Raw genomic sequence first — 40978 nt, forward strand, 5'->3', positions numbered from 1 at the left:
GGCCAGCGCGGTGCGCAATGCGGTATCGGTCGCCTGAGTCTGCTCGTCGGACAACAGCGGCTTGCCGCCCTTGAAGGCATTTTCGATGGCGCGTTGCATCGCGCTCAGATCGATGTCCTGGGCAATCGGCTCGAACGAGCGCGCCACGTCCATACCGATGGCGTAGCTGACGTTGTCGCGCGTGCTCTTCTCAGACGATGCATTCAAAACTGGCTTCTCCTTGGTGGCCGCTGCGGCCGGTTGCTGCGACATCGCCGGCATCGAAGCCGTCATTGCCACCATCAGTAGCGACGCCGCCGCGCCGCGCTTTCCCATCTTCATTCGATGCACTTCCCGAAAGTGAAAAGACACGCCACCGACGGCGCTGAACACGCATTGTCGCATGCGCACGCGGCGTTGCGAGAGCCGCGCTCAGCGCGACTGCGCATTGAGCTCGCGTTCGATCGCCGCCACAACGCTCGGATCGTCCGGTTTGATCTTGCTGGGGAACTGCGCCACCACGCGTCCATCGCGCCCAATCAAATACTTGTGGAAGTTCCAGCCCGGCGCCACGCCGGTGGCCTGCGTCAGGCGCTGATACAGCGGCGTCGCCTGCTTGCCCAGCACATGCACCTTCTCAAACATCGGGAACTTGACGCCATAGGTCAGCGTGCAGAATTCCTGGATCTGCTTCTCAGATCCCGGTTCCTGCCCCTGGAAATCGTTGGACGGAAAGCCCAGCACCGCAAACCCCCGGCTGGCGAAGCGCTGATTGAGCGCTTCCAGGCCCTCGTACTGCGGGGTGAAGCCGCATTTGCTGGCGGTATTGACCACCATCACCACCTTGCCGCCGTAACTACGGTTCAGGTTGATTGGCGCCTTGCCGGCCAGCGGGCGGTACTCCAGATCCAGCAACGGCGCTCCGGCGGCCAGCGCCGAGCTGGCAAAAAAACCAGCAAATACAACGACCAATAGACGGTTGAGCAACATTGGCAGGCCCTCGAAGATGGTGCGGCACCCGGTTTTGCGCGGGGTGCCATCAGTTGGCTATGACAGACAGTTGACTGCCTGCGTGTCGGTGTTATAGTTGAATACAACACCAGTCATCCAACGCAGGGGGAAAGCATGAACAGCACACGTGTCAGGCGACCAGTTCCGCTGTTGCTGCTCGGCAGCACCCTGTTTGCCATTGGTTGGCTGGGAGCCGCTTCCAGTCAGGTCACGGAGTCCGGCGCCGATTATGGCGTGTCGGAGGCGGTTACGGAAAACGCGACAACTCCCCCCGAGGGACGCACCCGGCCCAGCCGTCACCTGCGTGCCTCGCTGTCGATGCCCTATTTCTCCTTCGCGCAGGTTCTGCGCCCACGGAGCTGATCATGAACGACATCCAATGGAGCGACGGCGCTCCCATCTATCGCCAACTCAAGGAACGGGTCATTGCCATGATGCTCGATGGAATCCTCAAACCTGGCGACGCCCTGCCTTCGGTGCGCCAGGTGGCGGCGGACTACCAACTCAACCCCATCACCGTCTCGCGCGCCTACCAGGAGTTGGCCGACGAGAACCTGGTGGAAAAACGCCGCGGCCTGGGCATGTTCATGACCCCGGAAGCCGCACAGAAGCTGCGCGGAAGCGAACGTGACCGCTTTTTGAATGAAGAATGGCCGGCGGTACTGGAACGCATCCAGCGCCTGGGCCTGTCCATCGACGATCTGTTGCCACAGGGGAAAACACCATGACCGCCGTCTCCACCGACCATGTCGTCGACGCGCGTGGCCTGCGTAAGGCTTACAAACATCGGCTGGCGCTGGACAACACCAGCTTCACCATCGCCCCGGGCCGCATCGTCGGATTGATCGGCCCCAACGGCGCCGGCAAGACCACCGCGCTCAAGGCCGTGCTGGGGCTGACCGACTTCGATGGCGAGCTGAAGGTGCTGGGCATGGACCCGCGCACCCAGCGCAACGCGCTGATGAACGAGGTCTGCTTCATCGCCGACGTGGCGGTGCTGCCGCGCTGGCTGCGGGTGGGCGAAGCGATCGATTTCGTTGCCGGCGTGCATCCGCGCTTCGATCGCGCCAAGTGCGAACGTTTTCTGGCCAACACCCAGCTCAACCGCAAATCGCGGGTGCGCGAATTGTCCAAGGGCATGATCGTGCAGTTGCATCTGGCGCTGGTGATGGCCATCGACGCGCGCATCCTGGTGCTGGACGAACCCACCCTGGGCCTGGACATCCTGTATCGCAAGCAGTTCTACCAGCGCCTGCTGGAGGATTACTTCGACGAGCAGAAGACCATCATCGTCACCACCCACCAGGTCGAAGAGATCGAACACATCCTCACCGATGTGATGTTCATCCGCGACGGCCGCATCGTGCTGACCGCCGACATGGAAAACGTCGCCGAGCGCTACACCGAGGTGCTGGTCAGTGCCGAGCACCTGGACGCTGCCAGAGCCATGAAACCGATCGACGAGCGCAGCCTGCCGTTCGGCAAGACCGTCATGCTGTTCGATGGCGAGCCGAAAGCGCAGCTCGCCCGTTTTGGCGAAACCCGCAATCCCGGCCTTGCCGACCTGTTCGTCGCGGTCATGAAGGGGACCTACGCATGAATGCACTCACCCACCAAGCTTCTCCCGCCCGCACGTTCGGCTGGTTGCTCAAACGCGAGTACTGGGAACACCGTGGCGGCTTCGTCTGGGCACAGGTCATCACTGGCGGCATCGCGGTGTTCTTCGCGCTGCTGGGTGCGGTGATCGGGGCGATCAGCGCACGTCGCAACATGGTCGGCGACAGCATGACGATGAACGATCTGGCCGAATACACCCGCACGCTGGGCCAGGTCGGCGATGGCCTGCTGCTCGGCGGCGTCGGTATCGCCTCGGTGGTCCTGGCGTTCGTGGTGTTCTTCTATTCGCTGGGCAGCCTGTACGACGACCGCCGCGACCGCAGCGTGCTGTTCTGGAAATCGCTGCCGGTGTCCGATGTGCAGACGGTGCTGTCCAAGGCCGCCTGGGCATTGTTGCTGGCGCCGCTGGTCGCAATCGCCATCGGCGTGCTGGTCGGCCTGGCGTTATGGCTGATCGCCATCGGCGGCGCGTTGATCGCCGGGGTGCCCAACCCATGGGGGCTGGCCACGCACTCGCATCCGTTCTCGTTGTTGTGGCTGATGCTGCGGACCGTGCCGATGGGCCTGCTGTGGTCGCTGCCGACCGTGGGCTGGCTGATGTTCTGTTCGGCCTGGGCCAGCAGCAAGCCGTTCCTGTGGGCGGTGCTGTTTCCGCTGCTGGCCTGCGTGATGTTGAGCATCCTGTCGGCGATGCCCGGCGTGTCGCTGCCGATCGGCGACATCTGGTACATCGTCGGCTATCGCGGTCTGCTGAGCGCCCTGCCCGGCACCTGGTCGCCGCTTGCCGTCAGCGGCAATCTGGACAGCAGTGCGATGAGCAACCCCAGCGACCTGGTGCAGTGGGCGTTGCAGCACACCGACAGTTCGCGGGTTTATGCCGATCCCGACATCTGGATCGGCGCCGCCATCGGCATCGCGCTGATCGCCGCTTCCATCTACCTGCGCCGCCGGCGCTCCGAAGCCTGAGGACCTCCCATGCGCCTGCCTTTGACCCTGGCCATCCTGTTCGCACTGCCTGGCGCTGCGTCTGCCGAGGAGCAATGCAAATTTTCCGAACCGCGCAGCCTGGAGCTGAAGCTGAGCGGAGTGAAGTCGGTGCTGTTCGAGGTCGCCTCCAACGATCTGCATCTGGACGCTGCGCCGGGCAACAGCGGGCGTCTTGGCGGCCGCGCCTGTGCTGCCAGGGCCGATCTGCTCAAGGGCCTGACCGTCACCCAGAAGCGCGACGGCGACAAGCTGGTGGTGACGCTGGCTGATGATCGCCCGCTGCGCATCTCCATCGGCGACAGCTACTCCTACCTGGACCTGCGCGGCAGCGTGCCGGACTCGCTCCTGGTGCAATTCGACGTCGGCTCCGGTGATGCCGAGATCAGTGGCGCTGCTGCGGTCAGTGCCGATGTCGGTTCCGGCGACATGGCCATCCGCCGCACCAAGGGCCGGGTCACCGCCAAGGTCGGTTCCGGCGATATCGAGCTGGAAGACATGGGGTCGCTGCGCGTGCTGGCGGTCGGCTCGGGCGATCTCAAGGCCACGCAGATACGTGGCGCGGCCGAGATCGGCAAGGTCGGTTCGGGTGACGTCAAGCTGCGCGGCGTTGCAGGCAACGTCAAGTTAGGCACGATCGGCTCCGGCGATGTGGACATCGACGATGTGCAAGGCGATGTCGGCGTGGAAGCGGTCAACTCCGGCGCCCTGAGTGTGCACAAGGTGCGCGGCGACGTCAGCGTTGCGCGCAAGGGCAGCGGCGATATCGACGTCAGCGATGTTGCCGGCAACACCCGCGTGCCGACCCAACAGTAATTGCGTCATTGACCATTTGAAAGGGGAACTCCTGATGAAACTGTTGATTTTCGCGGTGTTGGCAAGCGTTCTGCTGGTCGGTTGCGGCAAGTCCGAGCCTACCGTCGACGTATCGGCCCAGGCCAACGGCGGTGGCGTGACCTTCAATGGCAAGAGCGTGACGCTCAAGCGTGACGGCCTGCCTGCAGCCACCGTCGGCGCGGACGGCGCGCTCAGCATCGATGGCAAGCCGGTCGCCTTGAACGCTGCGCAGCAGCTGGCGATGCGCAGCGTCTACACGCAGATCCAGGGGGTTGCCGCGAAGGGCATCGATATCGGCACCCAAGGCGCTGCATTCGGCGCTCATGCGGCCGGTGAAGCGCTCAAGGGCGTGCTCAGTGGCAACCCTGACCAGATCGGCGACAAGATCGAGGCCGAGGCGGAGACCTTCAAACAAAAAACCATGCTGATCTGCGACCAGCTAGACAAGCTGCGCACTGCGCAGGACGCCGCCACTCGCGTGGTGCCGGAGTTCGGGCCATACGCCAACCTGACGCAGAAAGATATCGACGACTGCCGTAACTGATTGCGGCTGCGGCTTACACGTCACGCGTTGCGCCACTGCCGCGGACCTTGGTCGGGTGTGCACCTGGCGGGTGCACACCCAGCGGCGAGATCGGTGCCGCCGCGTTTGCCCCCCTGCCGTATCCACCCATGATGATCGCGTCGGATCCATGCCTGTCGGCGGTGAGGCATGGGCCTTGCGTCAATTGCCAATGGCAGCGATCGACTGGTAAAGACGGAGGGATGCCTCCTGCGCAGCGTTACCTGCGCCTGCCTCGATTGACCTTCGCCAGGCATGACGGCGTGCGATGGCGTCGGAAACAAGCACCCGCATCGCGGCAGGACCTGGCCCGCTCGCCAGCATATCTCACGCATCACCCTGCGACATTTTGTCAGCCCCCAGGCATCGCGTCTGCGACGATTCGCAGACCCGCGCGGGATTACACTAACGCGCTCTCCCCGATCATCGACCCCATGAACAAGTTCGTGATGCTCTGCATGGCGTTGCTGCTGTGCACCCTTGCCGCCTGTGGCGACCAGTCGTCCCGCCGCGCCGAACGCGGCAAGCCGCGTGTCGCCATCACCACGCAATCGGTGATGATCCGCCGCCCGCCGGCTGCCAATGCGGAAATCACGCCCGACGGTACGCTCAAGATCGACGACATCGCGTTGCCGCAGAAGGAACCGACCCGCGCCAAGCTGCAGTTGCTGTTCGGGCATCTGCAGATGCTGCGCCAACAGGCCGTCAACGACGCTGGCCCGGACCCGGAGTACAAGTCGATCAAGCTGACCGCCACGCCGGAGATTCAGAAGCTCAGCGGCGAATTGCTGGACGAGATCCCGTCGCTGCAACCGTATCGCGAGAGCTTCGGCAACGTGCAGGCCGAGCGGCACTGAGTCGCCGGCCAAGGCCGCACAAAACCGTAAACTGGCGCGAGACCGTGTAGGAGCGCACTGGTGCGCGATGGGGCCTTATCGGGAAGGCTTCATCGCGCACCAGTGCGCTCCTACATGCACATGCTGTTAGTGATCAGCCACCGCCGCCACTGCTGCCGGCCTGGATGCCACCACGCGTCAGTGCAGCAGGATCCAGCAAACGGCGCAGGTCCGCTTCGCTGAGCCCGCTGTCTTCCAGCGCCACCTCCAGCACCGGCCGCTGTTCCTTGTAGGCACGTTTGGCGATCGCGGCGGCTTTCTCGTAGCCGATGATCGGGTTGAGTGCAGTGACCAGGATCGGGTTGCGGTCCAATGCCTCGCGCACGCGGTCCTGGCGCACCTTCAAGCCGGCGATGGCGGTATCGGCCAGCAGGCGCGATACGTTGCCCAGCAAGGTGATCGAATCCAGCAGGTTGTAGGCGATCAATGGCAGCGTCACGTTCAACTGGAAGTTACCGGTCTGCCCCGCCACGGTGATCGCGGTGTGGTGGCCGATGACCTGCGCGCACGCCATCACGGTGGCTTCCGGAATTACCGGGTTGACCTTGCCCGGCATGATCGAGCTGCCCGGCTGCAGCGCCGGCAATTCGATCTCGCCCAGGCCTGCCAATGGGCCGGCGTTCATCCAGCGCAGGTCGTTGGCGATCTTGATCAACGCCACGGCCAGCGCATTGAGCTGACCGGACAACTCCACCGCATCGTCCTGTGCGGCCAGGCCTTCAAACTTGTTGTCCGCACTTTCGAACTTGACCTTGCTCAGGCCCGACAATGCCTTGGCCACCTTGCCGCCGAAGCGTGGGTCGGCATTGATGCCGGTACCGATGGCGGTACCACCCAGCGGCAGACGGCGCAGCCGCTTGAGCGAATCGTCCAGCCGGTCCTGCGCCGAACTCAATTGCGCAGACCAGGCGCCGAATTCCTGCCCGAACGTCAGCGGCATCGCATCCATCAGATGCGTGCGGCCGGTCTTGACGATCTTGTCCAGCGACTTGGCGCGCTTGTCGATGGTCTTGCGCAGGTGCTTGAGCGCCGGCTGCAGGTGTTCCTGCACCGCGAGCAGTGCCGACACGCGAATCGCGGTGGGCACCACATCGTTGGAACTCTGCCCCAGATTGACGTGATCGTTGGGATGCACCGCGTCCTTGCCGGCGCGCGTGGCCAGGGTGGCGATCACCTCGTTGGCATTCATGTTGGACGAGGTGCCCGAACCGGTCTGGTACACATCGATCGGAAATTGCGCATCGTGCGTGCCGTCGGCCACCTGCAATGCCGCCTCCTGCACGGTCTTGCCGATCGACTTGGGCAGTAGCCCGAGCTCGGCATTGACACCGGCAGCGGCGGCCTTGATCAAGCCCAGCGCGCGAATGAAACCGCGCGGCATCGGCTGGCCGGACACCGGAAAATTCTGCACGGCGCGCTGGGTCTGCGCGCCCCACAAGGCGTCGGCAGGCACCTGCAATTGGCCCATGCTGTCGTGTTCGGTCCTGAAACGTTCGCTCATCTGCATTCTCCGCACATTGTTGGATTGTGGTGACGCAATGGCTGGCAGCGGGCGCACCCACGCTGGCGAGGGCCATTACGATACTCGCTGGCAGCGTTGCAACGATGTCATCGCGGCGCGTGGACTAGACTCAGCGCTGATCCATACGAGGTACCACGCCGCCATGGGCGACGACCCTGACTGTAGAAACGCACTGCCTGCGTTCTGTTTCGCTGCACACCACGCCACCACGCATATCCCTGCGTTGATGGGCTCACCCGCCGCCGCTGCACCGCGTGGAGGCGACGATGCTCGGTAATGTGCTGCTGTTGATCGTCGCGCTGCTGCTGGTGCTGTTGAACGGATTCTTCGTTGCGGCCGAATTCGCTCTGGTCAAGCTGCGGCACACGCAGGCGGTGGGGCTGGCACAGACCCATGGCTGGCGCGGGCGCTTGCTGCTGGGGGTACACGCGCATCTGGATGCGTATCTGTCGGCCTGCCAGCTTGGCATCACCCTGGCATCGCTCGGGTTGGGTTGGGTCGGCGAGCCGGCCTTCGCGCATCTGCTGCAGCCGTTGTTCGATGTGCTGGGCATGTCCGAGGACGCGGCGCAGTTCACCGCCCTGGCGATCGCCTTCAGCCTGATCTCGTTCCTGCACATCGTGCTGGGCGAGCTGGCGCCCAAGACCATGGCGATCCGTCGCCCGGAGCGCATGTCGTTGTGGACTGCCGCGCCGTTGTATGTCTTCTACTGGCTGATGTATCCGGCAATCTGGGTGCTCAATACCAGCGCCAACCGGCTGCTGCGCATGCTGGGATGGGGCGATGTGGAGCACCAGTCGCACCGTTATTCGCGCGAGGAACTCAAGCTGATCGTCGGCCGCCAGGACCCGAACGCAGCTACCGCCGATCATGGGCTGGCGCTGATGAGCCATGCGCTGGAACTGCCGGATCTGGTTGCCGGCGACCTGATGCGGCCCCGCGAGCACCTGCGCAGCCTGCGCGAAGGCATGAACCTGGAGGCGGTGCTGGCCGAGTTCAGCGAATCGCGCTACAGCCGCTACCCCTGGTTCGAGGCCGATGGCGAACAGGTGCTGGGTATCCTGCACACCAAGGATCTGCTGGTGGCGATGGCACGCGGCCAGGACCTGGACGATCTGCGCCCGCTGCTGCGCCCGGCCACCCTGCTGACCCTGGAAACCCCGATCCCCAGCGCGCTGGAGCAGTTCCGCACCGGCACCACCCATCTGGCGCTGTGCGTGGAGGACCAGGGCCGCATCCTGGGCTTCTTCACCCTGGAAGACCTGCTGGAAGTGGTGGTTGGCGAGATCGAGGACGAACATCGCCATGTGGTGCGCGACGCCCCGGTGCGCGGCCAGGACGGCTCGTTGCTGGTGGCCGGAAGCACCTCGATCTTTCGCCTGGAACGCTTGCTGGGCCAGGACCTGAGCGCCCCGGACCATGTCAATTCGGTCGGCGGGCTGATCGTGCACCGGCTGCAGCGGCTGCCCGAAGAAGGCGAGACCCTGGAGCTGGACGGCCATGCACTGACGGTGCGGCGCATGGCCGGGCACCGGATCCAGGCGATCACGGTACGGCCGATCGGCGAAGCCGGCGCCGGGGCGGCGTAGAATACGCACCCCCGCCAGCCTCCCAGTGCCCTGCCCATGTCGGATTCCGCCCTGCTCGCCCTGTCCCCGCTCGACGGCCGCTACGCTTCCAAAGTGGATGCGCTGCGCCCGATCTTCTCCGAATACGGCCTGATCAAGGCGCGGGTCAAGGTCGAGATCGAATGGCTGCTGGCCCTGGCCGCCGAGCCGGGCATCGCCGAGCTAGCGCCGTTTTCGCCCGCCGCCAGCCAGCGCCTGCGCGCACTGGCCGACGACTTCAGCGTGACCCACGCCGCACGCGTCAAGCAGATCGAGCGCACCACCAATCATGACGTCAAGGCGGTGGAGTACTTCATCAAGGAACAGCTCAAGGACGATGCCGAGCTTGGCCCGGCGCTGGAATTTGTGCACTTTGCGTGCACCAGCGAGGACATCAACAACCTCAGCTACGGCCTGATGCTGGAACAGGCGCGCCGCGAGGTACTGCTGCCCACGCTGGACGGCATCACCGCCACGCTGCGCACCCTCGCCCACACCCAGGCCGGCCAGCCGATGCTCTCGCGCACGCATGGCCAGACCGCCTCGCCCACCACGCTGGGCAAGGAAATCGCCAACGTGGTCGCGCGCCTGGAGCGCCAGCGCAAGCAGATCGCCGCGGTCGAGCTGACCGGCAAGATCAACGGCGCGGTGGGCAACTACAACGCGCACCTGGTGTCGTACCCACAGCTGGACTGGGCCGCATTCGCGCAGCGTTTCGTGGAGAGCCTGGGCCTGGTGTTCAACCCGTACACCACCCAGATCGAGCCGCACGACAACGTGGCCGAAATCGGCGACGCCAGCCGCCGCGCCAATACCATCCTGATCGACCTGTCGCGCGACATCTGGGGCTACATCTCGCTCGGCTACTTCAAGCAGAAGCTCAAGGAAGGCGAAGTCGGCTCATCGACCATGCCGCACAAGGTCAACCCGATCGACTTCGAAAATGCCGAAGGCAATTTCGGCATCGCCAACGCGCTGTTCGAACATTTTTCCGCCAAGCTGCCGATCAGCCGCTGGCAGCGCGATCTCACCGACTCCACCGTGCTGCGCGCGCTCGGTACCGCGTTCGGCCACACCCAGGTGGCGCTGGATTCGCTGGCCAAGGGCCTGGGCAAGCTGACCGTCAATCCGCAGCGCCTGGATGCCGACCTGGACGCCGCCTGGGAAGTGCTGGCCGAAGCCGTGCAGACGGTGATGCGCCGCCACGGCCTGCCCAACCCCTACGAACAATTGAAGGCATTGACGCGCGGCCACGGCATCACCGCCGCCTCGATGCAGGCCTTCGTGGAAAGCCTGCAGCTGCCCGAAGAGGACAAGCAGCGCCTGCGTACGCTCACCCCAGGCGGCTACACCGGTCTGGCAGAGCAGCTGGCGCGCGCGATCTAGGCACGGCCAACCGAACTGCTGCACAACCACCGTCCGCATGCGGGCGGTGCACGGAGTCGGCATGCGCCACTGGTCGCTTCCGGTTTTCGTGCGCGCCCTGAGAGCGGCCGACAAAGCTCAAGTGCAGACGCAAGGCGGGCGGGACCGCGGCTCGGTGCGGCAGGTACCACTCGCACACTCCGGTTGCTCCACGCCATCCATCCCCCCGGCGCCTGCTCGTTACGTTTGTTTGCTGATCCAAGGCCGCTCGCTAGGGCCTGTCGGTCGCTCCCCGCGGATAAAACCACCGGCGCCACCGCGCCAGGCAGGCGCGGCCGTTGCTGATGTGCCATGGATCCCCGCGCCTGCGCCCCTGTTCTGAACGGGATGCGCGGCCGGATGTGCCGGCAATCCCCAGGCGTCGAGCCGGTGTCAACGACGCTTCCCGGCGTGACTGCTATGGTGCCGGCCTCATCCAAGCGAGGGACCATCCATGCGTGCAGTTCGGAGTATCGCGTCGCTGTTTGCCCTGTCCAGCATCGTCGCACTGGGCGGCTGCGGTGCCGACGGCCCGGCGGCCCAGGCGGTATCGGCCGTCTCGTCCACAGTGACCGACCCGGCCAGCGGCGCCGATTGCGATGGCAAGGATGTGCGCCTGACCCGCGACGACAGCGAGTGGATCCTGCACGGCAACTGCGGCACGGTGACCATCACCGCCTCGCGCGGTGCGATGAATCTGGACAACGCACGCAGCATCCGCGTGGAAGGCAGCAACTTCACCGTCCTCAACAAGCAGCTTGGCGAGCTCAGCATCATCGGCCATGACAACACGCTCAATCTGACCAATGTCGACAGCGTGGACATCCAGGGCAACAAGAACCTGGTGCTGGCGCGTGAGATCAAGCAGGTCCGTTTTTCCGGCAACGACAACACGGTCAACCCGTCCAGCAAACCCTCGCTGGATGACCGCGGCAGCGGCAACAAGGTGATGTGAGGCCGCGACGGTGCGCTAGCGCAGCCTTCGCAAGGCAAGGCAGCAAGATTGCGGATGACGCACGCATGGAGCGCCGTGCGTGCCGGGTGCTCGTCATCTTTGTCAGCCGGCGCGGGCCACGAACGCGCCACCCGGGACGCCATCACGGCCCGAGCCGCGGCACTTACGGTCGCCGCGCCGCCAATAGCGCTACGGCGCGCTTGACGGTGCCGCGTACGATCACACAAGGCAGTGTCTCGTCCGCTCAACCTTGATGCGGGCTGCATTGCGGCGTACACGTCGATGACAGCATCGCCAACTGCAGCCTGTCGGGCGGCGTCAGCGGCAACCCCGAAAGTGACGCGCCTCGCAGCGCGTGACCTGCTACCCCATGGTCCGGCCCGCCCCGCTTCCGTAGGAGCGGCCTTGGCCGCGAAGCAGCCGACGCACCTCGTCATCGGCCCCCAAGGCAGGCACGCTGTTGCCGCCCGCACAGCACTATGGAACTGGGTGAGGTGACCGCCATCCGGAGCATTCTCCCGCGCCGCGCAGGCCGAACCACCACGTCCCTGAAGCATGGCCTGTCGCCAGCCTCGCGCGCACGTGCAGATCCGGCGCAGGCATCGGACAATGGAGCATCTGCGCCGGCACTGCCGCGCCCCAGCATCCCATCGACATCTGCAAGGACTCCCCATGGCTGCACGCAAGGCAAACCCTCCCGTCATCGAAGTCCAGGCCCGTCCGGGTCAGCCGCTGGGCATGCCGGTGGAGCGCTTCCTGCGCACCTACTGGCACAAGCACCCACTGCTGATCCGCAATGCCTTCGCGGACTTCGTCTCGCCGCTGCAGCCGGAAGACCTGGCCGGGCTGGCCTGCGAGGATGGCGTGCTGGCGCGCCTGATCAGCCACGACCGCGCCACCGACGACTGGAGCGTGCGTACCGGCCCGTTCCAGGAGACCGACTTCCCCGGCCTGCCCGATCGCGATTGGACGCTGTTGGTGCAGGACGTGGACAAGTGGGACGCCGACGTGCGCGCATTGCTGGACCAGTTCCGCTTCCTGCCGCGCTGGCGCATCGACGACATCATGATCAGCTTCGCCGCCACCGGCGGCTCGGTCGGCGCGCATGTCGATCACTACGACGTGTTCCTGCTGCAGGGCCAGGGCCATCGCCGCTGGCAGATCGACGCCCGCACCTCGCAAGGCCGCAAGCCCACGCCTCAGGCGTTCCGCGACGACGTCGACATCAAGCTGCTGCGCGAGTTCAAGCCGACCCACGACTGGGTGCTGGGTCCGGGCGACATGCTGTACCTGCCGCCGCTGCTACCGCATCACGGCGTGGCAGAAGACGCCTGCCTGACCTTCTCGATCGGCACCCGCGCGCCCTCCTCGGCCGAGCTGATCGGCGATTACCTGGACACCCTGATCGCCGATGCCGACGAGGCCGTGCGCTACCACGACGAAGACCTCAAGGTGCCGGCCGATCCATACGAGATCGACGTCACCGCGATGAACCGCGTGGTCGAAGCGCTCAATGCGCTGCGCATGAACGACCCCGATCGACTGGGCGACTGGTTCGGCCGCTTCATGACCACCTACCGCGCCTCCGGCGACGTGGTGCCGGCGCCCGAGCCGATCCCGCGCGAAGCGGTCGAACAGGCGCTGGAAGAAGGCGTGGTGCTGTACCGCCACCCCTGGTCGCGGCTGGCCTGGCGGCGCGCCAAGCGCGGTGCCACGCTGTTCTGCAGCGGACTGGAATTCGCATTGTCGGCCAAGGACGCGGCGCGCCTGGCGGCGGCCGAAGAGATCGATGGCGGGCTTTATGCGCAGCTGACTGCCCGCGGCCGCGAAGTGGTCCTGGAGCTGCTGGCGCAAGGCCACTACCAGCGCGCCCTTGACGACGCGCACGAAGACATCGACGACGAGCAGGCGCACGCGCTCACGGTGTCGGCCGACCACCACGACGATCAGGACGACGACGATCGCACGGACGCAGACGAGGCCATCGATACCGAGGCCGATGTCGAAGCGGTGGCGGACGAGGCAGACACCCCGGCCGAACTCGTCGACATCAGCCAGGACTCGGATGACGGCACCGAGGCCTCGGATATTGCCGAAGACGGCAACGACGCAGAGACCCCGGAGCGCGCATGAGCCCGCACAGCCGGCCGCAGATCGTCTCGCTGGACCCGGCATCCGATGCCGCGGCCCTGCGTGCACTGCGGCAGGCCTGCACGACCGAGATCGCGGACATCGTCCACGAGGCCGATTGGGATGCGCTGGACCCGCTCAGCCTGCACTTGGCCGCGCGCACCGATGACGGCCACCTGGTCGCCTCGGTGCGGGTGACGCCGGATCGCCGCATCGATCGGCTCGGCCTGGTGCCGGACTGGCGGCGTCGCGGCCTGTCCGACCACCTGCTTGCCGCAGCGGTGGATGCCGCCACCCAGCGGGGCTGGCCCAGCCTGCACGCCCGCGTCACCGCAAGCGCCGAGGCGGTGTTCGCACGCCTGGGCTTCCTCCCCGGGTTACTTCCGCATTCTTCGCATGGGCGCACTGCCGATGCCGGCGCTGCGCCAGGCAAGCCCGTGCATCGCCGGCTCGATGGCCCGATGGCGGTGGACGATCTCGCCGCGGCCCTGGCCGCCACCACCGGCCTGCTCAGCAGCGCACGCCGGCAGGTGCTGATCTACACCCGCGCACTGGACCCGCCGTTGTTCGACAACCCCGCCGTGCTCGATGCGCTGCGCCGCTTCGCCACTGCACGCCACGACAAGCGCGTGCAGGTGCTGGTGCAGGACACCGCCAGCGCCACTGCCAGCAGCAGCGCAATGCTGCGCCTGGCCCAGCGCCTGCCCAGCGTGTTCCGGTTCCGCGCGGTCAGCGATCCGGTCGATACCAGCTATGCGGCGGCTTACCTGGTCGGTGACGACGCCTACTACTTTCGTCCAACAGGTCATCGCTACGACGATGGCGAAACCTGGTTGTCCGGTGCGGCCCGCAGCCGCCAGCTGGAGCGCGAATTCGCGCAGATATGGGAGCGCAGCACGCTCTGGAACGAACCGCGCGCACTCGGCATCTGACGCCGCAGCGCCCCTTGCGCGTAGGCGCCCGGCCAATTGGTCTACCCCGCCGGTCAGCTCGCAGACGCCCCCTCACAAGCGCAAGGGGGTATAATTTTTCGAGATTTGAGACCGACCGATAGGGCAACTCGCCCTGCCGCTTCCGCACAATCATCCCCACAGCAGACCCGACTTACCATCGTGGATAATCTCCTAAAGCAGTTCGCGCAGTCATCGCAGCTCGCCGGCGGCAACGCCGCCTACATCGAGGATCTGTACGAGCAGTACCTCGTCGCCCCGGACAGTGTCGATCCGAAGTGGAAGACGTACTTCGACGGCTTCAAAGGTCGCGATGCCGGTGATGTCCCGCACTCGGCGGCCATCGCCCACATCCTCAGCGCGTCCAGGCAAGCCGCCAATGCAGGGACCGGCGCAGGCTCCAGTGACGAGCGCGAGCGCAACGTCGGCCGCCTGATTACCGCTTATCGTGCGCGTGGCCACCTTGGCGCGCAGCTCGATCCGCTGGGGCTCACCCCGCCGGTCAATCCGCCCGATCTGGACCTGCCGTTCCACAGCCTGTCGCAGGCCGACATGGACAGCGAGTTCAGCACCGGCGGCGTCGGTGGCCAGCCGCGGATGAAGCTGAAGGACCTGCTGGCCAGGTTGAAGGCGACCTACGCCAGCACCATCGGCGCAGAGTTCATGCACATCCAGGAATTCGACCAGCGTCAGTGGATCTACAAGCGCCTGGAAGATGCCGGCGGCAAGATCGCCGGCGACGCGGCCAGCCGCAAGCGCACGCTGGAGCGGCTCACCGCCGCCGAAGGCCTGGAGCGCTACCTGCACACCAAGTACGTCGGCCAGAAGCGCTTCTCGCTGGAAGGCGGCGATGCGCTGATTCCGATGATGGACGCGATCATCCACCAGTCCGGCAAGGACCAGGTCAAGGACATCGTGATCGGCATGGCCCACCGCGGCCGCCTCAACGTGCTGGTCAATACGCTGGGCAAGAACCCGCGCAAGCTGTTTGACGAATTCGAAGGCAAGTTCGAGCACGCCCACGACGACCGCGCGCACACCGGCGACGTCAAGTACCACATGGGCTTCTCGGCAGATATCGCCGTGGGCGACAGCAACCAGGTGCATCTGGCGCTGGCGTTCAACCCCTCGCACCTGGAAATCGTCGACCCGGTCGTGGTCGGCAGCGTGCGGTCGCGCCAGGAGCGCTTCGGCGATGCCGAGCGCAAGACCGTGCTGCCGATCCTGATCCACGGCGATGCCGCATTCGCCGGCCAGGGCGTGGTGATGGAGCTGTTCCAGATGTCGCAGGCGCGCGGTTTCGCGGTCGGCGGCACCGTGCACATCGTTGTCAACAACCAGATCGGCTTCACCACCAGCACGCGCGACGATGCCCGTTCCACGCTGTACTGCACCGACGTGGCCAAGATGATCGGCGCGCCGGTCTTCCACGTGAACGGCGACGACCCGGATGCGGTGATGTTCGTGTCCAAGCTGGCCTATGAATTCCGCCAGCAGTTCAAGAAGGACGTGGTCATCGACCTGGTCTGCTACCGCCGTTGGGGCCATAACGAGGCCGACGAGCCGGCCGCGACCCAGCCGGTGATGTACCAGACCATCCGCAAGCACAAGACCACCCGCGAGCTGTACGCCGCCAAGCTGGAAAGCGACGGCGTGCTGAGCGCAGACGAGGCCAAGGCGTTGGTCGACGGCTACCGCAACAAGCTGGATTCGGGCGAGTACACCACCGAACTGGCCAAGCGCAAGCCGGACGAATTTGCGATCGATTGGTCCAAGTACCTGGTCGGCACCGCCGCCGATCCGGTGGACACCCGCGTCAAGCGCGAGCAGCTGGATCGTCTGGCCAAGCTGATCACCACGATTCCGGAAGGCGTCGAGTTGCATGCACGCGTCGGCAAGATCTACGACGACCGCGTCAAGATGGCCGCAGGCGAGCAGCTGGGCGACTGGGGCTTTGCCGAGAACCTGGCTTACGCCACGCTGCTGGCCGAAGGCCACAAGCTGCGTCTGGTCGGCCAGGACGCCGGTCGCGGCACGTTCTTCCACCGTCACGCGATCCTGCATGACCAGAAGAACGACAACTACTACCTGCCGCTGCGTCAACTGGTCGAAAACCCGGAAGACGCCACCATCATCGACTCGCTGCTCAGCGAAGAAGCGGTGATGGGCTTCGAATACGGCTACTCCACCACCGACCCGAATGCGCTGTGCATCTGGGAAGCGCAGTTCGGCGATTTCGCCAACGGCGCGCAGGTGGTGATCGACCAGTTCATCGCCGCCGGCGAAGCCAAGTGGGGCCGCATCGCGGGCCTGTCGCTGTTCCTGCCGCACGGCTATGAAGGCCAGGGCCCGGAGCACAGCTCCGCGCGTCTAGAGCGCTTCCTGCAGCTGTGCGCGCTGGAGAACATGCTGGTGTGCGTGCCGACCACCCCGGCGCAGTGCTTCCACATGATCCGCCGGCAGATGCGCATGACCACCCGCAAGCCGCTGGTGGTGATGACGCCCAAGTCGCTGCTGCGCCACAAGCTGGCGGTGTCGAGCCTGGAAGAACTGGCCGAAGGGCAGTTCCAGCATCTGATTCCCGACGCCAAGGCCGATGCCGGCAAGGTCAAGCGCGTGGTGCTGTGCTCGGGCAAGGTCTATTACGACCTGCTCGAAGACCAGACCAAGCGTGGCCAGGACGACGTCGCCATCCTGCGCGTGGAGCAGCTGTATCCGTTCCCGCGTGCGCAGCTGGCCGCCGAGCTCAAGGCCTATGCCAATGCCACCGACGTGGTGTGGTGCCAGGAAGAACCGCAGAACCAGGGTGCGTGGTATCAGATCCGCCACCATCTGAACTTCTGCCTGGCCAGCGGCCAGAGCCTGCACTACGCCGGCCGTGCCCGTTCGCCCTCGCCTGCCGCCGGCCACATGGCCGACCACATCGTCGAACAGCAGAAGCTGGTCGCCGATGCGCTCCTCAATCCGTTCAACGACCAAGTCGCTGAATAACTCCTCTTCCCCAAAGAACGAAAACCCTAGGACGCTCCCCGAATGGCCACCGAAGTCAAAGTTCCGGTACTGCCCGAATCCGTTTCCGACGCCACCATCGCCAGCTGGCACAAGAAGGCCGGTGAAGCGGTCAAGCGCGACGAGAATCTGGTCGACCTGGAAACCGACAAGGTCGTGTTGGAAGTTCCTTCGCCGGTCGACGGCGTACTGAAGGAAATCAAGTTCGAAGCCGGCAGCACGGTCACCAGCAACCAGATCCTGGCGATCATCGAAGAAGGCGCCGTTGCCGCCGCCGCTCCTGCCGAAGAGAAGAAGGCCGATGCACCGGCTCCGGCCACTGCTGCCCCGGCCGCAGCGCCGGCCCCGGCTGCCGCCGCTGCGCCTGCCGCTTCCTCCAAGTCCGCTGCCGATGCGCTGCCTCCGGGTGCGCGTTTTGCCGCGATCACCCAGGGCGTGGACCCGGCCCAGGTCGAGGGCACCGGCCGTCGTGGCGCAGTGACCAAGGAAGACATCGTCAACTTCGCCAAGGCCGGCGGCGTGGGCAAGGCATCCGGCGCCCGCCCGGAAGAGCGCGTGGCGATGACCCGCGTGCGCAAGACCATCGCCAAGCGCCTGATGGAGTCCAAGAACTCCACCGCGATGCTGACCACCTTCAACGAAGTGAACCTGGCCAAGGTATCGGCCGCGCGCAAGGAACTGCAGGACGAGTTCCAGAAGGCGCACGGCATCAAGCTCGGCTTCATGAGCTTCTTCGTCAAGGCTGCCGCCAACGCGCTGCAGCGCTTCCCGCTGGTCAACGCCTCGATCGACGGCGACGACATCATCTATCACGGCTACAGCGATATCTCGATCGCCGTGTCCACCGACAAGGGCCTGGTCACGCCGGTGCTGCGTAACGTCGAGCGCCAGTCGTTCGCCGACGTCGAGCAGGGCATCGCCGACTACGCCGCCAAGGCGCGCGCCGGCAAGCTGGGCCTGGACGATCTGCAGGGCGGCACCTTCACCATCACCAACGGCGGCACCTTCGGCTCGCTGCTGTCGACCCCGATCATCAACCCGCCGCAGAGCGCCATCCTGGGCATGCACGCGATCAAGGAACGTCCGATCGCCGAGAACGGCCAGGTCGTGATCGCGCCGATGATGTATCTGGCGCTGTCCTACGACCATCGCATCATCGACGGCAAGGATTCGGTGCAGTTCCTGGTCGACATCAAGAATCAGCTGGAAAACCCGGGCCGGATGTTGTTCGGTCTGTAAGAGCCGGGAATCGGGAATGGAGATTCGGGAATGGGAGAAACGCCCACCGACCGCTCCATTCCCGCCTTGACTCGGATGGGACGCGAGCGGCGCATGCGCTGTTGCGATATCCCCATTCCCTACTCCCCATTCCCGTGAGCAAATGAAATGAGCGAACAATTCGACGTCGTCGTCATCGGTGCCGGTCCGGCCGGCTATCACGCGGCGATTCGCGCGGCCCAGCTGGGCATGAAGGTCGCCTGCATCGACGCCGCACTCGGCAAGGACGGCAAGCCCGCACTGGGCGGCACCTGCCTGCGCGTGGGCTGCATTCCGTCCAAGGCGCTGCTGGACTCCTCGCGCCAGTTCTGGAACATGGGCCACCTGTTCGGCGACCACGGCATCAGCTTCAACGACGCGAAGATGGACGTGCCCACCATGATCGGCCGCAAGGACAAGATCGTGAAGCAGTTCACCGGCGGCATCGCGATGCTGTTCAAGGCCAACAAGATCACCCCGTACTACGGCTTCGGCCAGCTGCTGCCGGGCAACGTCGTCAAGGTCGCCCAGCACGAAGGCGGCGAGATCGAGCTCAAGGGCACCAACGTGATCCTGGCGGCCGGCTCGGAATCGATCGAACTGCCGTTTGCCAAGTTCGATGGCGACACCATCGTCGACAACGTCGGCGGCCTGGACTTCACCGCCGTGCCCAAGCGCCTGGCCGTGATCGGCGCCGGCGTGATCGGCCTGGAACTGGGCAGCGTGTGGAAGCGCCTGGGCGCCGAGGTCACCATCCTCGAAGCGTTGCCGGACTTCCTGGCCCTGGCCGATGCCGAAGTGGCCAAGACCGCGCTGAAGGAATTCAAGAAGCAGGGCCTGGACATCAAACTGGGCGCCAAGGTCAGCAAGACCGAGATCACCGGTAGCGGTGATGCCAAGCAGGTGGTGCTCAGCTACACCGACAGCGCCGGCGAGCAGACCCTGACCGTGGACAAGCTGCTGGTGGCCGTGGGCCGCAAGGCTGCGACCAAGAACCTGCTGGCTGACGGCACCGGCGTCAAGGTGACCGACCGCGGTCAGATCGAAGTCGATGGCCATTGCCATACCGGCGTCGACGGCGTGTGGGCCATCGGCGACTGCGTGCGCGGCCCGATGCTGGCGCACAAGGGCTTCGAGGAAGGCATCGCGGTGGCCGAGCTGATCGCCGGCCTGCCCGGTCACGTCAACTTCGACACCATTCCGTGGGTCATCTACACCGAGCCGGAGATTGCCTGGGTCGGCAAGACCGAGCAGCAGCTCAAGGCCGAGGGCGTCGCCTACAAGGCCGGCAGCTTCCCGTTCGCGGCGATCGGCCGCGCGGTGGCCATGGGCGAGCCGGCCGGCTTCGTCAAGGTGATCGCCGATGCCGAAACCGACCGCGTGCTGGGCATGCACCTGGTGGGCGTGGGTGTCTCCGAGCTGGTGCACGAAGGCGTGCTGACGATGGAGTTCAACGGCTCGGCCGACGACCTGGCACGTATCTGCCACGCGCATCCAACCCTGTCCGAAGCGATCCACGACGCCGCGATGGCGGTGAGCAAGCGCGCGATTCATAAGGCCAATTAAGCCGGGAATCGGGAGTGGGGAATTGGGAATCGTAAGAGCGTTCCCATCACCTCGCTCTTCACGCTGACGCCGGACCTAGGTCCGGCGTCATGCGTTCCGGCTTCCGCTTTGCTTCGACCCATTCCCTATTCCCAACTCCCGATTCCCGTTCCCATGAAAAGCATCTGCGTCTACTGCGGCTCCAATGCCGGCAACAAACCCGTCTACGTCGAGCGCGCCATGGCGCTGGGCGATCGCATCGCCAAGCAGGGCCTGCGCTTGGTCTATGGCGGCGGCAACGTCGGCTTGATGGGGACGGTGGCCAACGCGGTGCTGGCCGCCGGTGGTGAAGTCACCGGGGTGATTCCGCAGCAGCTGGCCGATTGGGAAGTGGCGCATCGCGGGCTGACCACGCTGGAAATCGTCGGCTCGATGCATGAGCGCAAGATGCGCATGTTCGAGCTGTCCGATGCCTTCGTCGCCCTGCCCGGCGGCTTCGGCACCATGGAAGAGATCTTCGAGATGCTGACCTGGCGCCAGCTGGGCATCGGCAACAAGCCGTGCGCCTTCCTGGATATCGCAGGGTTCTATGCACAGCTGATCGGCATGATCGATCGGATGGTGGAAGAGCGGTTCCTGCATCCGGATCAACGCGCCGACCTGTGGTACGGCGACGACATGGCGCAGATGCTGGAGTGGATGCAGCACTACACGCCGGCCCAGGCGTCCAAGTGGATCGACGAGAAGCGCCGTTCCACGCTGGTGTAATCAGGATTTGCCGGCCTTGCGCGGACTTGGACGCGCCGCTTCCTGCTGGCGCGCGCATACCCGCCAGGCGCGATGTCATTAGCCAACGTCCGACGCACGGCAACGTTGCATCGCCAAGACGCACCTCGTCCCGAATGCCCCGGTCTGCGAGCTTGCAACGGCAGTCACGCTGACTGCCGCAACCGGCACCGCTGCCTCGCATAGAATGGCGGCGATGCTCGATACCCTCGCCGCTGACGCGCACCATAGCCTGGACATCAAGCACAGTCGCTTTCTGGCCCATGCTGCTGCACTCGATTCTTCCGCGCAGGCGCTGGAGATCGTGCAGCGCGTGTCGGTGCCGGACGCCACGCATAACTGCTGGGCCTACCGGTTCGGGCAGGAGTACCGTTCCAGCGACGATGGCGAGCCCAGCGGCACTGCCGGGCGGCCGATTCTGGCCGCCATCGATGGCCAAGGCTTCGATCGCGTGGTGGTGGTGGTGACGCGCTGGTATGGCGGGATCAAGCTCGGTGCCGGCGGGCTGGTGCGCGCTTACGGCGGTACCGCTGCCGAATGCCTGCGCCTGGCCACGCGGCGACCGCTGGTCGCGTTGACCCTGCTCGACCTGCAATGCCAGTTCGACGATCTGGGCCTGGTGCACGCGGCGCTTGCCGCATTCCATGTCGACAAGCTGGACGAACACTTCCACGCGCAAGGCGCAGCGCTGCGCGTGCAACTGCCTGCCGATCAGCTTGCCGGCTTGAAAAGCCGTCTGTGCGACGCCACTCGCAATCGTGTCCATCTCTCAACACCGGAAGCCGCATGAATCAGCCAGCCGCCGCCAGGCCCAACCCATTGCGGAAGCTTGGCAGCCTGCGCACCTTGTGGCCCTTCGTGCAACGTCAGCGAGGCCTGTTCGCCGCCTGGCTGATCGCACTTGCGGTGTCTTCGGCAGCCACGTTGAGCCTGCCGGCCGCGGTCAAGCGCATGATCGATCACGGCTTCTCCGGCGGCACGCAGATCAACCAGGCCTTTGCGCTGTTGTTTGTGGTGGCGGTGGTGCTGGCCCTGGCGACCGCAGCGCGCTTTTACTTCGTGGCCTTGCTGGGCGAAAAGGTCGTCGCCGATCTGCGCGGCCGCCTGTATGCGCACCTGATCGGGCTGGATGCCGGCTTTCATGATCGCAGCCGCAGCGGCGAGCTGGTGTCGCGACTGTCGGCCGACAGCGAACTGCTGCGCGGGCTGATCGGCACCACCATGTCGGTGGCGTTGCGTAGCTCGGTGACAGTGATCGGCAGCATGGTGATGTTGTTCGTCACCAGCCCGCGCCTGGCCGGATTCACGATGATCGGCATTCCGCTGGCGGTGCTTCCGATCGTGCTGGGTGCGCGCCGGTTGCAAAAGATTTCGCGCGCCAGCCAGGACCGCGTGGCCGATGCCAATACGCTGGCGGCCGAAACGCTTGGTGCGGTACGCACCGTGCAGGCGCATGCGCGCGAGCGTTACGAAAGCCAGCGTTTCAGCCAGGCCTTGTTTGCGGCGATCGATACCGCGCGGCTGCGGATCCGCACCCAGGCCGGCGTGACCGCCATCGCGATCATGCTGATTTTCGGTGCCATCGTGGGCGTGCTGTGGCTGGGCGCACACGACGTGGTGTCCGGGCGCATGACACCCGGCACGCTGGGCCAGTTCGTGCTGTATGCGCTGATCGGCGGCGGTTCGGTGGGCGCACTGGCGGAGGTGTGGAACGAGTTGCAGCGCGCCGCAGGCGGCATGGGCCGGGTTGGCGAACTGCTCGACGAAGAATCGGCGATCGTTGCACCGGCCACCCCGACGCCGTTGCCGCAGCCGTTACGCGGAGCGATCCATTTCGACCAGGTGGCATTCCATTATCCGCAGCGCCCCGACGCACCGGCGCTGGACGGCTTCGACCTGCACGTCAGCCCGGGCGAGACCGTTGCCCTGGTCGGCCCGTCCGGCGCCGGCAAGAGCACGGTGCTGGCGATGCTGCTGCGCTTCCACGACCCGGCCAGCGGCAGCGTCCGCATCGACGAGGTGGACCTGCGCCAGACCGACCCGGTGCGCCTGCGCGAGAACATCGCGCTGGTCCCGCAGCAACCCACCCTGTTCGCCGCCAGCGCCGCCGACAACATCCGCTATGGCCGCCTGCAGGCCAGCGATGCCGAGGTGGAAGCGGCAGCGGCAGCGGCAGAGGCGGACGGGTTCATTCGCGCCCTGCCCCAAGGCTACGCCAGCGAACTGGGCGAGCGCGGGACGCGCCTGTCCGGCGGCCAGCAGCAGCGCGTGGCGATCGCACGTGCATTGCTCAAGGACGCGCCGATCCTGCTGCTGGACGAAGCCACCAGCGCACTGGACGCGCAGAGCGAGCGCGCCGTGCAGCAGGCACTGGACCGGCTGATGCAGGGGCGCACCACCCTGGTCATCGCGCACCGCCTGGCAACCGTGCTCAAGGCCGACCGCATCGTGGTGATGGATGCCGGCCGCATCGTGGCGCAGGGCACGCATGCGCAGTTGATCGCCGAAGGCGGCCTGTATGCCGAGCTGGCGCGGCTGCAATTCATCGATCAATGACCGCTGGTTGATGCCCGCTGCGGGCCACGCGCCCGCGCACCGGCCCGGCCCGGCCGGCAGTGCGACTCCGAGCGACCCGACGGACCGATGCGACCATGCCCCGCCCCAAAACCACCCTTCGCCAACTGAGCTACTTCGTCGCACTTGCCGACACCGGCAGCTTCACCCGTGCCGCCGAACAGATGGGCGTGTCGCAGCCCTCGTTGTCGCAGCAGATCCGCGCACTGGAAAGCATTATCGGCGCACCGCTGTTCGAGCGCGGCGTGCCGGCCATCCTGACCCCGCTCGGGCGCGACCTGCTCGATCGCGCGCGCAGCATCCTGCTCGACGTGACCGATCTGGAAGACGTGCGCACCACGGCGGCCGACACGTTGATCGGCACCATCCGGCTCGGGGTCTCGCCCACGCTGGGCGCCTACCTGATGCCCAGCCTGGTCGCACGATTGCACCGCGAGCACCCGGCGCTGCGCGTGCACGTGCGCGAGGGCCTGCCGACCGTCCTGGCCAGCGACCTGGCCAACGGCGTGCACGACCTGATCCTGGCGCAATTGCCGGTGGCCGGACGCAGCCTGCATAGCGAGCGGCTGTTCCGCGAACCTCTGCACGTGACCATGGCCGCCGATCACCCGCTGCGCGCCAAGCGCTACGTCACCCCTGCCGACTTGCGCGGTGCCAACCTGCTCACCTTGATGCCGGAGTACCGATTGGCCGAACAGGTCGCCGCCATCGCGATGGATGTCGGCGCCCATGTGCTGCGCGATTACGAAGGAACCAGTCTGGATGCGATCCGGCAGATGGCCGGCATGGGCATGGGGTTGGCGCTGTTGCCGGACCTGTACGTGCGCCAGGAAATCCGCGAAGGCGACGATGTGGTGGTGCGCCCGATCAAGGGCGGCCGCTATTACCGCGAGATCGGGCTGCTGTGGCGGCAAGGTGCAGGGCGTGCGCCGGCGTTCGGTTTGATCGCCGATTTGCTGCGTGCGGCAGCCGCATAGGAAAATCCTATACAACGGATAAGCGCTCCGGCCTTGTCCTATAGCGGCAACTCGTCAATGCTTCACTGAACTCATCAATGGAAGTTCAATGGCGTCACAGCGGATCGGATGGCGGGAAGCGGTGGGCTGGCTGGCGGAAATCGTCGGGCCGGACATGCCGTATGTGCGTCTTGCCCTGGTGTACGGCGTGGCGATCAGCCTGCTGTCGCTGGCCACGCCCATTTCGGTGCAGTTGCTGATCAACAGCGTCGCCAACACCGCCCTGCCCACACCGCTGTGGACGTTGTCGGGCCTGCTGCTGGGGCTGCTGCTGCTGGTAGCGTGCCTGAGCGCGATGCGGGTGTGGATGATGGCGCTGTTCGAACGCCGCCTGTTTGCGCGCGTGGTGGCCGAGATCACGGTGCGCGCAGTGCATGCGCAGAACCCCTTCTTCGCCGACCAGAACCGCGGCGATGTGTTCAACCGCTACTTCGATCTGGTGGTGGTGCAAAAAGCGGTGCCCAGCCTGGCGATCGGCGCCTTCACCATCGTGCTGCAGTCGGCGGTCGGCCTGGTCGTCACCAGCTTCTACCACCCGTTCTTCCTCGGGTTCAACGCCTTGCTGCTGCTGATCATCTTCGCGATCTGGATGATCTGGTCGCGCGGTTCGATCCGCACTGCGGTCGAGCTCAGCCACGCCAAGCACAATGCCGCGCACTGGCTGGAAAGCGTCGGCGGTTCCAACGGTTTCTACAAATCCAGCCGCCATCTCAACTTTGCGATGGATCGCTCCGAAGCGGTCACTGCGGCCTACGTCGACCGGCACCGGCGCCATTTCCGCTACAGCTTCACCCAGACGGTGGCGTTCCTGCTGCTGTACGCGGTTGCCAGCGCGGCGCTGCTGGCATTGGGCGGCAGCCTGATCCTGCGCGGCGAGCTGTCGATTGGGCAGTTGGTGGCGGCCGAGCTGATCCTGAGCGCAGTGTTCTATGGCATCGCGCAGCTCGGCGCCTATCTGGACACGTTCTACGACCTGGTTGCCAGCGCGGAAGAATTGTCGCTGCTGTATGCCATTCCGCAGGAACGCGCCGTGGCGGCGGCCGGCAAGATCCCCGGCAACAGCGCGGTGCGGCTGGATGGCGTGGTGATCGAGGGCGCGCGTTTCGATTTCACCCTGGAAGCGGGCGAGCACTTGGTGACGCTGGCCGATGGCGGCGCCGAACGGCTGCTGGCGATGGTGCTCAAGCGCCATGTGGTGCCGGATCGTGGCCTGGTCATGGTGGGTGGCGCGGACCTGGCCACCTTCGACATGTACCTGCTGCGCTCGGAAGTCACCGTGCTCGATCGACCGACCATCGTCGAGGTGACCATCCGCGAGTATCTGGCCATGGCCTCGCCGGACGTGAGCTCCGAAGCGATGCTGGAAGCCATCGACACGGTGGGGCTGCGCGCGCGCATCGCCGCGCTGCCGCAGGGCCTGGACACGCGTCTTGCCGCGTCCGGCTTCCCGCTGTGGATCGGCGAAGTGATGGCATTGAAGCTGGCCAACGCCTTGCTGGTGCGCCCGCGCGTGCTGATGTTGTCGCAGCTCTACGACCTGCTCCCGGCAGAACGCCTGACCCGCGTGCTGGGCCGCCTGAAGGAGGCCGGCACCACCGTGCTGCTGTGCACCGGCAGGCCGGAAGACATCGAACTGGATGGCTGGTTCCGCCTGGAGCCCGAGCGCCAGCAGCGCTACGCCACGCGCGCCGAACTGATCGCATCCACCCAGGAGGCCAGCAATGCAGCACGCCCCTGATCGGATCGCGCACTTCCCCACGCTGGCCTCGATGCGGCCACCGAGCATCGCCAAGGTGCTGGCGTGGATGCTGTTGATCGGCGTCGCCATCGCAGGCGCGATCCTGGCGTTCGCACCGTGGGTGCAGACCGCCAGCGGCAAGGGCCAGGTGGTCTCGCTCGACCCGGGCGATCGCCAGCAGCAGGTCACCGCCTTTGTGCCTGGCCGTGTCGAACGTTGGTATGTACACGACGGCCAGCACGTCTCCAAGGGCGACCCGATCGCGCGCGTCGGCGACCTGGACCCGGATCTGCTCACCCGGCTTGCCAGCGAGCGCGCGCAGGTCGCGGCGGAAATCACCGCCATCCAGCAATCGCGCGCGGTCGCCAGCATCGACGTGGAACGCAGCCGGCAATTGCTCGCCGAAGGACTGGCCGGCCGCCGCGATTACGAGCTGACCCAGATCAAGGTGGCCGAGGCCGACGCCAAGCTGGCCGAATCGCGCGCCAAATTGAACCGCATCGACATCCAGTTGAACCGTCAGTCCGCGCAGCTGGTGCGCGCGCCGCGCGATGGCCGCGTGCAGCAGCTCAACGCCGCCAGCGGCAGCGCCATGGTCTCGCCCGGCACGGTGCTGGCGGTGATCGCGCCCGAGCGCGTGGAGCGTGCAGTGGAGCTGTACATCGATGGCCGCGACGTCCCGTTGATTCGCCCCGGCCGCCCGGTGCGGCTGGAGTTCGAAGGCTGGCCGGCGATCCAGTTCAGCGGCTGGCCGTCGGTGGCGCACGGCATGTTCGATGGCCGCGTGCGCGCAATCGACCCCAATGCCGCGCCGGATGGGCTGTTCCGCATCCTGGTCGAGCCGCAGCCGGGAAAACCGGCCTGGCCGGCGCAGGAATTCGCCCGCCAGGGCGGCAAGGTGCGCGGCTGGGTGCTGGGCGAGACGGTGCGGGTGGGCTACGAACTGTGGCGCCAGCTCAACAACTTCCCGTTGGAATTCGGCCGGCGCCCCTCTGCCGCCACGCAGGACGATGGCAAGGCCAAGCCCGCCGCCGACAAGTCCGAAGACGACACGACGGGCAAGAAATGATGCGGCATCTGCTGGTCCTGCTGATCGCACTCTGCCCCGGTGCGGCCTTCGCCCAGGCCGCGCCGCTGACCCTGGACGAAGTGCTGCACTCCTCGGCCCGCTCTGCGCCGCAGATCGTCGAAGCGCTGGCAAAAGTCCGCCAGGCCGAAGGCAAAGGCATATCGGCCGACGGTGCGTTCGATACCGTGTTCGACATCGAAGGCCGCTCGCGCGAGGCCGGCTACTACGACGGCAGCACCATCGAAAGCGGCGTCAAGCGACCGTTCGAGAACAACGGCGGCTATTACTACGGCGGCTACCGCTCCTCGCGTGGTGCGTTCCCGGTCTACGAAGACAAGTCGTATACCGATCGCGGCGGCGAAGTGAAGGTCGGTGCCTTGTACGCGCTGCTGCGCGACCGCGTGGTGGACGAGCGCCGTACCCGGCGCAGCGTCGCCAGCGCCGACATCAATGTGGCGCAGTACGAAGCGGAGATGGTGGCGATCGGCGTGCAGCGGCGCGCCGTGGACGCCTACCAGAGCTGGGTGGCGGCCGGCCTGAAGCTGCGTGCGTACAACGACCTGCTGGCGTTGGCAGAGCGCCGCCGCAATGCGATTTCGCGGCAGGTGACGCTTGGCGCGCGCCCGACCATTCTGCTGACCGAAAACGACCAGAACCTGGTGCGCCGGCGCGCACTGGTGGTGCGCTCCGAACAGGACTTCGCCAACGCGGCCAATGCCTTGTCGCTGTATCTGCGCGACGACGCCGGCATGCCGCTGATCGTCTCGAGCGAGCGCCTGCCGCCCGATACCTCCGCGCTGGAAGGTCTGGCCGGTGCCAGCAAGATCACCGCGCCGGTGGAGCGGCCCGATTACCGCGCCGTGCTGACCCGCATCGACCAGGCCACTGCCCGGCTGATGCTGGCGCAGAACGATCTGAAGCCACGGCTGGATGTGAGTTTCGAAGTCAGCAAGGATCTGGGCCCCCCCGGCATGGGCGGGCCGAACCGCTCGCCGACCGATGCGATCATCGGCTTTCGTTTCAGCGTGCCGCTGGAGAACCGCTCCGCCAAAGGCCGCGTTGCCGAAGCGCGCGCCGAGATCGAAGCACTGGATCAGCGCAGCCGCTTCCTGCGCGACCAGATCTCGGTGGAGGTGGAGTCGATCGTCATCTCGCTCAACGCAGCAGAGCGACTGGCCAAGATGGCCGATGAAGAACGCGGCCTCGCCGACCGCCTGGCGGCCGCCGAACGGCGGCGCTTCGAACTGGGCTCCGGCGATTTCTTCCTGGTCAATCAACGCGAAGAAACCGCCAACGACGCACGCGTGCGCTTGATCGACGCGCAGGCGCGGATTGCGTCGGCACGCGCAGAACTGGCAGCAGCCACCGCGGACCGCGATGCATTGCAATTGAGTCGTTGATGGGTCGAGTCTGTGCTGGTCCACGTCTGCACGCGTGGATCCTGCGCTGCGGCGCATGCAGTGCCTGATAGGGTTTACGCTGCATCCATCACGATACCGCCGGGCGCCCTGTACAAACCCGCATCGCCTCGGCCGGCACCGGGCTGCAGGCGTCGCGGCTGCCTCGCTTGCAAGCAGCCGCGAGCTTGCCGTTACTGCGCTGGGACCGGGCAAAGACACCGCAGAATCGACGCAGCATGGCGAACGCGCCATTCCAGCTCCCCCTCATCCCACGACGACATCTGAATAACATCTGCGTGCGCATCCTCGGTGTGCCAGCCGACTGCTGGCGGTGCGGGCCAGTGGTCCGCACGGCAAGCTTGGAATCCCTCGGAGGTGCATATGTCTTTTCGGCAATTTCCCGCGATCGGCGCAGATGGCGAGCCGTACGTCATCATCGAATTCCGCGACGAACAGTCAACTGTCCCGGGCGCGCATCCAGCGCCACGTTACGAGCTCCCCGATGGCCGTCACCTGCAACGGCAAGGCCAGCGCTTCATCACCGACGGCGGCGAGCTGCAACTTTCCACGCCTTGAGCACTGGCTGGTCAATTTTTGACCAAGCAGACCACAGCCCTTGCCCCGCAAGGGCTGCAACCGGTTATCCACATGCTTGTGCAACTTTCATCCACACCCCGTGTGGATGAAATCTGCATTTGTCGGCTTCAGGCAACGAGGAACCGATTCCGTCGACGCCAGGGGGCTCTACTGGGTGGGCAACGCCTCCATGCAAGGCGTTCTATGGCCGCTGCACAGCCTGAAAGACGGCGGCGAGTACCCACTATTTCCATGGAGGCATGAGGCTCGAAGCGAGCATCGAAATGCAGCTATTTGAATCAAGTTTCAGGCATCGGCAACGACGAGGCAGTCACTTCCCTCGAACACACGCTCTAGCGCTTCACGCAACGCCAAATGCCTGGACGCTTCCAATTGGAATGAGATGGTGAGAGCTTCCATGCCACCGAGCACCCGCGCTGCATCTGGAGCAAACGTGATAAGGGCACGGTTCGACTGCAGCGAAACCTTGGAGATGCCACCGTAACAGGCGTATTGCTGGCCCGACCACTCAACGTAATAAGTGTCCATACCATGCTCCACGTCCTGCCCATCGAGATCCAAGCCGCGCTGAAGTACGAGGTAGACCTCGGCATCGGCTTCACGATCAGCGAATCCCACTAGCAGGAACCCACCGTCAGGATCTGAAGTGGTGACGATGTTTGCTTGAAATGCGAATGCAGCCATTTTGATGCTAGCGCCCGAAGTAATTCGACCCGATGAAGGTCCGGCCATGATGCAATATCAGTGGCGCCCGCCACTGCACATTCCATTGAGACCCCTGTGTACACCAACGCTGATGGCGGCCGCACCGCGGAGCGGCTGGCTTGATCAATTACTCAGCCTCTAATCGACGTTGATAGCGCACAATCAGCCAGTAGCCGAATAAGGCAAATGATAGACCGAGCACCGGTGTCAGAAGGATAGCCAAGCTCAGACCCGCATAGCCGCCAGCATCACATGGCTCGCCAGGAGCAGGCTGGCAGGAATAGCTGGCATTCACATAAGTACTCGCCAGGACGACGCTAGCCACAGCGCCAGCTACAAAGCTCCCGAGAACAATCAAAATTTTCAAGAAAATTTGCATGGCGTCGTGTCTGGATTCATCCGTCTAGTAAAACGGCATAGGCTTGAGTGAATAGTAAGATGACTGTACTGCAGAACCGTAACAACCGGCTTTTAAGTCCAGAAACCCATCGCTACTTCATCGCCAGGCATACGCGATCAATGACCAACGCCACCGACCTTGTCTGTCCCGACACCGTTGCCGCCCAGACGAGCCAAGGCCACAGATAATCCCGCACACCGCACTTGCCATGTCGCAAGGCGGACTGAAAAACGCACCGAGCAACGCTCACACAAAGACAAGGCACCGAATCCGGCCGGCAAACCAGGCGGTTGCCGAAGATGCATTCACCAAGCGCAAGGTGCTTCGGCGTGACAGGCACACCGCAGGCACAACTAGCGTCTTGAAGCTATGGACCGCCGCAGGGCATCCCTTCGGCAATCACTGTCCCCGCTCAGGACGATCCAGCACGCGCCCGATCCCACGCGCATCGATCTCGTTCGCCGCATCTGCCAATGACTGAAAATCGCTGCCCTCTTCGAACCCGATACGAAAATGCAGCTCACCCGCCGGTGTGCGCGAGGAATGGATCGACGACAGGTTTACCGCGTGCCGCTCGAAGACATGCAACAGCGTGCGCAGCGAACCGGGCTGGTCTTCGGGCAGATACACGCTCAAGGTCAGCGGCTCGGTGAGGTCGGCCAGCAGGTAGCCCACGCGCTCGTAGGTGTAGTTGCCTGCAGCCAGCGCAGTGTGTTGCAAAGCGTGCACGTTCGCGTCCAGGAACTGCCTGCGGAACTGCGCGCGTGCCGCATCGTCGCCTTGCGCCACCAGTGCGCGTAACTGCTGCAGCTGCGACAGCAGGCGGTCGAGCATTTCGCCGACGTACGGGTTACCGAACTGGATGTCTTCGTAGATCGATGGATTGAGCGAGAGGATTCGCGCGATCACCGCCGTGTCCAGCTCGAACGACGCGGAGCGATACGGCATCAACGCCTGCAAGTGGCCCAACAGCGGTGCGTAGTCGCGCAGGGTGCCAGCCTGCGCAAGATGGGTGGCATGCACCATCGCCTGTACCAAGGCCATTACCCGGTCGTGGTGCTCGGGCGAGGCATACACGCACTCTGCCTGGAGTGCTGCGTACAAGGTCTGCACCCACGCCGACCAGTGCTGCAGGCGCGCTTCGCAGACCACCATCACCCGCCCCTTCAAGGTCGGCGATTTGGGCGGCGCGGTCATCGGATGCAGGCCGACGACGTCTGCTTGCGACGCCAGCATCGCAGCGACCGGCGCCTGCTTGATCGAGGTGACATCCATCCACAACTGCGACGCGGCACGCGGGCCGGCAAGCTCCACATAGCGCTGGATCAACGCCGCGGTGTGGCGAATCGGCGCAGAAAAAATCAGCACATCCGCACGCTGCGCCAGGGTGGCCTCGTCCATATCGCCGTCGCCGGCCGGATCGAAGCCGATCACCTGCAACCCCATGCGCGTGCGCAGGAACTGCGCCAGCCAGCGTCCGTAGGCGCCGGCAATGCCGACGATGCCGACCACCGGCCGCGCATTCATGCCAGGCGCTCGACGGCAAAGCGCGGCAGTGCCGCAAGCGCGGCCGGCGCGGCGGCCAGTACGTCGAACTCTTCGTAGCCTGCGGCCAGGGTTGCCTCCAGCGCGCCGTGTACGCCGGTTAGCGCGTGTCCCACCGCCTGCTCGAACGGCATATCGCGCAGCAAAAAGCCGATCAGCAGCGCCATCAGCACATCGCCGGTGCCGGCCACGTCGACCGGCAGATGCGGGCTGGCCCAGCGATACACCGCATCCGTGCTGACCGCCAGGGTCACCAACTCGCCTGTCGCGCCGGCAACGCTGTGCGCAAGCACCCATTGCGGGCCGCGGGCGAGCAGGACACGCGCCGCGGCGATGGCGTCGTCCTGCTCCAGGCTGGGCAGACCGGTCAGGCGTCCCAGCTCGAACGCATTGGGCGTGACCAGCCAGGCATGCGGCAGCAACCGTTCGGCGAACACGCGCTCCAGCCCCGGCTCGACGTAGGGGCCGGTATGCGTATCGCCGATCACCGGATCCAGGCAATAGCGCAGTTGCGGGGCCTGCGGCAAGGTCTGTTCAAGCCAGTCGGCGAATGCTTCGCCATTGGCCAGGCTGCCGAAATAGCCGGAGACCAGCATACGCGCCCGCTGCGGCAGGCCGCGCTCGGTGGCACCGAGCAGCAGGTCGGCCAGCCAGTGGGCCGGCAGGATACGGCCGCGCAAGGTCGCATAGAACGGCGCGTTACTGAGCAAGGTGGTTGGCACTTCGGCCACACGCAGTCCAAGCGCACGCAGCGGCGGCACGGCGGCGCTGTTGCCGGCATGGCCGTAGACCAGTTGCGACTGCACCGAGATCACATCGATCGGCGAGGGACCCTCCGGGCGCTGGCGGCGACCGTGGACGAGATGACTATCGGTTGCATCGCTCATGGGAGACGCCGTCGGGAAGGGAGAGCCCCATTATCTGCCGCAATGCGTGAGCGCGTGGAGTGTTTGGAGCCGCGTAATGTTCGGTGCGACGCGCTTGACTGGATGCGATCCGGAAGGGCGCCGACATTGGAGCCGGTGGTGACGCGCACGCCAGAGCCGAACGCGTCAGCGCTGCGCAATATCTGCATGTTGTGCAGATGTTCCGGTCTGACCAGGCGCGATGGTGCTGACCGGGCGAGTATCGACGCAGCGTCGCGAGGGTGTCAGTGGCGCGGGTGCAGTCCGCGGCATGGCGTATTGATTCGATCGATCGGCGCGCGTGACAACATGAAGCGCGGGCCTGCACGGAGCGCAGAACGACGCGTCGCCACTAGGATAGTTCTAGTGCTGCCCGGCTGAACCAGAGCGAGCGACCAGGCTATCGATGCAGGGCGGCTTTAACAGTCGGCATGCCGTACCCTCATCCGCCCTTCGGGCACCTTCTCCCGAGGGGAGAAGGATGTCTTCTGGCACCTTCTCTCGAGCGAGAAGGATGTCGTTCTTCTGGCACCTTCTCTCGAGTGAGAAGGATGTCGTTCTTCTGGCATTTCTTGCGAGCGAGCTTCTTTTAGTTTTCTTGCGAACGCGCGCCTGGCACTTCTGCCGAGCGAGAAGGATGTCGTTCGTGTGGCACGTTCCACGAAGGGAGAACGATGTCGCTGCCCAATCGCTTTCCAGCGAGCGAAGCGAGGCCGTCTTTCACTCACTCGCCTTGCCCGACGTCATGCCTGCTCCCGGCAGGAGCAGGCGTGGCGTTGGGCAGCGTCGCCCACTGCCATGACGTCGTCTACGACGTCATGCGATCCCAGAAACCCTTGACGCCATCGATGAAGGTGGCCGACTTGGGCGAATGCTTGCGCGCATCCTCACCGGTGAAGGTTGCCTCGAACTGCTGCAGCAACTCGCGCTGATCGGCGGTCAGGTTCACCGGCGTCTCGACCACCACACGGCAGTACAGATCGCCTTCGCTGCGGCTGCGCACCGAGCGCACGCCCTTGCCGCGCAACCGGAACAGCTTGCCGGTCTGGGTCTCGGCCGGAATGCGGATTTCCGCCTCCCCGCCCAGGGTCGCCACGCGCACGGTGTCGCCGAGCGCGGCCTGCGAAATGCGGATCGGCACTTCGCAATGCAAGTCGTCGCCGTCGCGCTGGAAGATCGCATGCTCGCGCACGCGCACTTCCACATACAGATCGCCTGGCGGCGTGCCGGCCGGACCGGCTTCGCCTTCGCCTGCCAGACGGATACGGTCGCCGGTATCCACGCCAGCGGGCACCTTGATCGACAGCACCTTGTCTTCTTCCACGCGACCGGCGCCATGGCAGGTCTTGCACGGGTTCTGGATCAGCGTGCCGCGTCCATCGCAATGCGGGCAGCTCTGCTGCATCGCAAAGATGCCGCGCTGGATGCGCACCTGGCCGCGCCCATGACAGGTGCCGCAGGTCTCGACCTTGCCGTCTTCCGAACCGCTGCCGTGGCAGGGCTCGCATTCGATCAGGGTAGGGATCTCGATGCGGCGCTCGATACCGGCGACGGCTTCTTCCAGATCCAGTTCCAATACGTAACCGACGTCGGCGCCACGTCGCGCAGCGCGCGGACCGGCGGCGCCACCGCCGAAAATATTGCCGAAGATATCGCCAAAGATATCTCCCATGTCCGGGCCACCCGGCCCACCGCCACCACCGCCCATGCCGTGCTCGAACGCAGCGTGGCCATGCGCATCGTAGGCGCGGCGCTTGTTGCCGTCCGACAACACCTCATAGGCTTCCTTGCACTCCTTGAACATCGCCTCGGCAGCAGCGTCGCCTGGGTTGCGGTCCGGGTGGTGCTTCATCGCACAGCGCCGATACGCCTTCTTCAGCTCCTCGTCGCTGGCGCCACGGGCAACGCCCAGCACTTCGTAGTAATCGCGTTTGCTCATGACAGGGAATCGGGAATCGGGAGACGGGAATCGTTCAAAGCGTACATCCTCAGTAAATCGCAATCGAAAGTGGAAGGGTCAGACAACGGGAAGGAGCGATGCCGCAGCACCGCTCCTCCCATTCTCGATTCCCTATTCCCCACTCACGCCTTCTTGTCGTCCTTGACCTCGGTGAACTCGGCGTCCACCACGTCATCGGCGGCCTTGGAGGCCTGCGCGTTGCCGCTGGCCGCATCGGCGTTGCCGCCCTGCTCTGCCGCGGCGGCCGCTGCGTACAGCGACTGGCCGGCTTCTTCCAGGGTCTTGCTGCGCGCTTCGATCTGCGCCTTGTCGTCGCCCTTCATGGCCTTTTCCAGATCCGACAATGCCGCTTCCACCTTGCCGATCACATCGCCACCGACCTTGCTGCCATGCTCGGTGATCGCGGTGCGGGTGGCGTGGATCAGGCCATCGGCCTGGTTACGGGCCTGTACCAGTTCCTGGAACTTCTTGTCTTCCTCGCGGTTGGCTTCCGCGTCCGCGACCATGCGCTGGATCTCTTCGTCCGACAGGCCCGACCCGGCCTTGATCTCGACCTTCTGTTCCTTGTTGGTCTTCTTGTCCTTGGCCGACACGTGCAGGATGCCGTTGGCGTCGATGTCGAAGGACACCTCCACCTGCGGCATGCCGCGCGGGGCCGGCTCGATGCCGGACAGGTCGAACTTGGCCAGCGACTTGTTGAAGCGGGCCTGCTCGCGCTCGCCCTGCAGCACGTGCACGGTCACGGCCGACTGGTTGTCCTCGGCGGTGGAGAAGGTCTGCGAGGCCTTGGTCGGGATGGTGGTGTTCTTTTCGATGATCTTGGTGAACACGCCGCCCATGGTTTCGATACCCAGCGACAGCGGGGTCACGTCCAGCAGCAGCACGTCCTTGACGTCGCCGGCCAGCACGCCGCCCTGGATCGCAGCGCCCACAGCCACCGCTTCATCCGGGTTGACGTCCTTGCGCGGCTCCTTGCCGAAGAAATCGGCAACCGCCTGCTGCACCTTCGGCATGCGGGTCTGACCGCCGACCAGGATCACTTCGTTGATGTCGCTGGCGCGCAGGCCGGCATCGTTCAACGCGGTGCGGCACGGCTCGATCGACTTCTTGACCAGGTCTTCCACCAGCGCTTCGAGCTTGGCACGGGTCACCTTGATGTTGAGGTGCTTCGGGCCCGAGGCATCGGCGGTGACGTACGGCAGGTTCACTTCGGTCTGCTGGCTGGTCGACAGCTCGATCTTGGCGCGCTCTGCGGCATCCTTCAGGCGCTGCAGTGCCAACGGGTCCTTGCGCAGATCGATGCCCTGATCCTTGTTGAACTCGTCGACCAGGTACTCGATGACGCGGTTGTCGAAGTCTTCGCCGCCCAGGAAGGTGTCGCCATTGGTGGCCAGCACTTCGAACTGCTTCTCGCCATCGACTTCAGCGATTTCGATGATCGACACGTCGAAGGTGCCGCCGCCCAGGTCGTACACGGCGATCTTGCGGTCGCCACCGTTCTTGTCCAGGCCATAGGCCAGGGCTGCGGCGGTCGGCTCGTTGATGATGCGCTTGACGTCCAGACCGGCGATGCGGCCGGCGTCCTTGGTGGCCTGACGCTGGCTGTCGTTGAAGTAGGCCGGCACGGTGATCACCGCCTCGGTGACCTTCTCGCCCAGGAAATCCTCGGCGGTCTTCTTCATCTTTTCCAGCACGCGCGCGGAGATTTCCTGCGGCGCCATGCGCTTGGCATCGCTGGTCTGCACCCAGGCGTCGCCGTTGTCGTGCGCCAGGATGCCGTACGGCACGTGCGAGATGTCCTTCTGCACTTCGGCGTCGGTGAACTTGCGGCCGATCAGGCGCTTCACCGCGTAGAAGGTGTTCTTCGGGTTGGTCACTGCCTGGCGCTTGGCCGAGGCACCGACCAGCACTTCGCCGTCCTTGGTGTAGGCGACGATCGAAGGCGTGGTGCGATCGCCCTCGGAATTTTCGATGACGCGGGCCTTGCCGCCGTCCATGATCGACACGCACGAGTTCGTGGTGCCGAGGTCAATACCAATGATCTTGCCCATGGATACGCTCCTGATGATTCTGTAGCTGTGTCCGGCGACGCCGGGTCTGGCTGAGATGTGGGGGTGGCGCGCAGGTGTTCAAGCCATCTGTGCGCATCTGTGTTCCAACCGCGCGTCCGGCAGTTCAGCCGGGCGCCGGCAATCAGTCGTGCTTGGCCACGACCACCAGGGCCGGGCGCAGCAGGCGCTCGTTGAGCAGGTAGCCCTTCTGGAACACCTGCACCACATGGCCCGGCGCAATGCCGTCGGCTTCGCCCTGGCTGATCGCCTGGTGCTGGTCGGGGTTGAACGGCTGGCCGACCGGGTCGAGCAGGGTCAGGCCGTTGTCGGCGGCGACCTTGAGCAATTGCTTGTACGTCATGTCCAGGCCATCGCGCAGCGGGCTGGGTTGGCTGCCGGCCGCGGTGAGCCCGGCATCCAGGCTGTCGAACACCGGCAGCAGCTCGCCCAGCAGCTTCTCGTTGGCGAACTTGCGCGCGTTTTCGACGTCGCGCGCGATGCGCTTGCGCTGGTTTTCCAGATCGGCCCGCTCGCGCAGGGCATCGGCCTTGACCAGCGCGATCTCGCTGCGCAGCGACTCGATCTCGGCCTTGAGCGGATCGGTCTCGGGTGGGTTCTGGGACAGGTCTTCGGAGTCGAATTCGGGGTGGTCTTGGTTCATGTGCAGTTCCCGGGCAAGCGGAACGCCCGCCCCAACGTCACCCCGTATGTGGGCGCGTGCGCGCGTTTCAAGCAAAACGATCGCATCGATCGCTGCCGCTTATCGCCTGTCGGGCGGCTCCATCGCCGCGCCCAGCACCTGGGCGGCGGTCTGCACCAGTGGAATCACCCGGTCGTAGGCCATGCGTTTGGGCCCGATCACGCCCAGCACGCCCAGCACCTGGCCATTGGCGGCATACGGCGCGGTGACCAGCGAGACATCGTCCAGCGACACCATGCCGGTTTCCTCGCCGATGAAGATGCGCACCCCCGGCGCCTGGATGGTGCGTTCGAGCAGCTGCAGGATCTCGCGCTTGCTGGCGAAGGCCTCGAACAGCTCGCGCAGCCGGTCCAGGTCCGACAGGTCCTGCACGCCCATCAGCCGGGTCTGCCCGGCCATCACCATGTCGTCGGCATCGGCCGGCACCAGCGCCTCGCTGGCCAGGTCCACGCTGTGCGCCAGCAGCTGCTCCATCTCGTTCTTGGCTATCCGCAGTTCGCGCAGCAGGCTGGCGCGGATGTCCGACAGCGCGCGCCCGGCGAACTGCGCATTGAGATAATTGGCCACCCGCTCCAGCTCGGCCGGCTCGTAGGCGCGGCGCGGCTCGATCACCCGGTTCTGCACTTCGTTGTCGGCAAACACCAGGATCGCCAGCACCCGGCGCGCGTCCAGGGGCACGAAATCGATATGCCGGAACGCGAACTGCGCGCGTCGCGGCGCGCTCACCACCCCCACGAAGTGGCTCATCGCCGACAGCATCTGCGAGGCGCTGCCCAGCAGCGACTGGGTGCCATTGCCGCTGGCCAGCTCCGCGCGCAGGCGCCGCACTTCTTCTTCGCCCGGCGGCTGCATCTGCACCAGGCTGTCGACGAACACCCGGTAGCCGTGCGCGGTGGGCACCCGCCCGGCCGAGGTATGCGGGGAACTGAGCAGCCCCACGTCTTCCAGATCGGCCAGGATGTTGCGGATGGTCGCCGGGCTCACATCCAGCCCGGCATGCTGGGCCAGGGTTTTCGAGCCCACCGGCTCGCCATCGCGGATGTAGCGCGCGATCAAGGTGCGCAGCAACTGGCGGGCGCGGGGGTCGAGCATTGGGGACTGGGACGCGCGCATGGGATCATCCGGTGAGACTGGGCATAGATAATGTCTGGCACCGGGGATGGCAAGCGTCCGACTCCCTGCCCGCGCCTTCCTGCCCTAAGCTTCCCCAACGCATTCACACTCGACCCCCATGCTCAGACACCTCTCGATCAAGGATTTCGCCGTTGTCCGCGCCACCGAGCTCGAATTCGGCCCGGGCATGACCGTGGTGTCGGGCGAAACCGGCGCCGGCAAGTCGCTGATGGTGGACGCGCTGGGCTTTCTGTCCGGCCTGCGCGCCGACAGCGGTGTGGTGCGCCATGGCGCCGACCGCGCAGAACTGTCGGCCGAATTCCAGTTGCCGGCCGAGCACCCCGGACTGGCCTGGCTGGCCGACAACGAGCTCGATGACGAGTCCCAATGCCAGCTGCGCCGCATCATCCGTGCCGACGGCGGCTCGCGCGCCTGGATCAACGGCCGCCCGGTGACCTCCTCGCAGCTGGCCGAGCTGGCATCAAGGCTGGTGGAAATCCACGGCCAGCATGAGCACCAGGCCCTGATGGCCCGCAACAGCCAGCTCGCCCTGCTCGACGCCTACGCCCGCAACAGCGCCCAGCGCGAGCAGGTGCGCCAGGCCAGCCAGCGCTGGCAGGCGCTGCTGGACGAGCGCGACGCGCTGTCCGCGCAGGGTGACGTCTCCGACCGCATCGGCTTTCTCGAGCATCAACTGGGCGAACTGGAACGCGAGGACCTGGACCCGGCAGCGATCGCCGCGCTGGACGTCAATCACCGGCGCCAGGCGCACGCCACCGCACTGATCGGCGCCTGCGACAGCGTGGCCCAGCAGCTCAACGGCGACGATGGCGCCTGCGCGCTGGGCCTGCTGCAGGACAGCCGCCACGACCTGGCCCGCGTCGCCGAACACGAACCACGCCTGGGCGAGGTGGACGCACTGCTGGACAGCGCCGTGATCCAGATCGAAGAGGCGCTGGCGCTGCTCGACCGCGTGCGCGACGACCTGGACGCCGACCCGGCCCAGTTCGAGGCGATGGAGCGCCGTCTCGGCCGCCTGCACGACCTGGCCCGCAAGCACCGCGTCACCCCGGACGAACTGGCCGCCCATCGCGACCGCATGAGTCAGGAAGTGGAGAGCCTGCGCGGCGCCGACGAGCGCCTGCAGCAGCTGGACAAGCATATCGAGTCCGCCACCGGCGTCTGGCGCAGCGCGGCCGGGGTGCTCAGCGACAGTCGCAAGACCGCCGCCGAGGCCTTGTCCACCGCCACCACCACGCTGATCGGCGAGTTGGGCATGGGCGGCGGGCAATTCCTGATCCAGCTGCAGCCGCAGGACACGTTGCGCCCCGACCCCAACGGCGCCGAGCGGGTGGAATTTTTGGTCGCCGCCAACGCCGGGCAGCCGCCGCGCCCCTTGCGCAAGGTCGCCTCCGGCGGCGAGCTGTCGCGAATTTCGCTGGCGATCGAAGTGGCTGCGCTCGGCCTGGACAGCGTGCCGACCATGGTCTTCGACGAAGTGGATTCGGGCATCGGCGGCGCGGTGGCCGACATCGTCGGGCAGAAGCTGCGCGCGCTGGGCGAGGAACGCCAGGTGTTGTGCGTGACCCACCTGCCACAGGTCGCGGCCAAGGGCCATGCGCACTACCGGGTCAGCAAGGCACCGGTGGACGGCATGACCCAGAGCGCGGTCGAACTGCTCGGCCCGCAGGCACGCCAGGAAGAACTGGCGCGGATGCTCGGCGGCGTGGAAGTCAGCAAGGAAGCCCGCGCGGCGGCGCGCAAGTTGCTGCAGAGCGCCTGAGCGCAGCGAGCAGCTCGCAGATTCAAAGGACCCGTTCCCTCCCCCGCTGACGAAGCTCCCTTCCTGGCTGACAAGGCTCCCTTCCCCCGTCTGTGGGAGAAGGTGCCCGAAGGGCGAATGGGGGCAACATCGCTGCGACGCGACCACCACAGGCGACAAGCGCAAACGGTGCTGCCCCTCATCCGGCGCTGCGCGCCACCTTCTCCCGCCAGCGGGAGAAGCGATGCCTGGCTGCGCGTGATCTCTCGATTGCACGGCACCCCCTCCACCGCTCCCTTCCCCCGCCTGCGGGGGAAGGTGCCCGAAGGGCGGATGGGGGCAACATCGCTGCGACGCGACCACCACAGGCGCGACAAGCGCAAACGGTGATG

The 40978-nt window shown here is 65.6% G+C and carries 34 protein-coding genes, 1 other RNA gene and 1 pseudogene (1 of these 36 cut by a window edge); 25 read left to right on the forward strand and 11 right to left on the reverse strand.

Annotated elements, in window-relative coordinates; all coding sequences use genetic code 11:
* Positions 1–321: the 5' end (the start) of an FKBP-type peptidyl-prolyl cis-trans isomerase gene (locus tag FHY19_RS09495; RefSeq protein WP_259153641.1), read on the reverse strand. It extends 651 nt beyond the left edge of the window; the window shows 321 of its 972 coding nt (coding positions 1–321); the start codon lies at positions 319–321; its stop codon lies off the left edge, out of view.
* Between the two features lie 90 nt (positions 322–411).
* A complete protein-coding gene (locus FHY19_RS09500; RefSeq protein ID WP_259165271.1) occupies positions 412–969 on the reverse strand; it encodes a glutathione peroxidase in 558 nt (185 codons plus the stop codon).
* 135 nt (positions 970–1104) lie between these two features.
* On the opposite strand from FHY19_RS09500, the gene FHY19_RS09505 reads away from it, so the two are divergent.
* The 7 genes from FHY19_RS09505 to FHY19_RS09535 all read left to right on the forward strand — a co-directional run bounded on the left by FHY19_RS09505 (position 1105) and on the right by FHY19_RS09535 (position 5847).
* Positions 1105–1353: a hypothetical protein gene (locus FHY19_RS09505; RefSeq protein WP_259153637.1), complete on the forward strand. Its 249-nt coding sequence runs from the start codon at positions 1105–1107 to the stop codon at positions 1351–1353.
* 2 nt (positions 1354–1355) lie between these two features.
* Positions 1356–1718 (forward strand): GntR family transcriptional regulator, encoded by a 363-nt coding sequence (locus FHY19_RS09510; RefSeq protein ID WP_005988451.1) that lies wholly within the window; start codon positions 1356–1358, stop codon positions 1716–1718.
* Entirely contained in the window at positions 1715–2590 is an 876-nt protein-coding gene (locus tag FHY19_RS09515) for an ABC transporter ATP-binding protein (RefSeq protein ID WP_259153632.1), read from the forward strand. The genes FHY19_RS09510 and FHY19_RS09515 overlap by 4 nt, the downstream gene beginning before the upstream one ends.
* Positions 2587–3573: an ABC transporter permease gene (locus tag FHY19_RS09520; RefSeq protein WP_259153630.1), complete on the forward strand. Its 987-nt coding sequence runs from the start codon at positions 2587–2589 to the stop codon at positions 3571–3573. The genes FHY19_RS09515 and FHY19_RS09520 overlap by 4 nt, the downstream gene beginning before the upstream one ends.
* A gap of 9 nt (positions 3574–3582) precedes the next feature.
* Positions 3583–4407, forward strand: a complete 825-nt coding sequence (locus FHY19_RS09525; protein ID WP_259165274.1) for a DUF4097 domain-containing protein — start codon at positions 3583–3585, stop codon at positions 4405–4407.
* A 34-nt stretch (positions 4408–4441) separates the two neighbouring features.
* Entirely contained in the window at positions 4442–4972 is a 531-nt protein-coding gene (locus FHY19_RS09530; RefSeq protein WP_259166362.1) for a YggN family protein, read from the forward strand.
* A gap of 452 nt (positions 4973–5424) precedes the next feature.
* Positions 5425–5847 carry a hypothetical protein gene (locus FHY19_RS09535; protein ID WP_259153623.1) on the forward strand — a complete coding sequence of 141 codons (423 nt, stop codon included), beginning with the start codon at positions 5425–5427 and terminating at the stop codon, positions 5845–5847.
* Between the two features lie 133 nt (positions 5848–5980).
* Here FHY19_RS09535 and FHY19_RS09540 read toward each other — a convergent pair whose 3' ends face one another.
* The gene (locus FHY19_RS09540) at positions 5981–7387 is read right to left on the reverse strand and encodes a class II fumarate hydratase (protein ID WP_259165276.1); all 1407 of its coding nucleotides are present in this window, start codon (positions 7385–7387) and stop codon (positions 5981–5983) included.
* 287 nt (positions 7388–7674) lie between these two features.
* On the opposite strand from FHY19_RS09540, the gene FHY19_RS09545 reads away from it, so the two are divergent.
* From FHY19_RS09545 to FHY19_RS09625, 17 genes and pseudogenes are all read left to right on the forward strand, one after another.
* Positions 7675–8997 (forward strand): hemolysin family protein, encoded by a 1323-nt coding sequence (locus tag FHY19_RS09545; protein ID WP_259153615.1) that lies wholly within the window; start codon positions 7675–7677, stop codon positions 8995–8997.
* Between the two features lie 36 nt (positions 8998–9033).
* Complete coding sequence (gene purB, locus FHY19_RS09550) at positions 9034–10401, forward strand: adenylosuccinate lyase (RefSeq protein WP_259153614.1); 1368 nt, start codon at positions 9034–9036, stop codon at positions 10399–10401.
* Between the two features lie 161 nt (positions 10402–10562).
* Positions 10563–10635: non-coding RNA, sX9 sRNA (locus FHY19_RS09555), on the forward strand.
* A 238-nt stretch (positions 10636–10873) separates the two neighbouring features.
* Positions 10874–11374 carry a DUF3060 domain-containing protein gene (locus FHY19_RS09560; RefSeq protein ID WP_259165277.1) on the forward strand — a complete coding sequence of 167 codons (501 nt, stop codon included), beginning with the start codon at positions 10874–10876 and terminating at the stop codon, positions 11372–11374.
* Positions 11375–12046: 672 nt separating this feature from the next.
* Positions 12047–13423, forward strand: a pseudogene (locus FHY19_RS09565) (cupin domain-containing protein); the annotation flags it as partial.
* 80 nt (positions 13424–13503) lie between these two features.
* Positions 13504–14436, forward strand: a complete 933-nt coding sequence (locus FHY19_RS09570; protein ID WP_259165279.1) for a GNAT family N-acetyltransferase — start codon at positions 13504–13506, stop codon at positions 14434–14436.
* A 105-nt stretch (positions 14437–14541) separates the two neighbouring features.
* Complete coding sequence (locus tag FHY19_RS09575) at positions 14542–17445, forward strand: 2-oxoglutarate dehydrogenase E1 component (RefSeq protein WP_259165286.1); 2904 nt, start codon at positions 14542–14544, stop codon at positions 17443–17445.
* A 42-nt stretch (positions 17446–17487) separates the two neighbouring features.
* Complete coding sequence (sucB, locus tag FHY19_RS09580) at positions 17488–18702, forward strand: dihydrolipoyllysine-residue succinyltransferase (RefSeq protein WP_259165293.1); 1215 nt, start codon at positions 17488–17490, stop codon at positions 18700–18702.
* 147 nt (positions 18703–18849) lie between these two features.
* Positions 18850–20286, forward strand: coding sequence for a dihydrolipoyl dehydrogenase (lpdA, locus tag FHY19_RS09585; protein ID WP_259165304.1), 1437 nt, complete (start codon positions 18850–18852; stop codon positions 20284–20286).
* A 153-nt stretch (positions 20287–20439) separates the two neighbouring features.
* Positions 20440–21033, forward strand: a complete 594-nt coding sequence (locus FHY19_RS09590) for a TIGR00730 family Rossman fold protein (protein WP_259165313.1) — start codon at positions 20440–20442, stop codon at positions 21031–21033.
* A gap of 205 nt (positions 21034–21238) precedes the next feature.
* The gene (locus FHY19_RS09595) at positions 21239–21841 is read left to right on the forward strand and encodes a YigZ family protein (protein ID WP_259165316.1); all 603 of its coding nucleotides are present in this window, start codon (positions 21239–21241) and stop codon (positions 21839–21841) included.
* Positions 21838–23607 (forward strand): ABC transporter transmembrane domain-containing protein, encoded by a 1770-nt coding sequence (locus FHY19_RS09600; RefSeq protein ID WP_259165325.1) that lies wholly within the window; start codon positions 21838–21840, stop codon positions 23605–23607. Before FHY19_RS09595 ends, FHY19_RS09600 begins: the two co-directional genes overlap by 4 nt.
* Before the next feature lie 95 nt (positions 23608–23702).
* The gene (locus FHY19_RS09605) at positions 23703–24602 is read left to right on the forward strand and encodes a hydrogen peroxide-inducible genes activator (RefSeq protein WP_259153592.1); all 900 of its coding nucleotides are present in this window, start codon (positions 23703–23705) and stop codon (positions 24600–24602) included.
* Positions 24603–24690: 88 nt separating this feature from the next.
* Entirely contained in the window at positions 24691–26379 is a 1689-nt protein-coding gene (locus tag FHY19_RS09610) for an ABC transporter ATP-binding protein (protein ID WP_259165328.1), read from the forward strand.
* Positions 26363–27448: an HlyD family efflux transporter periplasmic adaptor subunit gene (locus FHY19_RS09615; protein WP_259165330.1), complete on the forward strand. Its 1086-nt coding sequence runs from the start codon at positions 26363–26365 to the stop codon at positions 27446–27448. Before FHY19_RS09610 ends, FHY19_RS09615 begins: the two co-directional genes overlap by 17 nt.
* The gene (locus tag FHY19_RS09620) at positions 27445–28848 is read left to right on the forward strand and encodes a TolC family protein (RefSeq protein ID WP_259165339.1); all 1404 of its coding nucleotides are present in this window, start codon (positions 27445–27447) and stop codon (positions 28846–28848) included. Before FHY19_RS09615 ends, FHY19_RS09620 begins: the two co-directional genes overlap by 4 nt.
* A gap of 381 nt (positions 28849–29229) precedes the next feature.
* Positions 29230–29424, forward strand: a complete 195-nt coding sequence (locus FHY19_RS09625; protein ID WP_259165342.1) for a hypothetical protein — start codon at positions 29230–29232, stop codon at positions 29422–29424.
* A 306-nt stretch (positions 29425–29730) separates the two neighbouring features.
* On the opposite strand, the gene FHY19_RS09630 is transcribed toward FHY19_RS09625, so the two are convergent.
* From FHY19_RS09630 to hrcA, 8 genes are all read right to left on the reverse strand, one after another.
* The gene (locus FHY19_RS09630; protein ID WP_259165348.1) at positions 29731–30129 is read right to left on the reverse strand and encodes an Imm10 family immunity protein; all 399 of its coding nucleotides are present in this window, start codon (positions 30127–30129) and stop codon (positions 29731–29733) included.
* Between the two features lie 148 nt (positions 30130–30277).
* Positions 30278–30529, reverse strand: a complete 252-nt coding sequence (locus tag FHY19_RS09635; RefSeq protein WP_259165349.1) for a hypothetical protein — start codon at positions 30527–30529, stop codon at positions 30278–30280.
* 420 nt (positions 30530–30949) lie between these two features.
* Positions 30950–32077 (reverse strand): prephenate dehydrogenase, encoded by a 1128-nt coding sequence (locus FHY19_RS09640; protein WP_259165350.1) that lies wholly within the window; start codon positions 32075–32077, stop codon positions 30950–30952.
* On the reverse strand, positions 32074–32982 hold the full coding sequence (pdxY, locus tag FHY19_RS09645; protein WP_259165356.1) for a pyridoxal kinase: 909 nt from the start codon (positions 32980–32982) through the stop codon (positions 32074–32076). Before pdxY ends, FHY19_RS09640 begins: the two co-directional genes overlap by 4 nt.
* Positions 32983–33808: 826 nt before the next feature.
* On the reverse strand, positions 33809–34939 hold the full coding sequence (gene dnaJ / locus FHY19_RS09650) for a molecular chaperone DnaJ (protein WP_259153580.1): 1131 nt from the start codon (positions 34937–34939) through the stop codon (positions 33809–33811).
* 143 nt (positions 34940–35082) lie between these two features.
* The gene (gene dnaK, locus FHY19_RS09655; RefSeq protein WP_259165360.1) at positions 35083–37011 is read right to left on the reverse strand and encodes a molecular chaperone DnaK; all 1929 of its coding nucleotides are present in this window, start codon (positions 37009–37011) and stop codon (positions 35083–35085) included.
* A gap of 142 nt (positions 37012–37153) precedes the next feature.
* On the reverse strand, positions 37154–37672 hold the full coding sequence (grpE, locus tag FHY19_RS09660) for a nucleotide exchange factor GrpE (protein ID WP_259165362.1): 519 nt from the start codon (positions 37670–37672) through the stop codon (positions 37154–37156).
* 99 nt (positions 37673–37771) lie between these two features.
* Positions 37772–38803 carry a heat-inducible transcriptional repressor HrcA gene (hrcA, locus tag FHY19_RS09665; RefSeq protein WP_259166363.1) on the reverse strand — a complete coding sequence of 344 codons (1032 nt, stop codon included), beginning with the start codon at positions 38801–38803 and terminating at the stop codon, positions 37772–37774.
* Positions 38804–38942: 139 nt separating this feature from the next.
* Here hrcA and recN point away from each other — a divergent pair, with 139 nt between their 5' ends.
* A complete protein-coding gene (gene recN, locus FHY19_RS09670; protein ID WP_259153576.1) occupies positions 38943–40607 on the forward strand; it encodes a DNA repair protein RecN in 1665 nt (554 codons plus the stop codon).
* Positions 40608–40978: the final 371 nt, after the last annotated feature.

Origin of the sequence: Xanthomonas sp. 4461 (assembly GCF_024806475.1) — a bacterium.
Lineage (GTDB): Bacteria > Pseudomonadota > Gammaproteobacteria > Xanthomonadales > Xanthomonadaceae > Xanthomonas > Xanthomonas arboricola_F.

Bases quoted from the DNA above. Each gene is read 5' to 3' on its own strand.
- sucB (WP_259165293.1), top strand. From the start codon at position 17,488: ATGGCCACCGAAGTCAAAGTTCCGGTACTGCCCGAATCCGTTTCCGAC.
- FHY19_RS09570 (WP_259165279.1), top strand. From the start codon at position 13,504: ATGAGCCCGCACAGCCGGCCGCAGATCGTCTCGCTGGACCCGGCATCC.
- FHY19_RS09595 (WP_259165316.1), top strand. From the start codon at position 21,239: ATGGCGGCGATGCTCGATACCCTCGCCGCTGACGCGCACCATAGCCTG.
- dnaK (WP_259165360.1), bottom strand. From the start codon at position 37,011: ATGGGCAAGATCATTGGTATTGACCTCGGCACCACGAACTCGTGCGTG.
- FHY19_RS09510 (WP_005988451.1), top strand. From the start codon at position 1,356: ATGAACGACATCCAATGGAGCGACGGCGCTCCCATCTATCGCCAACTC.
- FHY19_RS09530 (WP_259166362.1), top strand. From the start codon at position 4,442: ATGAAACTGTTGATTTTCGCGGTGTTGGCAAGCGTTCTGCTGGTCGGT.
- FHY19_RS09620 (WP_259165339.1), top strand. From the start codon at position 27,445: ATGATGCGGCATCTGCTGGTCCTGCTGATCGCACTCTGCCCCGGTGCG.
- FHY19_RS09600 (WP_259165325.1), top strand. From the start codon at position 21,838: ATGAATCAGCCAGCCGCCGCCAGGCCCAACCCATTGCGGAAGCTTGGC.
- FHY19_RS09535 (WP_259153623.1), top strand. From the start codon at position 5,425: ATGAACAAGTTCGTGATGCTCTGCATGGCGTTGCTGCTGTGCACCCTT.
- lpdA (WP_259165304.1), top strand. From the start codon at position 18,850: ATGAGCGAACAATTCGACGTCGTCGTCATCGGTGCCGGTCCGGCCGGC.
- FHY19_RS09640 (WP_259165350.1), bottom strand. From the start codon at position 32,077: ATGAATGCGCGGCCGGTGGTCGGCATCGTCGGCATTGCCGGCGCCTAC.
- grpE (WP_259165362.1), bottom strand. From the start codon at position 37,672: ATGAACCAAGACCACCCCGAATTCGACTCCGAAGACCTGTCCCAGAAC.
- dnaJ (WP_259153580.1), bottom strand. From the start codon at position 34,939: ATGAGCAAACGCGATTACTACGAAGTGCTGGGCGTTGCCCGTGGCGCC.
- FHY19_RS09610 (WP_259165328.1), top strand. From the start codon at position 24,691: ATGGCGTCACAGCGGATCGGATGGCGGGAAGCGGTGGGCTGGCTGGCG.
- FHY19_RS09560 (WP_259165277.1), top strand. From the start codon at position 10,874: ATGCGTGCAGTTCGGAGTATCGCGTCGCTGTTTGCCCTGTCCAGCATC.
- hrcA (WP_259166363.1), bottom strand. From the start codon at position 38,803: ATGCTCGACCCCCGCGCCCGCCAGTTGCTGCGCACCTTGATCGCGCGC.
- FHY19_RS09515 (WP_259153632.1), top strand. From the start codon at position 1,715: ATGACCGCCGTCTCCACCGACCATGTCGTCGACGCGCGTGGCCTGCGT.
- FHY19_RS09630 (WP_259165348.1), bottom strand. From the start codon at position 30,129: ATGGCTGCATTCGCATTTCAAGCAAACATCGTCACCACTTCAGATCCT.
- FHY19_RS09590 (WP_259165313.1), top strand. From the start codon at position 20,440: ATGAAAAGCATCTGCGTCTACTGCGGCTCCAATGCCGGCAACAAACCC.
- FHY19_RS09525 (WP_259165274.1), top strand. From the start codon at position 3,583: ATGCGCCTGCCTTTGACCCTGGCCATCCTGTTCGCACTGCCTGGCGCT.
- pdxY (WP_259165356.1), bottom strand. From the start codon at position 32,982: ATGAGCGATGCAACCGATAGTCATCTCGTCCACGGTCGCCGCCAGCGC.
- FHY19_RS09505 (WP_259153637.1), top strand. From the start codon at position 1,105: ATGAACAGCACACGTGTCAGGCGACCAGTTCCGCTGTTGCTGCTCGGC.
- FHY19_RS09605 (WP_259153592.1), top strand. From the start codon at position 23,703: ATGCCCCGCCCCAAAACCACCCTTCGCCAACTGAGCTACTTCGTCGCA.
- purB (WP_259153614.1), top strand. From the start codon at position 9,034: ATGTCGGATTCCGCCCTGCTCGCCCTGTCCCCGCTCGACGGCCGCTAC.
- FHY19_RS09520 (WP_259153630.1), top strand. From the start codon at position 2,587: ATGAATGCACTCACCCACCAAGCTTCTCCCGCCCGCACGTTCGGCTGG.
- FHY19_RS09545 (WP_259153615.1), top strand. From the start codon at position 7,675: ATGCTCGGTAATGTGCTGCTGTTGATCGTCGCGCTGCTGCTGGTGCTG.
- recN (WP_259153576.1), top strand. From the start codon at position 38,943: ATGCTCAGACACCTCTCGATCAAGGATTTCGCCGTTGTCCGCGCCACC.
- FHY19_RS09635 (WP_259165349.1), bottom strand. From the start codon at position 30,529: ATGCAAATTTTCTTGAAAATTTTGATTGTTCTCGGGAGCTTTGTAGCT.
- FHY19_RS09615 (WP_259165330.1), top strand. From the start codon at position 26,363: ATGCAGCACGCCCCTGATCGGATCGCGCACTTCCCCACGCTGGCCTCG.
- FHY19_RS09500 (WP_259165271.1), bottom strand. From the start codon at position 969: ATGTTGCTCAACCGTCTATTGGTCGTTGTATTTGCTGGTTTTTTTGCC.
- FHY19_RS09540 (WP_259165276.1), bottom strand. From the start codon at position 7,387: ATGAGCGAACGTTTCAGGACCGAACACGACAGCATGGGCCAATTGCAG.
- FHY19_RS09625 (WP_259165342.1), top strand. From the start codon at position 29,230: ATGTCTTTTCGGCAATTTCCCGCGATCGGCGCAGATGGCGAGCCGTAC.